At 72.6% G+C, this 57671-nt stretch carries 49 protein-coding genes (2 of these 49 running past the window's edge); 32 read left to right on the forward strand and 17 right to left on the reverse strand.

Going from position 1 to position 57671, the window contains the following annotated elements; translation table 11 throughout:
* On the forward strand, positions 1-1412 hold the 3' portion of the coding sequence (locus tag ACIF6F_RS03835; protein WP_399940813.1) for an AMP-binding protein. Its footprint begins 118 nt before the window's first position; only the last 1412 of its 1530 coding nucleotides appear in the window; the start codon falls outside the window, past its left edge; its stop codon occupies positions 1410-1412.
* A gap of 71 nt (positions 1413-1483) precedes the next feature.
* Here the strand turns inward: ACIF6F_RS03835 and ACIF6F_RS03840 are convergent, their stop codons facing one another.
* Positions 1484-1972, reverse strand: coding sequence for a glutathione peroxidase (locus ACIF6F_RS03840; RefSeq protein WP_399940815.1), 489 nt, complete (start codon positions 1970-1972; stop codon positions 1484-1486).
* Positions 1973-2038: 66 nt separating this feature from the next.
* The gene (locus tag ACIF6F_RS03845; protein ID WP_399940817.1) at positions 2039-2881 is read right to left on the reverse strand and encodes a hypothetical protein; all 843 of its coding nucleotides are present in this window, start codon (positions 2879-2881) and stop codon (positions 2039-2041) included.
* 235 nt (positions 2882-3116) lie between these two features.
* Here ACIF6F_RS03845 and gcl point away from each other — a divergent pair, with 235 nt between their 5' ends.
* Both gcl and ACIF6F_RS03855 read left to right on the forward strand, forming a co-directional pair.
* On the forward strand, positions 3117-4904 hold the full coding sequence (gene gcl, locus ACIF6F_RS03850; RefSeq protein WP_399940818.1) for a glyoxylate carboligase: 1788 nt from the start codon (positions 3117-3119) through the stop codon (positions 4902-4904).
* Between the two features lie 201 nt (positions 4905-5105).
* Positions 5106-6542, forward strand: coding sequence for an MFS transporter (locus ACIF6F_RS03855; protein ID WP_399940820.1), 1437 nt, complete (start codon positions 5106-5108; stop codon positions 6540-6542).
* A 488-nt stretch (positions 6543-7030) separates the two neighbouring features.
* Here the strand turns inward: ACIF6F_RS03855 and ACIF6F_RS03860 are convergent, their stop codons facing one another.
* From ACIF6F_RS03860 to ACIF6F_RS03870, 3 genes are all read right to left on the reverse strand, one after another.
* The gene (locus ACIF6F_RS03860) at positions 7031-8488 is read right to left on the reverse strand and encodes a catalase (protein WP_399940822.1); all 1458 of its coding nucleotides are present in this window, start codon (positions 8486-8488) and stop codon (positions 7031-7033) included.
* Between the two features lie 228 nt (positions 8489-8716).
* Positions 8717-9607, reverse strand: a complete 891-nt coding sequence (locus ACIF6F_RS03865; RefSeq protein ID WP_399940825.1) for a 2-hydroxy-3-oxopropionate reductase — start codon at positions 9605-9607, stop codon at positions 8717-8719.
* 65 nt (positions 9608-9672) lie between these two features.
* Positions 9673-10506 carry a TIM barrel protein gene (locus ACIF6F_RS03870; protein ID WP_399940828.1) on the reverse strand — a complete coding sequence of 278 codons (834 nt, stop codon included), beginning with the start codon at positions 10504-10506 and terminating at the stop codon, positions 9673-9675.
* A gap of 125 nt (positions 10507-10631) precedes the next feature.
* On the opposite strand from ACIF6F_RS03870, the gene ACIF6F_RS03875 reads away from it, so the two are divergent.
* The 7 genes from ACIF6F_RS03875 (at position 10632) to ACIF6F_RS03905 (ending at position 16536) form a co-directional block, all read left to right on the forward strand.
* On the forward strand, positions 10632-10880 hold the full coding sequence (locus ACIF6F_RS03875) for a hypothetical protein (RefSeq protein ID WP_399940831.1): 249 nt from the start codon (positions 10632-10634) through the stop codon (positions 10878-10880).
* Complete coding sequence (locus ACIF6F_RS03880; protein WP_399940834.1) at positions 10880-11263, forward strand: helix-turn-helix domain-containing protein; 384 nt, start codon at positions 10880-10882, stop codon at positions 11261-11263. Before ACIF6F_RS03875 ends, ACIF6F_RS03880 begins: the two co-directional genes overlap by 1 nt.
* Before the next feature lie 164 nt (positions 11264-11427).
* Complete coding sequence (gene uraD, locus ACIF6F_RS03885) at positions 11428-11934, forward strand: 2-oxo-4-hydroxy-4-carboxy-5-ureidoimidazoline decarboxylase (RefSeq protein WP_399940835.1); 507 nt, start codon at positions 11428-11430, stop codon at positions 11932-11934.
* A 2-nt stretch (positions 11935-11936) separates the two neighbouring features.
* The gene (gene uraH, locus ACIF6F_RS03890; RefSeq protein ID WP_399940838.1) at positions 11937-12329 is read left to right on the forward strand and encodes a hydroxyisourate hydrolase; all 393 of its coding nucleotides are present in this window, start codon (positions 11937-11939) and stop codon (positions 12327-12329) included.
* A 5-nt stretch (positions 12330-12334) separates the two neighbouring features.
* Positions 12335-13258, forward strand: a complete 924-nt coding sequence (gene pucL / locus ACIF6F_RS03895) for a factor-independent urate hydroxylase (protein ID WP_399940841.1) — start codon at positions 12335-12337, stop codon at positions 13256-13258.
* A gap of 216 nt (positions 13259-13474) precedes the next feature.
* Positions 13475-14869: an 8-oxoguanine deaminase gene (locus ACIF6F_RS03900; protein ID WP_399940843.1), complete on the forward strand. Its 1395-nt coding sequence runs from the start codon at positions 13475-13477 to the stop codon at positions 14867-14869.
* Positions 14870-15144: 275 nt separating this feature from the next.
* Positions 15145-16536: a nucleobase:cation symporter-2 family protein gene (locus tag ACIF6F_RS03905; protein WP_399940846.1), complete on the forward strand. Its 1392-nt coding sequence runs from the start codon at positions 15145-15147 to the stop codon at positions 16534-16536.
* Positions 16537-16552: 16 nt separating this feature from the next.
* Here the strand turns inward: ACIF6F_RS03905 and ACIF6F_RS03910 are convergent, their stop codons facing one another.
* Positions 16553-17758: an Lrp/AsnC family transcriptional regulator gene (locus tag ACIF6F_RS03910; RefSeq protein ID WP_399940847.1), complete on the reverse strand. Its 1206-nt coding sequence runs from the start codon at positions 17756-17758 to the stop codon at positions 16553-16555.
* Between the two features lie 185 nt (positions 17759-17943).
* Here ACIF6F_RS03910 and ACIF6F_RS03915 point away from each other — a divergent pair, with 185 nt between their 5' ends.
* Together ACIF6F_RS03915 and ACIF6F_RS03920 are read left to right on the forward strand one after the other, a co-directional pair.
* The gene (locus ACIF6F_RS03915) at positions 17944-19965 is read left to right on the forward strand and encodes an ATP-binding protein (protein ID WP_399940850.1); all 2022 of its coding nucleotides are present in this window, start codon (positions 17944-17946) and stop codon (positions 19963-19965) included.
* Between the two features lie 289 nt (positions 19966-20254).
* Positions 20255-23581 carry a S8 family peptidase gene (locus ACIF6F_RS03920; RefSeq protein ID WP_399940852.1) on the forward strand — a complete coding sequence of 1109 codons (3327 nt, stop codon included), beginning with the start codon at positions 20255-20257 and terminating at the stop codon, positions 23579-23581.
* 86 nt (positions 23582-23667) lie between these two features.
* On the opposite strand, the gene ACIF6F_RS03925 is transcribed toward ACIF6F_RS03920, so the two are convergent.
* The 3 genes from ACIF6F_RS03925 to ACIF6F_RS03935 form a co-directional block, all read right to left on the reverse strand.
* Positions 23668-24879 (reverse strand): GDSL-type esterase/lipase family protein, encoded by a 1212-nt coding sequence (locus ACIF6F_RS03925; protein WP_399940855.1) that lies wholly within the window; start codon positions 24877-24879, stop codon positions 23668-23670.
* A 450-nt stretch (positions 24880-25329) separates the two neighbouring features.
* Positions 25330-26949, reverse strand: coding sequence for a malate synthase A (gene aceB, locus ACIF6F_RS03930; protein WP_399940858.1), 1620 nt, complete (start codon positions 26947-26949; stop codon positions 25330-25332).
* A gap of 298 nt (positions 26950-27247) precedes the next feature.
* Positions 27248-27865, reverse strand: a complete 618-nt coding sequence (locus tag ACIF6F_RS03935) for an NTP transferase domain-containing protein (protein WP_399940861.1) — start codon at positions 27863-27865, stop codon at positions 27248-27250.
* A gap of 102 nt (positions 27866-27967) precedes the next feature.
* On the opposite strand from ACIF6F_RS03935, the gene ACIF6F_RS03940 reads away from it, so the two are divergent.
* Positions 27968-28249, forward strand: coding sequence for a DUF5955 family protein (locus ACIF6F_RS03940; RefSeq protein WP_399940864.1), 282 nt, complete (start codon positions 27968-27970; stop codon positions 28247-28249).
* Between the two features lie 6 nt (positions 28250-28255).
* Here the strand turns inward: ACIF6F_RS03940 and ACIF6F_RS03945 are convergent, their stop codons facing one another.
* Both ACIF6F_RS03945 and ACIF6F_RS03950 read right to left on the reverse strand, forming a co-directional pair.
* Positions 28256-28684, reverse strand: coding sequence for a protein-tyrosine phosphatase family protein (locus ACIF6F_RS03945; protein WP_399940867.1), 429 nt, complete (start codon positions 28682-28684; stop codon positions 28256-28258).
* Positions 28685-30302: 1618 nt separating this feature from the next.
* Complete coding sequence (locus ACIF6F_RS03950) at positions 30303-30479, reverse strand: hypothetical protein (protein WP_399940869.1); 177 nt, start codon at positions 30477-30479, stop codon at positions 30303-30305.
* A gap of 87 nt (positions 30480-30566) precedes the next feature.
* Between ACIF6F_RS03950 and ACIF6F_RS03955 the strand changes: the two genes are divergently transcribed.
* On the forward strand, positions 30567-32042 hold the full coding sequence (locus tag ACIF6F_RS03955) for a PLP-dependent aminotransferase family protein (protein WP_399940872.1): 1476 nt from the start codon (positions 30567-30569) through the stop codon (positions 32040-32042).
* 84 nt (positions 32043-32126) lie between these two features.
* On the opposite strand, the gene ACIF6F_RS03960 is transcribed toward ACIF6F_RS03955, so the two are convergent.
* Complete coding sequence (locus ACIF6F_RS03960; protein ID WP_399940873.1) at positions 32127-32765, reverse strand: response regulator; 639 nt, start codon at positions 32763-32765, stop codon at positions 32127-32129.
* Positions 32762-33913 carry a sensor histidine kinase gene (locus tag ACIF6F_RS03965; protein WP_399940876.1) on the reverse strand — a complete coding sequence of 384 codons (1152 nt, stop codon included), beginning with the start codon at positions 33911-33913 and terminating at the stop codon, positions 32762-32764. Before ACIF6F_RS03965 ends, ACIF6F_RS03960 begins: the two co-directional genes overlap by 4 nt.
* Before the next feature lie 134 nt (positions 33914-34047).
* Here ACIF6F_RS03965 and ACIF6F_RS03970 point away from each other — a divergent pair, with 134 nt between their 5' ends.
* Together ACIF6F_RS03970 and ACIF6F_RS03975 are read left to right on the forward strand one after the other, a co-directional pair.
* Complete coding sequence (locus ACIF6F_RS03970; protein ID WP_399940878.1) at positions 34048-35127, forward strand: ABC transporter permease; 1080 nt, start codon at positions 34048-34050, stop codon at positions 35125-35127.
* On the forward strand, positions 35124-35822 hold the full coding sequence (locus tag ACIF6F_RS03975; RefSeq protein WP_399940881.1) for an ABC transporter ATP-binding protein: 699 nt from the start codon (positions 35124-35126) through the stop codon (positions 35820-35822). Before ACIF6F_RS03970 ends, ACIF6F_RS03975 begins: the two co-directional genes overlap by 4 nt.
* A 154-nt stretch (positions 35823-35976) precedes the next feature.
* On the opposite strand, the gene ACIF6F_RS03980 is transcribed toward ACIF6F_RS03975, so the two are convergent.
* Positions 35977-36780, reverse strand: coding sequence for an IclR family transcriptional regulator (locus tag ACIF6F_RS03980; RefSeq protein ID WP_399940884.1), 804 nt, complete (start codon positions 36778-36780; stop codon positions 35977-35979).
* Between the two features lie 314 nt (positions 36781-37094).
* Here ACIF6F_RS03980 and allB point away from each other — a divergent pair, with 314 nt between their 5' ends.
* Both allB and alc read left to right on the forward strand, forming a co-directional pair.
* Positions 37095-38450, forward strand: coding sequence for an allantoinase AllB (gene allB / locus ACIF6F_RS03985; protein ID WP_399940886.1), 1356 nt, complete (start codon positions 37095-37097; stop codon positions 38448-38450).
* Between the two features lie 2 nt (positions 38451-38452).
* On the forward strand, positions 38453-39586 hold the full coding sequence (gene alc, locus ACIF6F_RS03990) for an allantoicase (RefSeq protein WP_399940889.1): 1134 nt from the start codon (positions 38453-38455) through the stop codon (positions 39584-39586).
* Between the two features lie 189 nt (positions 39587-39775).
* Here the strand turns inward: alc and ACIF6F_RS03995 are convergent, their stop codons facing one another.
* Positions 39776-40495 (reverse strand): SDR family oxidoreductase, encoded by a 720-nt coding sequence (locus tag ACIF6F_RS03995; protein ID WP_399942119.1) that lies wholly within the window; start codon positions 40493-40495, stop codon positions 39776-39778.
* Between the two features lie 750 nt (positions 40496-41245).
* Here ACIF6F_RS03995 and ACIF6F_RS04000 point away from each other — a divergent pair.
* Together ACIF6F_RS04000 and ACIF6F_RS04005 are read left to right on the forward strand one after the other, a co-directional pair.
* Positions 41246-42175 carry a DMT family transporter gene (locus ACIF6F_RS04000; protein ID WP_399940892.1) on the forward strand — a complete coding sequence of 310 codons (930 nt, stop codon included), beginning with the start codon at positions 41246-41248 and terminating at the stop codon, positions 42173-42175.
* Between the two features lie 76 nt (positions 42176-42251).
* A complete protein-coding gene (locus ACIF6F_RS04005) occupies positions 42252-43436 on the forward strand; it encodes a cytochrome P450 (RefSeq protein ID WP_399940894.1) in 1185 nt (394 codons plus the stop codon).
* A 150-nt stretch (positions 43437-43586) separates the two neighbouring features.
* Here ACIF6F_RS04005 and ACIF6F_RS04010 read toward each other — a convergent pair whose 3' ends face one another.
* The gene (locus tag ACIF6F_RS04010) at positions 43587-44609 is read right to left on the reverse strand and encodes a Gfo/Idh/MocA family oxidoreductase (RefSeq protein WP_399940897.1); all 1023 of its coding nucleotides are present in this window, start codon (positions 44607-44609) and stop codon (positions 43587-43589) included.
* A 223-nt stretch (positions 44610-44832) separates the two neighbouring features.
* Here ACIF6F_RS04010 and ACIF6F_RS04015 point away from each other — a divergent pair, with 223 nt between their 5' ends.
* From ACIF6F_RS04015 to ACIF6F_RS04050, 8 genes are all read left to right on the forward strand, one after another.
* Positions 44833-45843: a sugar ABC transporter substrate-binding protein gene (locus tag ACIF6F_RS04015; protein ID WP_399940900.1), complete on the forward strand. Its 1011-nt coding sequence runs from the start codon at positions 44833-44835 to the stop codon at positions 45841-45843.
* On the forward strand, positions 45840-46874 hold the full coding sequence (locus ACIF6F_RS04020; protein WP_399940903.1) for an ABC transporter permease: 1035 nt from the start codon (positions 45840-45842) through the stop codon (positions 46872-46874). Before ACIF6F_RS04015 ends, ACIF6F_RS04020 begins: the two co-directional genes overlap by 4 nt.
* The gene (locus tag ACIF6F_RS04025) at positions 46871-47731 is read left to right on the forward strand and encodes an ATP-binding cassette domain-containing protein (RefSeq protein WP_399940906.1); all 861 of its coding nucleotides are present in this window, start codon (positions 46871-46873) and stop codon (positions 47729-47731) included. Before ACIF6F_RS04020 ends, ACIF6F_RS04025 begins: the two co-directional genes overlap by 4 nt.
* A gap of 16 nt (positions 47732-47747) precedes the next feature.
* Positions 47748-48935 carry an ROK family glucokinase gene (locus tag ACIF6F_RS04030; RefSeq protein ID WP_399940909.1) on the forward strand — a complete coding sequence of 396 codons (1188 nt, stop codon included), beginning with the start codon at positions 47748-47750 and terminating at the stop codon, positions 48933-48935.
* Positions 48932-49513, forward strand: a complete 582-nt coding sequence (locus ACIF6F_RS04035; RefSeq protein ID WP_399940912.1) for a hypothetical protein — start codon at positions 48932-48934, stop codon at positions 49511-49513. The genes ACIF6F_RS04030 and ACIF6F_RS04035 overlap by 4 nt, the downstream gene beginning before the upstream one ends.
* A 20-nt stretch (positions 49514-49533) precedes the next feature.
* Positions 49534-50166, forward strand: a complete 633-nt coding sequence (locus tag ACIF6F_RS04040) for an MBL fold metallo-hydrolase (protein ID WP_399940914.1) — start codon at positions 49534-49536, stop codon at positions 50164-50166.
* Positions 50167-50237: 71 nt separating this feature from the next.
* Positions 50238-51017, forward strand: a complete 780-nt coding sequence (locus tag ACIF6F_RS04045; protein WP_399940917.1) for an exodeoxyribonuclease III — start codon at positions 50238-50240, stop codon at positions 51015-51017.
* 64 nt (positions 51018-51081) lie between these two features.
* Complete coding sequence (locus ACIF6F_RS04050) at positions 51082-51522, forward strand: DUF6278 family protein (protein WP_399940920.1); 441 nt, start codon at positions 51082-51084, stop codon at positions 51520-51522.
* Positions 51523-51782: 260 nt separating this feature from the next.
* Here the strand turns inward: ACIF6F_RS04050 and ACIF6F_RS04055 are convergent, their stop codons facing one another.
* Complete coding sequence (locus ACIF6F_RS04055) at positions 51783-53006, reverse strand: Ig-like domain-containing protein (RefSeq protein WP_399940923.1); 1224 nt, start codon at positions 53004-53006, stop codon at positions 51783-51785.
* 213 nt (positions 53007-53219) lie between these two features.
* On the opposite strand from ACIF6F_RS04055, the gene ACIF6F_RS04060 reads away from it, so the two are divergent.
* The 4 genes in view from ACIF6F_RS04060 to ACIF6F_RS04075 are tightly spaced (at most 39 nt apart) and all read left to right on the forward strand, a layout consistent with a single transcriptional unit that may run on beyond the window.
* Positions 53220-54386, forward strand: a complete 1167-nt coding sequence (locus ACIF6F_RS04060) for a lipid II:glycine glycyltransferase FemX (RefSeq protein WP_399940926.1) — start codon at positions 53220-53222, stop codon at positions 54384-54386.
* Positions 54383-56032, forward strand: coding sequence for a murein biosynthesis integral membrane protein MurJ (murJ, locus tag ACIF6F_RS04065; RefSeq protein WP_399940929.1), 1650 nt, complete (start codon positions 54383-54385; stop codon positions 56030-56032). Before ACIF6F_RS04060 ends, murJ begins: the two co-directional genes overlap by 4 nt.
* A 39-nt stretch (positions 56033-56071) precedes the next feature.
* Positions 56072-56752 (forward strand): response regulator, encoded by a 681-nt coding sequence (locus tag ACIF6F_RS04070; RefSeq protein ID WP_399940932.1) that lies wholly within the window; start codon positions 56072-56074, stop codon positions 56750-56752.
* On the forward strand, positions 56749-57671 hold the 5' portion of the coding sequence (locus ACIF6F_RS04075; RefSeq protein ID WP_399940935.1) for an ATP-binding protein. The gene runs 526 nt beyond the window's last position; 923 of the gene's 1449 nt are visible here — the first part of the coding sequence; it begins with the start codon at positions 56749-56751; the stop codon falls past the right edge of the window. Before ACIF6F_RS04070 ends, ACIF6F_RS04075 begins: the two co-directional genes overlap by 4 nt.

Genomic DNA, 57671 nt, shown 5'->3' on the forward strand with positions numbered 1-57671 from the left:
GCGAGCGGGTCCGGGCCTGGCAGGCCGGGTTCGACGCGCTCGGCGTGGGCGAGGGCGAGCGGGTGGCGGTGGTCAGCCACAACTCGGCCCGGCTGCTGGAGCTGCTGTTCGCGGTGCCGATGAGCGGCCGGATCTGCGTACCGGTCAACTTCCGCCTCAAGCCCGAGGAGGTCGAGTACGTCGTACGGCAGAGCGGCGCGTCCGTACTCCTCGTCGACCCGGAGCTCGACGCCGCCCTGGCCGGCGTCAAGGCGCGCCACCGCTTCGTGCTCGGCGCGGAGACCGAGACCGGGCTGATGCGCTTCGGCGTCGAGCCGCGGCCGTGGTCCCGTCCCGACGAGGACGCCACCGCCACGATCAACTACACCTCCGGCACCACCGCCCGCCCCAAGGGCGTCCAGCTCACCCACCGCAACATCTGGGTCAACGGCCTGACCTTCGGCCTGCACACCCGCGTCTGGGAACGCGACGTCTACCTCCACACGCTGCCGATGTTCCACTGCAACGGCTGGGGCATGCCGTACGTGATGGCCGGCCTCGGCGTGAAGCAGGTGGTGCTGCGCAAGGTCGACGGTACGGAAATCCTGCGCCGCGTCGACGAGCACGGGGTCACCCTCATGTGCGGAGCGCCGGCCGTGTGGAACGCCGTGCTCGACGCGGCGGCCGCCTGGGAGGGCGAGATCCCCGGCCGTGACCGGGTACGGATCGTCTGCGCGGGCGCCCCGCCGCCGAGCCGGACGATCCAGCGGGTGGAGGAGGAGCTGGGGTGGGAGTTCACCCAGATCTACGGCCTGACCGAGACCTCCCCGCTGCTCACCTTCAACCGGTCCCGCCCGGCCGACGAGGGCCTGCCGCCGGAGGAGCGCGCGCACAAGCTGTCCCGCGCCGGGCTGCCCGCGCTCGGGGTCAAGCTCCGGGTCTCGGATTCGGGGGAGGTGCTGGCCCGCTCGAACGTCGTCCTCGACGGCTACTGGGACAAGCCGGAGGAGACCCGGGAGGCGCTGGCGGACGGCTGGTTCCACACCGGTGACGGCGGCACGCTCGACGAGGAGGACGGCCACCTCACGATCTCCGACCGCAAGAAGGACGTGATCATCACCGGTGGCGAGAACGTCTCGTCCATCGAGGTCGAGGACACGATCTTCAGCCACCCCGCGGTCGCCGAGGTGGCCGTGATCGGCGTCCCGCACGAGAGGTGGGGCGAGACGATCAAGGCGCTGGTGGTCCTCGCCGAGGGAGCGACCGCGGACGAGGCCGAGATCATCGCCCACTGCAAGCAGCGGATGGCCGGGTACAAGGCGCCGACGAGCGTCGAGTTCCGCGAGGCCATCCCGCGCACCGCGACCGGCAAGATCCAGAAGTTCAGGCTGCGCGAGCCGTACTGGGCGGGGCGCGACCGGCAGGTGAGCTGACGCAGAGGGGGCCGCCCGCATCCCGCGCGGGCGGCCCCTCCTGCGTACGGGAAAGGACGTACGGACGACGCCTACGCCGGCAGCACGGCCTCGATGGCGGCCAGCACCTCGGGCGACTCCGGGTCGGTGCGCGGGCGGAAGCGGCCCACGACCTCGCCCTGCGGCGAGATCAGGAACTTCTCGAAGTTCCACTGGACGTCGCCGGCCTCGCCCTCGGCGTCCGGCGTCTTCACCAGCTCGGCGAAGAGCGGGTGCCGGTCCGCGCCGTTCACGTCCGACTTCTCCAGCATCGGGAACGTGACGCCGAAGCCGGCCGCGCAGAAGGTCTGGATGTCCTCCGCCGTGCCGGGCTCCTGGCCGCCGAACTGGTTGCACGGCACGCCGATGACGGTGAAGCCCTTCTCCTCGTACTTGAACTGCAGGCGCGCCAGTCCGGAGTACTGCGGGGTCAGGCCGCACTGCGAGGCCGTGTTCACCACCAGGATGGCCTTGCCCTTGAACGGCGCGAGGCTGGTGGGCTCGTCGGACAGGGTGGTCAGGGGGATGTCGTACAGGCTCAAGACGGGTCTCCTCGACAGGATGGTGTGCGCCGCATCCGATGATGCCCGATCCCGTCGAACAAGTGATCAGGCGCCCGTGCCCACCAGCTCGTCCGCCGGGTCGTTCACCGGCTGGGGCATGCCCGTGAGGTCCATGACGAACAGCGGTATGCCCAGGTCGTCGGCGCGCGCCCGGGCGTCCTCGGTGTAGCCCGCCAGGGAGAAGTACACGCTGGTCGCGGAGGCGGTCAGGCCGTTCAGCCAGACGCACTCGACCGCCCGCAGTCCGGCCGGCGCGGTCGTCGGGTCCACCTGCGCCACCAGCCCGGGCGCCCGCAGGTCCACCGCGGCCGAGGGCACGGGGCGCGCGTCGGGCTGCCGTACGTCCTGGAAGCCGAGCCAGCGCAGGTACAGCGCGGCGGTCGCCACCGCGTCCCGCGCGGTACGGATGGTCACCGGCCGGAACGCCGGCCGCGGCACCGGCCCGGTCACCGGCAGCGGAATGTGCGCGGGACCGTGCCCCTGCCCTCCGGGAGCGGGTACGGAGTCCCGTTGTCCCCGCGGCTCCGCCGCGTCCGGCGCGGGGTCGGGCGGGGCCGGTGCGGCCGCCGGCGCGTCCTCGCGGGCCGGCAGTGCGGGCGACGGGGCGACCGGGGTGTCCATCGCCTCCGGCGGCGTCACGGGCAGGCGAACCACCGTCCCGCAGGAGCAGCCCACCTCCGGCTGCGGCCACTCGTCCCGCCGCCCGCACGCCGTACAGCGCACCGCGACCCAGGTGTCCGACCAGTTCCGGTGGGTCAGCGGCACCGGCGTCGCCACCCGGTCCAGCGGCGGGGTCACCGGGGAACCGCAGGCACAGGGGAAGACCGGCGGGGCGTACGCGTTCTCCCGCCCGCACGCCGGGCAGCGCACCGCAAACGTCTCGGCCATCGACATCCCTCCGCCGTCCCCACCGCCGTCGCTCTGCGTGGTCCATCGTCCACCACAAGCGACGGCCCGCGCGAGGGTCCCCCGGATTTGTGTGACTCGCGGGGCGGTTACGCGCCATTTGGTGGTTTCCGGGGTGCCCCACCGCCTTGACGCGCCGGAAGACGCCTCCTAGATTGTTTCGCATAGCAGAACAGATTTTCCGGATGACGGAAACAGCCTGATCGCAGGAGTACCGATGCCTCGTATGACAGCCGCCGCCGCGGCAGTGGAGATCCTCAAGCGCGAAGGAGTCACGCAGGCCTTCGGCGTGCCCGGCGCTGCGATCAACCCCTTCTACCGCGAGCTCAAGAACGTCGGCGGCGTCAACCACACGCTCGCCCGCCACGTCGAGGGCGCCTCGCACATGGCCGAGGGCTACACCCGTGCCCAGGCGGGCAACATCGGTGTCTGCATCGGCACCTCCGGCCCCGCCGGCACCGACATGATCACCGGCCTGTACTCCGCCATCGCGGACTCGATCCCGATCCTGTGCATCACCGGCCAGGCCCCGGTCTCGAAGCTCCACAAGGAGGACTTCCAGGCCGTCGACATCGCGACGATCGCCAAGCCGGTCACCAAGGCCGCGACGACCGTCCTGGAGGCCGCGCAGGTCCCCGGCGTCTTCCAGCAGGCCTTCCACCTGATGCGCTCCGGCCGTCCCGGCCCGGTCCTCATCGACCTGCCGATCGACGTCCAGCTGACCGAGATCGAGTTCGACCCGGAGACCTACGAGCCGCTGCCGGTCTACAAGCCGTCCGCGACCCGCGCCCAGGCCGAGAAGGCCCTGAGCTTCCTCCTGGAGGCCGAGCGCCCGCTGATCGTCGCCGGCGGCGGCATCATCAACGCCGACGCCTCCGACCTGCTCGTCGAGTTCGCCGAGCTCACCAACATCCCGGTCATCTCCACCCTGATGGGCTGGGGCACCATCCCGGACGACCACGAGCTGGCGGCCGGCATGGTCGGCGTCCAGACCGCGCACCGCTACGGCAACGCGACCTTCCTCGAGTCCGACACCGTCATCGGCATCGGCAACCGCTGGGCCAACCGCCACACGGGCTACAACCTGGACGCGTACACCAAGGGCCGCAGGTTCGTCCACGTCGACATCGAGCCCACCCAGCTCGGCAAGATCTTCGCCCCGGACTACGGCATCGCCTCCGACGCCAAGGTCGCCCTGGAGCTCTTCATCGAGATCGCCAAGGAGTGGAAGGCCGCGGGCAAGCTCCCCGACTTCACCGCCTGGGCCGCCTCGGCGCAGGAGCGCAAGGCCACCCTGCAGCGCCGCACGCACTTCGAGAACATCCCGATGAAGCCGCAGCGCGTGTACGAGGAGATGAACAAGGCCTTCGGCCCGGAGACGCGCTACGTCACCACCATCGGCCTCTCGCAGATCGCCGCCGCGCAGTTCCTGCACGTCTACAAGCCGCGCCACTGGGTCAACTGCGGCCAGGCCGGCCCGCTCGGCTGGACCATCCCGGCCGCCATCGGGGCCGCCACCGCGCAGCCGGACGTCCCGGTCGTCGCCCTGTCCGGCGACTACGACTTCCAGTTCATGATCGAGGAGCTGGCGGTCGCCGCCCAGCACAAGGTCCCCTACGTCCACGTCCTCGTGAACAACGCCTACCTGGGCCTGATCCGTCAGGCGCAGGGCGGTCTCGGCATCAACTTCGAGGTCAACCTCGAGTTCGAGAACATCAACACCCCGGAGATCGGCGTCTACGGCGTCGACCACGTCAAGGTCGCCGAGGGCCTGGGCGTCAAGGCCATCCGCGTCACCGACCCGGAGAAGCTGGGCGAGGCCTTCGAGCAGGCCAAGAAGCTGGCCGCCGAGCACCAGGTCCCGGTCGTCGTCGAGGCCATCCTGGAGCGCGTCACCAACATCGCGATGAGCAAGACGGTCGACATGAGCGACGTGACCGAGTTCGAGGAGCTCGCCACCGAGCCCGGCCACGCGCCGACCGCCATCAAGGCCCTGCAGGTCTGATCCCGGCCCTTCAGGCCCCAGGACCGCGGGGCGGGCAGCACGAACTGCCCGCCCCGCACGAAGCGGCCCCCGTCACTCCCCCGGGAGGGACGGGGGCCGCTTCGCTGTTTCGCCGAAGGGGCACGGCCTGCCCTCGGGGCCCATCCGGACGGTCCGGTCCGGCTCGACCGGGGCTCGCCCGGCCTCTGGGAGCTTCCGGCCATGGAAACCGCCCTGGACACCGCCGGGAAGACGCCGCCGACAGCGGCCCCGGCCCCGTACCCGTACCGCTGGGCCGTCCTCGCCCTGGTGCTCACCGCCGACGTGATGGACCTGCTCGACGCCACCATCACCGGTATCGCCGCCCCCGAGGTGGCCGCGGACCTCGGGGGCGGTCGCGAGCTCGGCCAGTGGCTCCAGGCCGCCTACACCCTCCCCTTCGCGGTGCTGCTGATCACCGCGGGCCGGCTCGGGGACCGGTACGGGAGGCGCCGGCTCTTCCTGATCGGCAGCGCCGGCTTCACCCTCGCCTCCGCGCTGTGCTCGCTGGCCACCGAGCCGGGCTGGCTGATCACCGGACGGGCGCTCCAGGGCGCGCTCGGGGCACTCCTGCTGCCGCAGGGCTTCGGCCTGCTGAAGGAGGTCTTCCAGGGCCCCGAACTCGGCCGGGCCTTCGGGTTCTTCGGCCCGGTGCTCGGGGTGGCCGCGGTGGGCGGACCGGTGCTGGGCGGCGTACTCGTGGGGGCGGACCTGTTCGGCACCGGCTGGCGGGCCGTCTTCCTGGTGAACCTGCCGCTGGGCCTGCTCACGGTGCTGGGCGCGCTGCGCTGGATGCCGCGCGGCGAGGCGGACCCCGCGCTGCGGATGGACCTGCCCGGCATGCTGCTGACGGGAGCCGCCTCGGCCGCCCTGGTCTACCCGCTGGTGCAGGGCCCCGGCCTGGGCTGGCCCTGGTGGTCCCTGGTGCTGCTGGCGGCCGGTCCGCTGGGCTTCTGGCTCTTCGCCCGGCTCCAGCCGCGCCGGCCCAGCCCGCTGGTGCTGCCCAGCCTGCTGCGGAACACCGCCTATACGGGCGGCATCCTGGTGGTCACCGCGTTCTTCGCCGCCTTCAGCGGGGTGACGCTGGTCCTCTCGCTCTTCCTCCAGGGCCCGCTGGGGATGTCCCCGCAGGGTGCCGGGTACTCCGTGGCCCCGCTGGCGCTCGGCATGGCGCTGACGGCGGGTCCCGCCTCCGCACTGGCCCGGCGCAAGGGGCGGCTGGTCATCCAGGCGGGCATCGTGGTGAGCCTGCTGGGGCTCGTGCTGCTGGCGGTCCTGGCCGGGCCGGCCGGGTGGGCCACCAGCGGCTGGCGGCTGGTCCCGGCCACCCTGCTGACGGGGCTGGGCATGGGGCTGGTGGTGCCGCCGCTGTTCGACGTGATCCTGGGCGGGGTCACCGGGCCCGAGACCGGCTCGGCGGCCGGCGTGCTCAACGCGGCGCAGCAGCTGGCCAACGCCTTCGGCGTCGCGCTGCTGGTCACCTGCTGGTCGGCGTACGGGGACCACGGGTACGGCCCGGGCGGGGCGCTGGCCGGTACGGCCCTGGCGGTGGTGGGGCTGCTGGTCGTGGCCCTCCTGGCCTCGTACCGGCTGCCCGAGGAGATCACCGCCCGGCACTGAGGCGCGGTATCGGGAGCCCGTGCCGGGAGGCCCGTACCGGCAGGCCTGCACCGGGGAGTTCGAACCGGCCGGGCACGACAAAGCGCCGGGTTCGCGGGACCGTCCGCAAACCCGGCGCTCTGGCCTGGGAGGTGTGACCGCCCGACGGAACGAGGCTGGCGCGACAGGACGTTCGCACCGCCGGGCGGAGACTGGGTGGACCCCTCGCGGGAGTCCGGGGTCCTCGGGTACAGGGGGCTCTGTGCGTGGCCCCTGTACACAAGGAGTGGCTGGGACCGTGGCGGCGGGCGACGGGCGTCCCGGCACCGCCCCCCTCAGGTCAAGGGACGGGCCTGCGAACACCCATTACCACCGCACTGGCTCGCACGCCGCCACGGTCCTCGTCCTGAACCCTTCACCGACGAACCACCCCTCATCCGGGTCCGCGGTGCCGGGCTCAGCGCCCAGGTCCTGACCTCCCGTCAGGTCCCGAGCGCGGCCTTGTGGGCTCAGTCCTCGCGCAGGGCGCGGACGGCCTCCTCGACGCGCTTGCCGTAGTCGGCGTCGGCGGCGTGGAAGTGAGCCAGGTTCTTCTCGATGACGTCCTCGCGGGAGACCTGCGACAGGCCGCCGGCGATGTTCGCCACCAGACGCTGCTTCTCGTCCTCGGACATCAGGCGGTACAGCTCACCGGCCTGGAAGAAGTCGTCGTCCTTGGTGTGGGCCGGGGCCGCGTGGGTGCCGGTGTAGCCGGAGACCGCCAGCGGGGCGCCGAGGGCGTCGCCGGTCTCGGCCGGGCCCTGGTACGAGTTGGGCTCGTAGTTCTTGTCGTGGCGCGAGCCGTTGCGCAGTGCCATGGCACCGTCGCGGCCGTAGTTCTGCGCGGTGGTGGCCTTGGGGGCGTTCACCGGCAGCAGGGTGTGGTTCACACCGAGGCGGTAGCGCTGGGCGTCCGCGTAGGCGAACAGGCGGCCCTGGAGCATCTTGTCCGGCGAGGCGGTGATTCCCGGGACGAAGTTGTTCGGGGAGAAGGCGGACTGCTCGACCTCGGCGAAGACGTTCTCCGGGTTGCGGTCGAGGACCAGACGGCCCACGCGCTGCAGCGGGTAGTCCGCGTGCGGCCACACCTTGGTGAGGTCGAACGGGTTGAAGCGGTAGTCCGCGGCCTCGGCGGCCGGCATGATCTGGACGTAGAGGGTCCAGCTCGGGTTCACACCGCGCTCGATGGCCTGGAGCAGGTCGGTCTGGTGCGAGTTCGCGTCGCTGCCGACGACCTCGGCGGCCTGCTCGGAGGACAGGCAGCGGATGCCCTGGTTCGTCTTGAAGTGGTACTTGACGAAGAAGGCCTCACCCTGGGCGTTGGTCCACTGGTAGGTGTGGGAGCCGTAGCCGTTCATGTGGCGGTACGAGGCCGGGATGCCGCGGTCCCCCATCAGCCAGGTGATCTGGTGCGTCGCCTCGGGGGCGTGCGCCCAGAAGTCCCAGACGTTGTCCGGCTCCTGCTTGCCCGTGAAGGGGTCGCGCTTCTGGGAGTGGATGAAGTCGGGGAACTTGATCGGGTCCTTGATGAAGAACACCGGGGTGTTGTTGCCGACGAGGTCGTAGTTGCCGTCTTCGGTGTAGAACTTCAGCGCGAAGCCGCGCGGGTCGCGGACGGCGTCCGCGCCACCGAGGGAGTCGGCGACGGTGGAGAAGCGCAGGAAGGTCTCGGTCTTCTTGCCGACCTCGTTGAGGAACTTCGCCGAGGTGTAGGCGGTGACGTCGTCGGTCACCTCGAAGTAGCCGTACGCGGCCGAGCCGCGGGCGTGCACGACGCGCTCCGGGATGCGCTCACGGTTGAAGCGGGCGAGCTTCTCCAGGAGCTGCTGGTCCTGGATGAGGAGCGGGCCACCGACGCCGGCGGTGGCGGAGTTCTGGTTGTCGGCGACCGGGGCGCCGGACTCGGTCGTAAGCACGCGCTTCGACATGGTGACCTTCCGTACGGGAGCTGCTGACGGAAAGCGTCTTCCGCCATGCGGATGAGCCTAATTTCAGGCGGAACGCAGCGTCAACAGTTTGTTGAAGAAAGATGGAGGAGAGGTGATCCGGACGGTGCCGGCGCTTGGGCGCGACAGGACAGGTGTCAGCACCGGCACCGTCCGGAAACTCAGGTCCCCCGGAGGGGAGGCGCCACCCCCGGAAGGGCGGCGTCAGGATCAGACCTGGGCGCCGGAGAGACGCTCGACGGCGCGCAGCAGGGCCGAGTGGTCCAGGCCGCCGTCACCCTGGGCGCGCAGCGAGGCGACCAGCTGGGCGACGACCGCGCCGACCGGGAGGGCCGCACCGACGTTGCGGGCGGCGTCGGTGACGATGCCCATGTCCTTGTGGTGCAGGTCGATCCGGAAGCCGGGCTTGAAGTCGCGGTTCAGGAAGTTGTCCTTCTTGCGGGTCAGGACCGTGGAGCCGGCCAGACCGCCGTTGAGGACGTCCAGGGCCGCCTGGAGGTTCACGCCGGACTTCTCGAGGAAGACCACGGCCTCGGCGCAGGCCTGGATGTTGACCGCGACGATGAGCTGGTTGGCGGCCTTCACCGTCTGGCCGGAGCCGTGCGGGCCGCACAGGACGATGACCTTGCCGAGGGCCTCCAGGATCGGGAGCGCGGCGTCGAAGTCCGCCTGCTCGCCGCCGACCATGATGGAGAGCACGGCCTCGATGGCGCCGGCCTCGCCGCCGGAGACCGGGGCGTCGATGACGCGGATGCCCTTCTCGGCGGCGTTCTTGGCCAGGTCGACCGAGGTCTGGGGGGTGATCGACGACATGTCGATGATGAGCGCGCCGGACCTGGCGTTCTCCAGGATGCCGTCGGGGCCGTAGTTGATGGCCTCGACCTGCGGGGAGGCGGGCACCATCGTGATGATGACGTCGGCGTCCTTGACGGCCTCGGCGATCGAGCCGGCCGCGGTGCCGCCGGCCGCCGCGAGGCGGTCCAGCTTGTCCTGCTCCAGCGTGAAGCCGGTGACCGAGTAGCCGGCCTTGAGGAGGTTCTCGGACATGGGGGAGCCCATGATGCCGAGGCCGATCCACGCGATCTTGGGGAGGTTGCTCATGATGAGGTCCTTCTCTTGAAGCTTCGTACGAAAAGTTCGAGCGGTGTCCGGGCGTTCGTCCGGACCTACTTGGCCGCGCGGGCCCCGGCCGGCAGCCACTCGAAGGACGTGGCGGCGTCGGCGGCCTTGTACTCCAGGCCGACGTAGCCCTCGTAACCAGCCTTCTTCAGCTGGTCGAGGAGCTCCTCGAGGGGCAGGTCGCCGGTGCCCGGAGCGCCACGGCCCGGCTTGTCGGCGATCTGGACGTGCCCGGTCTTGGCGGCGTACTTTTCGATGACCTCGGAGAGGTCCTCATCGTTCATCGCCAGGTGGTACAGGTCGAGCAGGAACTTGGCGTTCCCCAGGCCCGTGGCCTCGTTGACCTTGTCCACGACCTCGATCGCGGACGGCGCGCTCACCAGCGGGTAGAGCGGCGACTCGGGCTTGTTGAGGGTCTCGATCAGGAGGATCGCACCCACCCGGTCGGCGGCGCGGGCCGCGACGACCAGGTTCTCCAGGGCGAGTTCGTCCTGGGCGGCGGGGTCCACGCCCTCGACGCGGTTGCCGTAGAGCGCGTTGAGCGCCTTGCAGCCGACCGAGGCGGCGAAGTCCGCGGCCACGTCGATGTTCGCGCGGAACCGGTCCGACTCCTCGCCGGGGACGGATACCGCGCCGCGGTCCGGTCCGGGGAGCCGGCCGGCGTAGAAGTTCAGGCCCACCAGCTGGGTGCCGGCGTCCTCAAGGGCCTTCTTGAGGGCGTCGAGCTCCTCCTGAGCCGGGGTGGGGGTTTCGATCCAGGGCCACCACAGCTCGACCGCGGTGAAGCCCGCCGCGGCGGCGGCCGCGGGGCGCTCCAGGAGCGGGAGTTCCGTGAAGAGGATCGAGAGGTTCACATCGAAGCGCTGGTCCGTGTATCCCATGAGGGGTGTGCGCTCCTTCCGTATTGCGGAAGTTGTTTTCTGCTTGATGGAAGGTTGCATGGGCCGTTGCGCGAATGTCAAGTGGGACCTGCCGGATTTCTCGTACCTCGGGGTAGCTTGGCCGCGTGCGATTGAGAGTGGAGTTCACGACCGAGCCCTTCGACCTTGAGGAAGCCCCGGCCCACGCCGTGGCGGCCCGCGAGGTCATCCAGAAGGCGCAGCTGGACGCGGTGGATGTCGGCCCCTTCGGCAATACGGCCGAAGGCGGGGCGGATGCCGTGCTGACCGCGGTGGCCGCGCTGCTGCGCGACTCGCTGGAGGCCGGGGCCACCCGCGTCTCGCTGCAGGTCAACGTGGTCCGGGAGGACACCTGATGACCGAGCCCCGCGACCACCCCTTCGTCGCAGCGGTCAAACCGCTGGTCGACGCCATGGGCGGCGAGCTGATGGACCCGTCCCTGGCCCAGCCTGACGACGTCGTGCTGGCCTGGGAGGGCGAGGACGTGCTCGCCGTACGGCTGCCGCAGCTGTCGGACTCCCTGGATCACATCCTCGCGGCGCTGGAGCGCCGGCACGGGATGCCCCTGTCGGAGCTGGACCGCAAGGCGAAGCAGGACGTCGTGCGCATACTGGAGGCGCGGGGTGCCTTCTCGGTGCGGCACGGTGTCGAGACGGTGGCCGGCGCTCTGGGCGTAAGCCGCTTCACGGTCTACAACTACTTGAACAGGGAAAACCCCAACAAGAACAGCCAAGGGTGACGTCGCCCTCACCCGTTGTCACGAGCCGCCGCCCGATTGAGCCGGGCGGCGGCTTTTGTGTACCGGAAGTTTCAACAAAGTGTTGACGCGGTGTTGAGGAGGGCGTTAGCTATGCGAAGCCCGTCAAAGCACAAGGCCAAGCACATCGGCCACGGAGGCTTCCCGTGACTTCGAGTACGACACCGGGCCTCGCCCGGTTCAACACCTTGGTGGACGCCGCGGCCCAGGCCGAGCTCCACGAGGTGTGCGCCAGTTCGGCTTGGGTGAGCAAGCTGCTCGCCCAGCGCCCCTTCACCAGCGCCGACGCCCTGTTCGCCGCGAGCGACGCCGCCATGGCGGAGCTCACCACCGCGGACCTGGAAGAGGCGATGGCGGGCCACCCGCCGATCGGCCGCCCGAAGCCGGGTGACCCGACCTCCGCGCGCGAGCAGCGCGGCATGGCCGGGGCGTCCGAGGAGCTGAAGGCCGAGCTGCTCGAACTGAACCTGGCCTACCAGGAGAAGTTCGGCCACGTCTTCCTGATCTGCGCCACCGGTGCGACCGGTGAGCAGATGCGGGACGCGGTCAAGGTCCGGATCGAGAACACGGACGAGGTCGAGCGGGAGATCGCCCGCGGAGAACTCGTCAAGATCAACCGGATCCGTCTGACCCGCCTCGTAGAAGGAGAGTGAGCATGAGCACCGAGACCACCGCGTCGGTGTCCACCCACATCCTGGACACCAGCATCGGCCGCCCCGCGGAGGGCGTCGCCATCTCCCTCTCGGCCCGCAGCGGCCTCGACGGCGAGTGGGCGGCCCTCGGCGGTTCGGCCACCGACGCCGACGGGCGTTGCAAGGACCTGCCGGCGCTGCCGGAGGGCACCACCCACGTGCGCCTCGACTTCGAGACCGAGACGTACTTTTCCAAGAAGCAAGCCGCCGAGGCGCAGCAGGACGCCCCCCGCGTAAGGGACAGCGGTGCGTTCTTCCCCGAGGTGACCATCACTTTCGCGGTCAACCCGGGCGAGCACTACCACGTACCGCTGCTGCTCAACCCGTTCGGCTACTCCGTTTACCGAGGGAGCTAGCAGACATGCCCACGATTCTCGGCCAGAACCAGTACGGCAAAGCAGAGAACCGCGTCGTCAAGATCACGCGGGACGGCGACACCCACCACATCAAGGACCTGAACGTCTCGGTCGCCCTCTCCGGCGACATGGACGACGTCCACTACTCCGGCTCGAACGCCAACGTCCTGCCGACGGACACCACCAAGAACACGGTGTACGCGTTCGCCAAGGAGTACGGCATCGAGTCCGCCGAGCAGTTCGGCATCCACCTGGCCCGCTGGTTCGTCAACAGCCAGGAGCCGATCGGCCGCGCCCGGATCCGCATCGAGGAGTACGCCTGGGAGCGGATCCAGACCTCGGACGCGAACTCCAAGTTCATCGGCGCCGACGAGGTGAAGCACTCCTTCGTCCGCAAGGGCCAGGAGACCCGCGTCACCCAGATCACGTACGACGGCCAGAACTGGGAGGTCATCTCCGGCCTCAAGGACCTGATCGTCATGAACTCCACCAACTCGGAGTTCTGGGGCTACGTGAAGGACAAGTACACGACCCTGCAGGAGGCGTACGACCGCATCCTGGCCACCCAGGTGTCGGGCCGCTGGCGGTTCAACTGGACCGACGACGAGCAGCGGATGCCGAACTGGGAGAAGTCCTACGAGGCCACCCGGAAGCACATGCTCGAGGCCTTCGCGGAGACCTACTCCCTGTCGCTCCAGCAGACCCTGTACCAGATGGGTTCGCGGATCATCAACCACCGTTCGGAGATCGACGAGGTCCGCTTCTCGCTCCCGAACAAGCACCACTTCCTGGTCGACCTGGAGCCCTTCGGCCTCAAGAACGACAACGAGGTGTACTTCGCCGCGGACCGTCCCTACGGTCTGATCGAGGCGACCATCCTCCGCGACGGCGCCGACGCCCGCATCCCGGTGGACCTGACCAACCTCTAGGAACCGCCCGTCCGGACGGCCCGGTCATCCGCGTCCCGGGGTACCGCAGTGGCCCCGGGGCGTGGCCCCCCGCAACACCCCAGAACTTCCTGAACTCGGCACCCGGAGCATCACACGGGGCGGCAGTACTGTCAGCTGCCAGGCCCCCGGTTTCGGCACTCAAATCCCCTGGGTCCTGCCGTGCCCGCACCGCCACTGAAAGCACGAGGAAGCCCCATGGCAGCCACTGACAGCGCGGTCGAGCGCATCGTCATCGAGAACTGTGCGATCGCGACCGTCGACGCCGACGACACCGAGTACGCCTCGGGTCACATCGTCATCGCCGGCAACAGGATCGAGGCCATCGGTGCGGGCAAGGCCCCCGAGAACCTCGAGAACGTCGTACGCCGCATCGACGGCACGGGCCACCTCGTAACGCCCGGCCTGGTCAACACGCACCACCACTTCTACCAGTGGATCACGCGTGGCCTGGCGACCGACCACAACCTCTTCAACTGGCTCGTCGCGCTGTACCCGACCTGGGCGCGCATCGACGAGCAGATGACGTACTCGGCCGCGCAGGGCTCCCTCGCCGCGATGGCCAAGGGCGGTGTCACCACCGCCATGGACCACCACTACGTCTTCCCCAAGGGCTCCGGCGACCTCTCCGGCTCGATCATCCGCGCCGCGTCCGAGATGGGCGTCCGCTTCACCCTCGCCCGCGGCTCCATGGACCGCAGCGAGAAGGACGGCGGCCTGCCGCCGGACCACGCCGTCGAGACCCTTGAGGGCGCCCTGGCCGACACCGAGGCGACCGTCAAGAAGTTCCACGACGCGTCCTTCGACTCGATGACCCAGGTCGCCGTGGCCCCCTGCTCCCCCTTCTCGGTCTCCACCGAGCTGCTCAAGCAGGGCGCCGAGCTGGCCCGCCGCCTGGGTGTGCGCATGCACACGCACGGCAGCGAGACGGTCGAGGAGGAGAAGTTCTGCCACGAGCTCTTCGGCATGGGCCCGACCGACTACTTCGAGTCGACCGGCTGGCTGGGCGAGGACGTGTGGATGGCGCACAGCGTCCACATGAACGACTCCGACATCGCCGCCTTCGCCCGGACCAAGACCGGCGTGGCGCACTGCCCCTCCTCCAACGCCCGTCTGGCCGCCGGCATCGCCCGCGTCCCGGACATGCTCGCCGCCGGCGTCCCGGTCGGCCTCGGCGTCGACGGCACTGCCTCCAACGAGTCCGGCGAGCTGCACACCGAGCTGCGCAACGCGCTCCTCATCAACCGCCTGAACCCGGTGCACCGCGAGGCCGCGCTCAACGCCCGCCAGTCGCTGCGCCTCGGCACCTACGGCGGCGCCCAGGTGCTCGGCCGTGCCGACAACATCGGATCGCTGGAAGTCGGCAAGCTCGCCGACCTGGTGCTCTGGAACCTGAGCACCTTCCTGCACTCCTCGATCGCCGACCCGGTGACCGCCCTGGTCTTCGGCGCGGCGGCCCCGGTGACGGCCTCCTTCGTCAACGGCAGGCAGATCGTCGAGAACAGCCGCCTGCTGACCGCGGACGAGGACGCCATCGCCGTGTCCACGCGGGAAGAGGCCCAGCGCCTCGCGCGGATCGCCGCGCAGGCCTGATCCCCCACGGAATCCGGCCGGGGGGGACGGCCCCCGGCCGGTGGCCGCGGACCCGAGCGGGGTCCGCGGCAGCCGTTCCCGGGGGGTGCGGACGTCAGTGCCCGCACCCCCCGGGGCGGTGACTCGTGTACGTACACACGCCACCCCCCTCCCGTCTGTTTTGGCATGCCCTGAACACATCGGGCAGCCGTGCCCCACCGAACACCGCACAGGACTGATCCACCTCCCTGACACCCACGTCACCTGCCGACGTGTTAACCGACCGGAGGAAGCCCGTGGCCGTCACGCCCAGGTTTCGCAAAGACGCAGTCGCCAGCCCAGCGGAGAGGCACCCGGTCGACGAGACCCTGCCCCCGCTCCGGATGTTCACCAGCGGCCTCCAGCACGTGGCCGCCATGTACGCGGGGGTCGTCGCCCCGCCCATGATCGTCGGACCGGCCGTCGGCCTCTCCGCCACCGAGACGGCCTTCCTGATGGGGGCCTCCCTCTTCACCGCCGGCCTCGCCACCCTCCTCCAGACCCTCGGCTTCTGGCGGGTGGGCGCCAAACTCCCCTTCGTGAACGGCGTTTCGTTCGCCGGCGTCACCCCGATGGTCGCCATCGGCAAGGACCAGGGCGCCGACGCCGTCCCCGTCATCTTCGGCGCGATCATCGTCGCCGGGGCACTCGGCTTCTTCGCCGCCCCCTACTTCGGCCGCCTGGTCCGCTTCTTCCCGCCGGTCGTGACCGGTACGGTCATCACGCTGATCGGCGTCTCGCTGCTGCCCGTCGCCTTCAACTGGTCCCAGGGCGGCAACCGCACCGCCGCCGACTACGGCTCCCTCACCAACATCGGCATGGCCGCGGCCACCCTCGCCCTCGTACTGCTGATGCGGAAGTTCCTGCGCGGCTTCCTCCGCCAGATCGCCATCCTGCTCGGCCTCGTCGCCGGCACCCTGATCGCGATCCCCGTCGGCATCACCGACTTCTCCGCCATCGGCCGTGCCGGACTCGTGGGCTTCCCCACCCCGTTCCACTTCGGCGCCCCGCAGTTCCAGATCGCCGCGATCGTCTCGATGTGCATCGTGATGCTGGTCTGCATGACCGAGTCCACCGCCGACATCCTGGCCCTCGGCCGGATCGTCGGACGCCCGGCCGACGCCCGCACCATCGAGGGCGGCCTGCGCGCCGACGCCCTCGGCAGCGCCCTCAGCCCCGTCTTCAACGGCTTCATGTGCAGCGCCTTCGCCCAGAACATCGGCCTGGTCGCCATGACCAAGGTGCGCAGCCGCTTCGTCGTCGCCGCCGGCGGTCTGATCCTCATCGCCCTCGGCCTCTGCCCGGTGGCCGCCTCCGTGATCGCCGTCGTACCGCTGCCGGTGCTCGGCGGCGCGGGCATCGTCCTCTTCGGGTCCGTCGCGGCGAGCGGCATCCAGACCCTCGCGGGCGCCGCCATGGAGAAGGGCGAGAACGCCCTCATCGTCGCCGCCTCCATCGGCATCGGCCTGATCCCGATCGCGGCGCCGGACTTCTACCACGCCTTCCCCGAGGACCTCCTGGTCGTCCTCGACTCGGGCATCAGCACCGGCTGCGTGGTGGCGATCCTGCTCAACCTCGCCTTCAACCACCTGGGTTCACGCCGCGACCGGGCCGCCGCAGCGGCGCAGGACCCGGTACCGGTGCACTGACCGGGCGACGGGACGCTCAGCCGGCCGTGCGCGGCCGGGGCCAGGCCGAGGCCAGGCCCCGGCCCAGGGCCCGTAACGGCGCGGGGTCACCCGAGGGAGCCGCGGCGTGCCCGGCCTCCGGCCCCGGCCGCCCGTCCGCGGCAGGCCCCGCAGCCGCCCCGGACCGCCCGACCGGGGCCTGCGCGGGTGCCGGGTCCGACCAGATGTCCGCCGGGATCGTGCGGACGCGGCGGCCCTCCGGGTCCAGCTCCTGGGCCGCGGACTTGCGTACGTACAGCGCGAGCGCCGAGTCGGCGATGCGCAACGCAGGTACCCTGCGCGTCAGTTCGGCGGTGTAGCGGGACAGCTCCGCCACCGTCCGCAGCCGTGCGCTGATCAGGAAGTTCCACGGCCCGCTGGTCGACATGCAGGCCCGGGTCTCGCGCAGCCCCGACACCGCCGCGGCGCAGTCCGCCACGTCGTGCTCCGCGACCTCGCCCCACAGCGTCGCCGAGACCGGCCAGCCGCTGTGCACGGACGCCAGCGAGCAGCTGAAGCGCAGCACCCCGCCCGCCTCCAGCCGGGCCAGCCGCCGCCGTACGGTCGACTCGCTCATCCCGCACCCGCGGGCCAGCGAGGCCACGCTGCGCCGCGCGTCCCCCGCCAGCGCCAGCACCAGGGGCCGGTCCTCCGCCGACAGCGGCGCCGTGGCCGGCGCGGCCGTCGGCACCGGCCGCTGCGCCGCGTCCGTGAGCTGCGCGGTCTGGGCCGGGGTCAGCTGGTCCAGGCGCCACCGGTTGGGCGAGTAGTGCACCGTCGTCACCATCGAGGACCGCGTGGCGACGACGCCGGGTATCCGCTGCACCCGGAACGACAGGTAGCGGTAGAGCGCCGTCAGGTCGGGTACGGCCACGAACAACAGCAGGTCCCGGCTTCCGGTGAGGTGCTCGACCCGCAGCGCGTGCGCGTCGCCGGTCAGCGTCCGGCCCACGGCCGGGGCCGTGCCCGCCGTGCACGTCACCTCGACCCAGGCCGTGCACGGCACGGCGAGACCGCTGCGAAGGCCCAGGCCCGCGGTCCAGGCGTCCCCGGCCGCAGACAGCCGCTCCCAGCGCCTGGCCAGCGTGTCCGGACGGGCGCCCAGGACCGGGGCCAGCCGCTCCCAGCTGGCCCGGGGCGCCAGCTGGAGTGCGTGGACGAGCGCCCGGTCCATGTCGTCCATGGCGGAAATGGCTGAGTTCATACCCTCCCCTGGCGGTTCTCCCGGTCACCGACCGGAGGTCCGGTGTCACAGCCGATGATCTCCCTCTGGTGCATTCAACAAGTCACGGGGGCTCGTGCGTGCATCTTTGGCAAATCGGGGGAGGCGGCGTGGGCGGGTCCGGCTCGGGAGGAGCGGACGGAGCCCGCGCGGGAGTGCGGGCCGCCGTGCCCGCCGAGCTGTCGAGTTTCGTCGGCCGGGAGCGAGAACTGGCCACCACGCTGGCCCTGCTGGCCACCGAGCGGCTGGTGACCCTGACCGGCCCGGCCGGCATCGGCAAGACGCGCATCGCGGTCCGCGCGGTCCGCGTGCTGCGCGAGCCGCAGGTACCGGCCGACGGCACCGGGGCCCCGGCCGCCGGTCCCGACGTGGTGTGGGCCGATCTCGCCGGGCTGCCCGAGGACCGGTGGGCCGCGCTGGAGGGCCGGCTGCTCCGCGAACTGGCCGGGCGGCGCGTGCTGCTGGTGCTGGACGGCTGCGAGCAACTGGGCGACCTGTGCGCCGGGCTGGTGGCGCAGCTGCTGGTGCGGCTGCCGGGGCTGCGGGTGCTGGCCACGTCCCAGCGCCGGCTCGGCGTGCCGGGCGAGACCGGGTTCGCCGTACCGCCCCTGGCCGTACCGCCCGCCGCCGCGGCGCCCCAGGGCGAGGCGCCCTCGGCCGCGCCGGTCCTGGCGGGCCGGCCCGACGCCGTCGACTACCCCGCCGTACGCCTCTTCGTGGAGCGGGCCCGGGGCGCCGACCCGTTCTTCGAGATCACGGGGCGCAACGCGGAACCGGTGGCGCGGCTGTGCCGGGCCCTCGACGGCATCCCGGGCGCCCTGGAACTGGCGGCCGGGCGGCTCCACCAGTACGCGCCGGAGCAGGCGCTGCGCCGCCTGGAGGCCGACCCCCTCGGCTTCCTGGCGGGCGGCGCCGGCCGCGGCACCCGGGCGGACGCCGAGCGCAGCCACCGGCTGCTCTCCCGGGACGAGCGGCTGCTGTGGGAGCGGCTCTCGGTGTTCGCCGGCTCGTTCGACCGGGCCGCCGTCGTGGCCGTCTGCGGGTTCGGCCGGCTGGGCCGGGACGCCGCGGCCGCCGCGCTGGACCGGCTCGCGTCGGGACTGCTGCTGGACGCGGGGCCGGGCCGCTGGCGGCTGCCCCTGTCCGTACGGGCCCACGCGGCCCGGCTGCTGCTGGCGCGCGGCGAGAACGCGGAGGCGGTGCGCCGGCACCACGACTGGTACCGGACGGTCGCCGAGCGCGCGGCCCGGCTGTGGCGGGGCGGCAGCCAGCGGGAGGCCCGGGAGCTGGCCCTGCGGGAGCTGCCCGACCTGCGGGCCGCGATGAACCCGATGGCAGGTCCGGGTCCCGGCGCCGCGCTGGAGATCGCGGTCGCCCTGTGGTTCCTCTGGATGGCCTGCGGCCTGCTCACCGAGGGACGCCGCCACCTCGAACGCGCCCTGGCCCTGCACCCGGCGCCCCGCCCGGCGCGGGCGCTGTGGCTGAACGCGTGGATCGCGGCCTGCCTTGGCGAGTGCGACGGGGCCGATCCGCTGCTGGTCGAGGGCTGGACGGCGGCGGTGCAGGAGGGGGAGGACAGCTGCCTCGCCTACCTGGCGCACGTGCGGGGCACCGTGGCGCTGTGGGAGGTGCGCCCCGCCGACGCCGTCGCCGAGTTCGCCGAGGCCCTGGAACTGCTGCCCCCGGAACCGGAGTTCGGGCCCGGACGGGCCGCGCTGGCCGCCTCGTACCTGATGGCGCTGGCCCGCGCCGACCCCTTGGCGGTGCCCGTGGCGGACGCGCCGCCCGCCGGGGACCGGTGGGCGCGCTCGTGGTCCGGGTACGCGCGCGCCGAGGTGCTCAGACGGGAGGCGCAGCCGGGGGCCGCCCGGGCCGAGGTGCTGCGCGCGCTCGGGGCGCAGCTGGCGCTGGGCGACGTACTCGGCCAGGCCGCCGCGGGGGAGCTGCTGGCCGCGCTGGAGACCGACCTGGGGCGGCACCGGGACGCGGCGCGGCTGCTGGGGGCGGTGGACCGGATCCGGGCCGGGTTCCTCAAGGACCCCAGGGCGGCCGCGTACTGGGCCCGGGGGCGCGCCCCGGCGGAGGCGGTGCTGCGGGCCCGCCTCACCGAATCGCTGTTCGCGCGCGCCTACGCGGCCGGGGCCCGGGCGGGCCGGCGGGCCCTGCTGCCGGAGTCCCGCGAGGGCTGAGCGGGCGCTGAGCGAGGACCGGGGCGGGCGCTGAGCGAGGACCGGGCGGGGGTTGAGCGAGAACCGGGCGGGCGCTGAGCGAAGGCCCGGTGGGGGTCGGACGAGGGCCGCGCGGGGGTCGGGCAAGGGCCGGGGCAAGGGCTGACTTCACCCCTCCGCTTTTGGTCATGAAACGGTCATCAAATTCGTCGCGGGACGCAGAACCGGGCGCCCTGACGAGGCGTGATACCGCTCGACGCGTGCACCGGGCACGTCATGACGGGGGGTCGGAGTGGAACCCAGAACAGCAGTGAGAAGGACGGCGCTCGCCGCCACGGCGGTCGTGGCGCTGATCGCGGGGACGGCCCCGGCCGGCGCCCTGTCGGCGGCGCAGTCCGCGGACCCGGCCGCGAGGCCGGCCGCACGGGACGGCGCGACGGCACGGGCCGCGGCGCCCGCGGCCGTCACGCTCGTCACCGGCGACCGCGTCCACGTCGCCGCCGACGGCCGCGTCGCGCGCATCGACCGCGGCGAGGGCCGCGAGGGGATCGTGTTCTCGGTGCGGCGCGAGGGCGCCCACACGTACGTCGTCCCGCAGGACGCCCTGCGCCTGCTGGCCGACGGCGTCCTCGACCGGCGGCTGTTCGACGTCGCCCAGCTGGTACGGGACGGCTTCGGCGACGCGCACAGCGCCACGCTGCCGCTGATCGTCCGCTACCGGCAGGGTGCCCCCGCCCGGGACACCTTCTCGGGGCTGGCGCGCGACCGGCGCCCGCTGCCGGCCGTCGGCGGCGAGGCGCTCAGCACCCCGAAGGCCCAGGCCAAGGCCTTCTGGTCCCGGGTCACCGGCGGCGCGGACACCCTCACGGCGGGAGCCACCGCCGCGACGGCGCCCGTCGAGCGCCTCTGGCTCGACGGCCGGGTCCGCGCCACCCTCGACAAGAGCGTGCCGCAGATCGGCGCGCCCGCCATGTGGCAGGCCGGCTACACCGGCAAGGGCATCACCGTCGCCGTCCTGGACACCGGCGTCGACCAGACCCACCCGGACCTCAAGGGCGTCGAGAAGGCGGAGAAGAACTTCAGCAACTCGCCCGACAGCAAGGACCGCCACGGGCACGGCACGCACGTGGCCTCCACCATCGGCGGCTCCGGAGCCCGGTCGGGCGGCCTCTACAAGGGCGTGGCGCCCGGCGTCCGGATCCTCGACGGCAAGGTGCTCGGCGACGACGGCTACGGCAACGAGTCGGACATCGTCAGCGGCATGCAGTGGGCCGTCGACCAGGGCGCCAAGGTCGTCAGCATGAGCATCGGCGGCCAGGACGGCCCTGACGTGGACCCCAAGGAGGACGCCGTCGCCCGGCTCTCCTCCAAGGCCCTGTTCGTGGTGGCCGCCGGCAACGACGGCGACAAGAACGGCACGGTCAACTCGCCGGGCAGCGCCCCCGCGGCCCTCACCGTCGGCGCGGTCGACAAGCAGGACCGGCTCGCGGAGTTCTCCAGCCGCGGACCGACGGCCGCCGGGGTGCTCAAGCCGGACGTGACCGCCCCCGGCGTCGACATCACCGCGGCCCGCAGCACCCAGGGCGCCGACCCCGGGGGCAGCGCCTACCTGCCCATGAGCGGCACCTCGATGGCGACCCCGCACGTCTCGGGCGCCGCCGCCCTGCTCTTCCAGCAGCACCCGACCTGGAGCGGCGCCCGGATCAAGGCCCTGCTCACCGCGTCGGCCAAGCCCAACCCGAAGTACAACGCCCTCCAGCAGGGCGCCGGCCGGGTGGACCTGGCCCGCGCGCGCACGGCCGTCGTCGTCTCCTCGCCCGGCTCGCTCGACTTCGGTACGAAGCTCTGGCCGCACGGCGACGACAAGCCGGCCACCAAGACCCTCACCTACCGCAACTACGGCACCAAGGCCGTCACCCTCAAGCTGAGCGCGGCCGGCAGCGACTCGGCCGGGCGACCGGCCCCGGCCGGCATGTTCACCGTCAAGAACGCGCAGCTCACCGTCCCCGCCGGCGGCACCGCGCAGACCACCGTCACCGTCGACACCCGCAAGGGCACGGCCGACGGCCAGTTCGGCGGCAGCGTGCTGGCCGCCGGTGACGGCCAGTCGGTCCGCACCGGCCTGGCGGTCGTCCGCGAGGTGGAGTCGTACGACATCACGCTGCGGCACAGGGACGAGAACGGCGGGACCCCGGACGCCTACTACGCAACGCTCACCAGGACCGGCGCAGGCGGCCCCGGGGAGCCCATCTACCCGGAGATCGAGGAGGACGGCACGGTCGTCCAGCGGCTGCCCAAGGGCACCTACCACCTCGAAAGCCTCGTGATCAGCCCCGGCACCGACAACCGGATGGCCGTCTTCGTCCAGCCGGTCCTCAAGGTCACCGGCAAGGCCACGGTCACCATGGACGCCAGTAAGGCCAAGCCGTTCGCCGTCACCCCCGCCGACCCGGCCGCACGCCTGGTCTCCGCCAACGTCGGGTACGACTCGCCCTCCACGGGGGTCGGCGGCAGCTGGGTCGTCGCCGGTTCGACGAAGTTCCGCACCGCCGCCCTCGGCCCGTCCCTGTCCACGCTGCGCGCGCAGTACAACGGCGTGTGGAAGGTGCCCGGCACCGCCGGCAGGAACGTCGACCACCGCCTCGCCTTCAACCGCACCGGCAGCTGGTTCACCGGCCTGACCCGCACCGTCACCAAGGCCGACGTCGCCGAGGTCCGGCTCGGCTTCGGCGCCTCCGTCACCACCGCCAAGGGCGTGCTCTACGCGTCCCCGGCCGACGAGGCCGGCTACAGCGTCGGCATTCAGGAGTCCACGACCACCCTGCCGGCCGCCACCACGCAGTACCTGAGCACCGAGGGCGTGCGCTGGTCCTGGATCGCCTCCCAGAACAACGCCCGCAACGAAGGCCGCTTCATCTTCACCAAGGGCATGACGGCCTACAAGCCCGGCAAGCGTTACACGCTGAACTTCAACACCGGTGTGGTCGGCCCCGACCTGGCGGCCGGCACGGACCAGGAGGCGGCGCGGAACGGCAACTTCGTCAACGCCTACCTCCAGCTCTTCAACGACGGCGCCGGCCACTCGGGCAGCTCCGTGACCACCGGCGGCTTCACCCGCCTGGAGTCCGGCGGAAAGGTCCTCGCCGAAGCCGGCGCCAACGACTGGCTGAGCACCGAGGTCCCGGCGGCGAAGGCCGAGTACCGCCTGACCAAGGAGGCGACCCGGTCGGCCGCGGACACCACCACCAGCACGAAGGTCTCCGCCGTGTGGACGTTCACCTCGGCCCGCCCCGCCGGCGAGGAGACGGCCAGGCTGCCGCTCTCGACCGTGCGGCTCTCCCCGGCGCTGAGCCTGCGCAGCACGGCGCCGGCCGGCAGCACCCTGAAGGTGCCGCTGCACGTGGCGGGCGCGGCCGCGGGCACCGGACGGGTCGCCGTGCTGACCGTCAAGGTCTCCTTCGACGGGAGCACGACCTGGAAGCCGCTCACGGTGGCCACCGACGCGAACGGTGCGCGCTCGGTCAGCGTGAAGCACCCGGCCTCGGCCAAGGCGGTCTCCTTCCGCGTGTACCTGAAGGACAAGAGCGGCAACTCCGTCCTGGAGACGATCGGCAACGCCTACCGGCTCGCGCCGTGAGGTGACGCCGGCACGCCGACCACAGGCCCGAGGCCCGGCCCCGCAGGCGGGGGTCGGGCCTCAGGCCTTCGCGGAACCCAGCGGGTCTACGAGACCGGGCTGAGGTACATCCCCGACGCGTCGGCGCCGGCGGTGTTCCGGCAGGAGAAGCTGCCGGTCGGCTGCGCCCACAGCAGGGACAGGCAACGGCCCTGGGCGAGCTGCCCGTAGTGGTTCGGGTGCATGGACTCCTGCACCTTGCCCTGCGACTCGCTGCTGTCGATCCAGCGGGCCCACTCGCTCGAAGCGCCCGACGCGGGCGCCGTCGAGCTGACCAGCCTGCTGGACTTCGAGCAGACCTCACGGCCCTGGAGCAGGTCGCGCAGGTCCAGGAACTGCGCGCCCTTCGCCGCGGCCACGCCCTTCAGGCGGTTCGCGATCTGCGGGACGAGGGAGTCGCGCGCCCAGTCGGCGTCCTTGTTCCAGAACGGGCAGCCGCCGGTGTTGACCCGGCTCCAGCCGCTCTCGGAGTAGCGGTTCTCCGCCGCCCGCGGGATCGGCGAGGGGTACGACTGGAGGATCAGCCGGTACGACGAGGAGCTGTAGCCGGCCGCCGACATCACGGCGCGGATCTCGTCGATGGCCTTGCCGACCTTGGTCATCACGCCGTCGATCTTGGAGTCGACCACGGGCTGCTGGTCGTCGTGGCAGTAGGAGTACCAGACGATGTAGTCCGTGGCGCACTTGGTGATGATGTCGGCGAAGCCGAGGTCGTTGCCGCCGATCGAGAGCGTGACGGCCTTGACGTCGTTGGCGGCCGCCACGGCGGCGAGCTGGTCCGCCTGCGGGGCCTCGCCCTTGTAGGAGACGCCGCCGTTGGATGAGCGGAAGACGTTGTCCGTGACCGCGCCGGAGCAGGCGAGGTTGATCAGGGCCTGCGCCCCGGTCCCGGTGGTGCTCTTCACCTCGGCCGAATCGGAGCGGTGGCAGCCGTTGGCCGCCGTCGTTCCGTATACGCGGCTGGGGTCGTACGTGCTGCCGCTGACCCAGGCGCGGTCGGTGCCGTCCCGGCTGCCGGAGTTGGTCAGGCTGTTGCCCTTCCAGCGGCCGGCCTCTCCGGAGATGTAGCTGTCGCCCATGGAGACGATCGCGGTGGGTCCGCTGCCGGAACTCGCCGCGGCGCTGCCCGTGCCCGCGGCCAGCACGGAGCCGGCCAGCAGGGGCAGCGCGAGAGCGGCGGCGGCGAGGCGCCGGCGGGCGGCGGCGCCGGGGCGCCGGTGGGGGAACGGGGAGGTGCTTGCGGTGCGGGATCCGGTCACTGCGGAACTCCTGCGTTCGGCCGCACCCACGCAGAACGGATCAACGCGGACGCATGGCTGGGGAAGTGGGGGTACCGCCGGCCGGTGGCAAACGGAAAGGTGCCACGGCGCGTTTTGTTACCGCTAGGTAGCCGCATATTTCGATTGGGTAACGCCCGACCGATCGTTCGGCTGAGGTCCTGTCACTTCCCGGGTGGCCGGAATCCCCTGTTCCTGAGGGGTGCTCAGCCACGGGGCCGCTGAGCAGCGGCGATGCCGGAGAGGGGGCTGAGGTCAGTGGGGAGAAGGGTTACCCGCGGTTGCATTCCGGTACCCCGGGCCTCCCCGGACCGGAAAAACCGCTTCGATGCCGGCGTGAAACCGGGCCGAAAACGAAACCGCCCCCGGAGTCGGTGGCTCCGGGGGCGGCGGGTGGGTCCGGTCGCTGTGCGTGACCGGCCGGACCGTCCGTCAGCCGACCAGCTGCTCGTACGCGGGGAGGGTCAGGAAGTCCGCGTAGTCGGCGTCCAGGGAGACCTGGAGGAGCAGGTCGTGCGCCTGCTGCCACTTGCCGGCCGCGAAGGCCTCCTCGCCGACCTCGGCGCGGATCGCCGCGAGCTCCTCGGCCGCCACCTGGCGGGCGAGGTCGGCGGTGGCGAGCCGGCCGTTCTCGAAGACCACGCCGGCGTTGATCCACTGCCAGATCTGCGAGCGCGAGATCTCGGCGGTGGCCGCGTCCTCCATCAGGTTGAAGATGGCGACCGCGCCCAGGCCGCGCAGCCAGGCCTCGATGTAGCGGATGCCGACCTGGACCGCGTTGCGCAGGCCCTCGTACGTGGGCTTCGCGTCCAGCGAGTCGATCGCGATCAGGTCGCCGGGAGCGACGGCGACGTCCTCGCGCAGCCGGTCCTTCTGGTTCGGCTTGTCGCCGAGCACCGCGTCGAAGGAGGCCATCGCGATCGGGACCAGGTCCGGGTGGGCGACCCAGGAGCCGTCGAAGCCGTCGCCGGCCTCGCGGTCCTTGTCGGCCTTGACCTTCTCGAACGCGACCTTGTTGACCTCCGCGTCCTTGCGGGACGGGATGAAGGCCGCCATGCCGCCGATGGCGTGCGCGCCGCGCTTGTGGCAGGTGCGGACGAGGAGTTCGGTGTAGGCCCGCATGAACGGGGCGGTCATCGTCACCGCGTTGCGGTCGGGCAGGACGAACTTCTCGCCGCCGTCACGGAAGTTCTTGACGATGGAGAAGAGGTAGTCCCAGCGGCCGGCGTTCAGGCCCGCGGCGTGGTCGCGCAGCTCGTAGAGGATCTCCTCCATCTCGTACGCGGCCGTGATGGTCTCGATCAGGACGGTGGCGCGCACGGTGCCCTGCGGGATGCCGACGTAGTCCTGGGCGAAGACGAAGATGTCGTTCCAGAGGCGCGCCTCCAGGTGCGACTCCGTCTTCGGGAGGTAGAAGTACGGGCCCTTGCCGAGGTCGATCAGGCGCTGGGCGTTGTGGAAGAAGTACAGGCCGAAGTCGACGAGCGCACCGGGGACCGGGCGGCCGTCGATCCGGACGTGGCGCTCCTCCAGGTGCCAGCCGCGGGGCCGCATCACGACGGTCGCGAGCTCGGCGGCGGGCTTCAGGGCGTACGACTTGCCGGACCGCGGGTCGGTGAAGTCGATGCGGCGCTCGTAGGCGTCGATCAGGTTGAGCTGGCCGAGGACGACGTTCTCCCAGGTGGGAGCCGAGGCGTCCTCGAAGTCGGCGAGCCAGACCTTGGCGCCCGAGTTCAGGGCGTTGATGGTCATCTTGCGGTCGGTCGGACCGGTGATCTCCACGCGGCGGTCGTTGAGCGCGGCCGGCGCCGGCGCAACCTTCCAGTCGCCCTCGCGGACCTGTGCGGTGTCCGGGAGGAAGTCGAGGTGGGAGGTGCGGGCGATCTCGGCTCGCCGCTCGGCGCGACGGGCGAGGAGCTCGTCGCGGCGGGGGGTGAACCGCCGGTGCAGCTCGGCCACGAAGGCCAGCGCCGCTTCTGTGAGGACCTCGTCCTGCCGTGGCAGGGGCTCGGCGTCGACGATGGCCAGCGGGGACGGCGCTGGTGCTGACATATCTGTCACTCCTTCAGCGGCGGTGCCTGGCGGCCGCGAGGACGCTCGTACTGCTCGTATCTGCTCGTGCCGGGCAGGTGGGCCGGTGCCGGGGAGGCCGGCCTGCGGCACGGAGTGCCGCCCGGCGGAGAGAGTTCCTCATGCGGTCGCGGGCGCCGTCTGGGGGTTCAGGGCGCTTCTGACCAGTGGATAGTAATTTCCACGTGGTGGAAGTTCAATGGTTTGTTGATGTCGAGATTCTCTGAGTCGACAGATTCTGGCTCTGAGTGCCACGCCCGTCACGGACCGCGCTCACCCCTCAGTCCAGGCGTCGCAGGTCGGACGGGGTGTCGATGTCGTAGGGCTCCGCGATGTCCGCGCACTCGACAAGAGTGAGGTCCGCTGCGTGGTTTGTCAGGTGTACACGCGCACCGCGGTCCCCGGTCGCGGTCGCGGCGATGTCCGCCCAGCGGTCCGACCCGAACAGGACGGGGTGGCCGCGCTCACCGTCGTACGCCGCGGCGGCGAGCGTGGCGGGGGAGCGGTACGCGGCGAGCACCCGCTTGAGGGCGTCCGGGCCGATGCCCGGCTGGTCGACCAGGGACACCAGGACGGCGGGCGGCACGGGGTCGGCCCCGCCGAGCGAGGCGAGCCCGAGCCGCAGGGAGGACCCCATGCCCTCCTCCCAGTCCGGGTTGTCGACCACGACGCACCCGGCCAGGTCGGCGCGCTCGCGCACCTCGGCGGCGGCCGCGCCCAGCACGACGTGGACCGGCGCACACCCCGCCTCGCGCAGCACGCGGACGGCGTTCTCGACGAGCGGGCGGCCGCGGTGGGGGAGCAGCGCCTTCGGGCGCCCCCCGAGCCGCCGCCCGCCACCGGCGGCGAGCAGGAGACCGGCGATGGGCGTGGGCTTCGGAACCGGGTTCTGGGACATGCCACGTTGCTTACCACGGGGTGGTGGCGTCCGACGCCCCGTACCGGTTGACTGGCCCGCGCAGCGGAGGCGCTGCACGAGGCGCGAGTGGAGAGCGGCGCGGTGGCTGATGTCGCGGGCGAGGACGAGGACCCCCGGGTGGCCGGCCTGCAGCGGGCGGTGAGCCGGCTGCGCCGGGAACTGGCCGCGTACCGCGGCGACTTCGCGGAACGCCACATCGCGGAGGACGAACTCGCCGCCCTCCACGCCATGACCCTGGGCGGCGCGGTCGAGGCCCGCCGCCTGCGCCGGTCGCTCCTGGTGGTGGCGGGCGCGCTCGGCTCGGTCAGCGCCCTGTCCCGTGCGCTGGGCGAGGTCCGGGGAGCCGTCGACGCCTTCGGCTGACCGGTCCTACCCGAACCCCTCCACGTACCGCTTCTGCCACGGAGTCTCCACCGCCCGCGGGTGGTACCGGGCACGCACGTACGAGACCGCCTCGTCCGCGGGTACGCCGTCCAGCACGGCCAGACAGGCCAGCGCGGTCCCGGTACGCCCGCGCCCCCCACCGCAGGCGACCTCGACCCGCTCGTCCCGGGCCCGCTCCCAGGCCAGCGTGAGCACCCTCAGCGCCTCGCCCCTGTCGCGCGGCAACCGGAAGTCCGGCCACCGCAGCCACCGGTACTCCCAAGGCGCGGCCGCAGGAGGCCGGCCCAGCAGATACACCCCGTACGAAGGCAGAGGCCCATCGGGCACCCCACCCCGCAGCGCCCTCCCCCGCACCAGCCGCCCAGAGGGCAGAGCCAGCACGCCGGGGGAACCGGAATCCCAGGAGAAAGCCATGAAGCCACCCTAAATCCCATCCGGCACACCAGAGTTCCGCCCAGCGAACCGCAGAGCCGCAGTGGGGCCCCGGCACCGGGGGCAGGGCTCGGCCCCGCACGAACCGGCCCCCGGCACGGGGGAAAGGGCGCCGCTGCCTCCCGGCAGGAGCGACTCGGCACCTCCCGGCCCGTGAGGTCCGCTGGGCGGAACTGTCGACAGGCGATCTGCGGGTGCAGACGCCGGGAGGGCTCGGACCGGTATGAAACGACCCCCGCATGACGAAAAGCACGCCGCGCCCTCCCGGCACCAGCGAATCGGCGTCTCCCCGGCCGAGAGGTCCGCTGAGCGGAACTGTGGGCAGGTGATCCGCGGGCCCAGACGCCAGCAGGGCTCGGACCGGCCGCTTTGGGAGCGCCTGTGGCCTGTTCAGCCCCGGGCGGTCTGTCGGCCGCTGAGACGGCCGAAGCGCGTAGCGATCTGTGGCGGCTTATGAAGGGGCCCTGGCGGCCCGGAGGCCGCCGGGTCGGCCGGTGGGCCTACGGCCGCTGTCGCGTCCGCCCCGTCGGGGCGCACCCGCACCTTGGTGCGGGGATTCGCACCCGGTACTGGTGTGGGCATGGCATCCCCCCTGGGCGTCTTTCCTGGGGGTGTCCGCCGAGGGCTTTTGCTTCCGGGCCGGGGTGGCCTGTCAAGGGTGACCCGAAGGGTCATCGCGCAGCGACGCGACGAAGGAGCGCCCTTGACAGGCCACCCCGGCCCGGAAACCCTCGGTCGGCGGACGCCCACAGACCCGGCCAGCACCCAAAGCCCCCGGCCCCGGGGGTATGGCTTCGAGCGCCCAGCCGCAGCTTCGCCCAGCCGCAGCTTCGCCCAGCCGCAGCTTCGCCCAGCCGCAGCTTCGCCCGGCCCCTTTTCAAAGCTGCCCCCGCCCCGGGGCCCGTATCTAGATGCCGCCCGGTGTGGGGTTGTCCGCCGACCGAGGGTTTCCGGACCGGGGCGGGCCCTCAAGGGCGCTGCGCTGCGCTCCGCGTCGCTGCGCGATGACCCTTCGGGTCACCCTTGACCGCCCACCCCGGTCCGGAAGGCAAAGACCCTCGGCGGACAACCCCCGAAAAACGCCCCGGAGCAACACAAGCCACCCACCACCCTCACAGCCATCACCCAGCGTCGGGGGAGGGGCATCCCACCAGACGGCAGCACCACCTCCGCCCACCAACGCTGCCGCCGAGCCCCCGCCCCACGGGGCGCGCATCCCCGTCCGTAGGCCCGCCGGCCGTCTCGGCGGCCTCCGGGGCGTCTGTGCCCCTTCAAAAGCCGCCCACGATCGCTACGCGCTCCCGCCGTCTCGGCGGCCGACAGGCCGCCCGGGGCTGAACAGGCCGCTGGCGTTCCCGAGGCTGCCGGTCCGAGCCCTGCCGGCGTCTGGGCCCGCGGATGACCTGTCGACAGTTCCGCTCGGCGGACCTCAGGGCCCGGGAGGTGCCGGTTCGCTGGTGCCGGGAGGCCGCGGCGTGCTTTTCGTCATGCGGGCGGCCGGTTCAGGCCGGGTCCGAGCCCTTCCGGCGTCTGGGCCCGCGGATCACCCGTCGACAGTTCCGCTCAGCGGATCTCACGGCCCGGTAGACGGCCGGCGGGCTCAGCCCGTGGCCGTCCTGCCCCCGGTCCGGAGGGAGAGGTGGAGTCGCGGGAGGCGCAGGGCGCGGGGGAGGCGGATGCGGAGTGGGGTCGTGATGCGGGCTTCGTGGGAGGCGAGGAGGGCGCGTTCGGTGCGGTCCGTGAGCGGGGTGCTGGGCGTGTTCGTGTCCTTACGCATGGTGGTCTCCTTGCCAATCTCGGTCCAATAACGGGAGTCTGGACCCCGGATTGGCCTGGCTGGCAGAGCCAATCAGGGGAGGTTGGCATGGCAAGTGGGCGAGTGGTCCAGACGGCGGACAGGTTCATCGGGAGCCGGCAGCTGACCGGTCTGCTGCCCCCCGACGTCGCCGCGCGCCCCGGGTACCGGGCGCTGGCCGGTGCCGTGCGCGAGCTGATCCTCGACGGGCGGATCCCCCTGCACGTGCGGTTGCCCGCCGAGCGCGACCTCGCCGAGACGGTCGGGGCGAGCCGGGCCACCGTCACGGCGGCGTACGACCTGCTGCGCGAGAGCGGGTACGTACGGTCGCGCCGGGGGTCCGGCACGTGGACGGAACTCCCGGCGGGCCACGGCATGGTCGGGGTGCACGGCGTGACCGGTGTCGAGGCGGCGGGCGGGGCCGTCGACCTGGCCATCGCCGCCATGGGGGCTCCGGAGGGGGCCCTGGAGTCCGCGATGGCCTGGGCCGCGCCCAGGATGGCGCGGCTGGCCCGGCACCACGGGTACCACCCGTACGGGCTGCCGGAGCTGCGGGAGGAGGTGGCCGCGCGGTTCACCCGGCGGGGGCTGCCCACCCGGCCCGAGCAGATCCTGATCACGGCGGGCGCCCAGCAGGCCCTTGTGCTGGTGCTCCAGTTGCTGTGCGGGGCCGGCGACCGCGTGATGACCGAGAACCCCACGTACGCCAACGCCCTGGACGCGCTGCGGCACGCCCGGCTGCGCACGGCCTCCGTGGCGGTGTCGGACGACGGGTGGGACATGGAGATCGCGGAGTCCGCGCTGCGCCAGACCGTGCCCCGGATCGCGTACGTCATCCCGGACTTCCACAACCCCACCGGCGCGCTGATGCCGGACGAGGACCGGCTGCGGCTGCTGGCTGCGACCCGGAGGACCGGGACCTGGCTGGTGGTCGACGAGACCATCGCGGACATCGCGCTGGACGTGCCCGCTCCGGCGCCGCTCGCCTCGCTGGCGCCGCGCGGCGGTGCCGACCACGTGCTGACCATCGGCTCGCTGAGCAAGACCCACTGGGGCGGTCTGCGGGTCGGGTGGGTGCGGGCGGCCGGCAATCTGGTCACCGAGCTGACCGCTTCCCGGGTCGCCTCCGACATGACCGGTTCGGTGCTGGACCAGCTGATGGGCGTGCCGCTGGTGCGGGACCTGGACGCGGCCCTGCCGGAGCGGCTCGACCGGCTGCGCGAGCGGCGGGCGGCGCTGGTGGGGGCGCTGGAGCGGCACGTGCCCGAGTGGTCCTGGCGAGTGCCGCCCGGCGGGCTCTCGCTGTGGGTGGACCTCGGGGAGCCGGTCAGCTCCGCGCTGTCCGAGCGCGCCGAGGCGGCGGGGGTGCACATCGGGCGCGGCGCCCGCTTCGGGGTCGACCCGGGCACGTTCGAGCACCGGCTGAGGATCCCGTACACCCTTGGCGAGGAGGAGCTGGCGCGGGGCGTGCGGCTGCTCGCGGACGCCTTCCATGGCGGGGCGCCCCTCGCGCGAGGCGTGGAGCGGCCGCACTGGGTGGCCTGAGGGGTGGGCTGGGGGGTGAGGCCCGAGGGGTGAGGGCTGGGGGGAGGCCTGAGGGGTGAGGGCCGGCGGTTCAGGCCTGGGGGCTCAGGGCGCGCCCGGCGTGCGGATCAGTTTGCGGGTGGCCGCCAGGGCCACGGCCGCGGTGCGCGAGTCCACGCCGAGCTTGGCGTAGATGTGCACCAGGTGGGACTTGACGGTGGCCTGGCTGAGGAAGAGCTGCCTGCTGATCTGCTGGTTGGACAGGCCGTCCGCCACCAGCTGGAGGACCTCCAGCTCGCGTTTGGTGAGGGACTCGGCCGGGGTGCGCATGCGGTCCATCAGGCGGTGCGCCACGGCGGGTGCGAGGGCCGACTGGCCGGCCGCGGCCGTGCGGACCGCCGCCGCCAGCTCCTCCGGCGGCGCGTCCTTGAGCAGGTAGCCGGAGGCTCCGGCCTCCACGGCGGCGAGGATGTCGGCGTCCGTGTCGTACGTGGTGAGCACCAGGACCCGTGGCGCGTCCGGGCGGCCGGTGATCGCGCGGGTGGCCTCGGAGCCGTGCATGCCGGGGCCGAACTGGAGGTCCATCAGGACGACGTCCAGGTCGAGGCCGGCGGCCAGTTCGACCGCCCGTTCCGCGGTGGCGGCCTCCGCGACGACGGTGAAGTCCGGCTCCGTGTCGAGCACGGCCCGCAGGCCCGCCCGTACGACGGGATGGTCGTCGGCCAGCAGCAGTCTGATGGTCACCGCACCTCCAGCGGCAGGGTCACGGCCACGGCGGTGCCCTGGCCGGGGGCGGACTCCACGGTGAAGGTGCCGCCCAGGGACTCGGCGCGCGAGCGCATGGCGGGCAGCCCGAAGCCGCCGTCCCCGGAGGGTGCGGAGGCGGGGCTGAAGCCCTTGCCGTCGTCCACCACGTCCAGGGTCACGGAGGCGTCCATGAAGGTCAGGGTGATTTCCGCGCGCCCCGCGCCGGCGTGCCGGACCACGTTGGCCAGGGCCGACTGCGCGATGCGCAGCAGCGCCACCTCGTACGGGGTGGGCAGCGCGACGGGCGTGCCGCTGAGCGAGAAGCGCACCCGGGGCCCGGGCGAGGCCGCGCACAGCCGCTCCAGGGCGCCGGCCAGCGAGCCGTGCTCCAGGTCGGGCGGGGTGAGCGCCCGTACGAAGCGGCGCGCCTCGGCCAGGTTGGCCTGGGCCTCCTCGCGGGCCCGCGCGATGTGCTCCGCGGCCGGGGCGCCCTCGGGCAGGGACCGCTCGGCGGCCCGCAGCAGCAGCTGGATGGAGGACAGGCCCTGCGCGAGTGTGTCGTGGATCTCCCGGGCCAGCCGTTCCCGCTCGGCCATGACGCCCGCGCTCCGTTCGGCGGCGGCGAGCTCGGCCCGCGTCGTGATCAGCTCCTCGATCAGCTCCCGCCTGCGCTCGCTCTCCCGGTACAGCGCCTGGTAGCCCAGGACGGTCGCCACGGCCACGGCCGCGCCCAGCAGGGGCCCGATGAAGACCCCCGGGTTGAGCGCCGCGCCGTGCCACACGAAGCTGCCGATGGCCGCGCCCGCCGTCAGCGCGACGGTGGGCAGCGCCCAGCGGACCGGCAGCAGGTGCAGTTCCAGGAAGTACAGGGGGAAGGCCAGCCAGAGTCCCTCGGGGGACGCGGCCAGCAGCCCGAGCCAGGCCGCGCACAGGGCGGCCAGCCAGAGGGCCCCGGCGCGCGGCGAGCGGTGCACCGCCGGGGTGAACACGCCCGCGGCGTAGACGGCGCCCATCACGAGGGCGGCGGCCAGCGCGTCGCCCGCGCCGGAGGACCGTACGACGGCGAGCGCCAGCAGCCCGGCGAACAGGGCGTGCAGGCAGCACCGGAGCACGAGTGCGACGGGCGTCAGGGGGCGGGAGTCCATGGTGGAACCAGCCTAAGCCGGGCACCCGCGGCCCCCGGTCAACCGAAAGTTCGATGTCCGGGTGCCACTTTCGATACGAGGATCGCTCCCACGGCGCGATGCCCCGGGGGCCGGGCCGGGACGAGGGTGGGGACATGTTCGTCGCATGGAGAGACCTGAGGTTCGCCAAGGGGCGGTTCGCCCTCATGGGCACCGTCGTCGTGCTCATCACCCTTCTCGTGGGCCTGCTGTCGGGGCTGACCTCGGGCCTGGCCCGGGAGAACACCTCGGCCATCACGGGCCTGCCCGCCACGCACCTCGCCTTCGCCGCCCCCGCTGGCGGCCAGCAGGTGTCCTTCACCAACTCCTCGGTGCCGGAGAGCGCCTGGCGGAGCTGGGCCGGCCGGCCCGGCACCACCTCCGCCCAGCCGGTCGGCATCCGCACCCTCAACGCCACCGCGGGCGAGCTGACCGCGGCCGTCTCCGTCTTCGGGGTCGAGCCGGACGGCGGCCTCGCCCCCGCGGCGCCGGGGCCGGGCCGCGCGGTCCTGTCCGAGAAGGCCGCGGAGGAGCTCGGCGTACGCGCCGGGGACCGGATCCGCCTCGGCTCCACCGAGGCCACCGTGGGCACGGTGCGCGGTGACGCCGCCTACAGCCACACCCCCGTCGTCTGGGTGACCCTCGATGACTGGCAGCAGCCGGCCGGGGGCCCGCCCGGGGACGGACCGAGGGCCACCGTGATCGCGCTGGACCTCACCGGTGCCGCCGACGTCGCGGCCGGCGACGCGGCGGCCGGCACGAAGAGCGAGGCGAAGGACCAGGCGCTGACCGCCATCGGCTCGTACTCCGCCGAGAACGGCTCGCTCCAGCTGATGCGCGGCTTCCTCTTCGCCATCTCCGCCCTGGTCATCGGCGCCTTCTTCACCGTCTGGACCATCCAGCGCAGCGGCGACGTCGCGGTGCTCAAGGCGCTGGGCGCCTCCACCCCGTACCTGCTGAAGGACGCCCTGGGCCAGGCCGTCGTGATGCTCGCCGCCGGCACCGGCCTGGGCACCGCGCTCGCGGCCGGTCTGGGCGCGCTGATCGGCGGCAGCGACGTGCCCTTCGTGCTCGACGCGCCCACCGTGCTCGTCCCGGCCGCCGTGATGATCGTCCTCGGTGTGCTCGGCGCCGCCCTGTCCATCCGGCGCATCACCGCCGTCGACCCGCTCACCGCCCTCGGGAGTGCCCGATGACCTCCACCGCCGCCCTCCAGCTCGACGGCGTCACGCTCACCTACCCCGACGGCGACGGCCGGCTGACCGCCCTCGACTCCGTGGACCTGACCGTCCCCGCGGGCACGCTGACGGCCGTGATCGGACCCTCCGGTTCGGGCAAGTCCAGCCTGCTCGCGGTCGCCGCCACCCTCGTCACGCCGGACAGCGGCCGGGTGGTCGTCGACGGTACGGAGACGGGCGCGCTCGGCGCGGCCGAGAAGGCGGCCCTGCGCCGCGACCGGATCGGCATCGTCTTCCAGCAGCCGAACCTCCTGGCATCCCTGAGCTGCGCCGAGCAGCTCCAGGTGATGGCGCACCTGTCGGGCCGGGGGGACCGGCGGGTGCGCGCCCGCGCGCTGGAGCTGCTGGACGCGGTGGGGCTCGCCGGCCAGGCGGGCCGCCGGCCGCACCAGCTGTCGGGCGGCCAGCGGCAGCGGGTGAACATCGCGCGGGCCCTGATGAACGACCCGGCCGTGCTGCTGGTCGACGAGCCCACCAGCGCCCTGGACCACGAGCGGGGCGCGGCGGTGCTGGACCTGCTGGTCACGCTCACGCGGGAGCGCGGCACGGCGACGGTGCTGGTGACGCACGACCGGACCCACCTGGACCGGATGGACCGGACCGTGGTGATGACCGACGGCCGGCTGGCGGAGGCGGGCCTCCGGGCCGTGTGAGGGCCGCGTCCCTCCCCTTCGACCGTACGCGCCACGGCGGCGGCGCGTACCGGCCCGGACCCGGCGGGGTCCGGGAGCCCGGATACCCGGTCCGGGAAACGCAGGGCCCCCGACCTCTCCCGGAGGCGGGGGCCCTGGCGCGTTCGCGGGCGGGTCAGGCGGGGTTCTGGTTGGCCAGCGCCACCGACAGCTCGGCCGCCACGCCCTGGAGGATCGGCACGAAGCGCTCGGTCACGGCCTCGGTGACCCGGCCGGCCGGGCCCGAGATGGAGATCGCGGCGGCGGTGGGGGAGTCCGGGACGGAGACCGCGAGGCAGCGGACCCCTATCTCCTGCTCGTTGTCGTCCACCGCGTAGCCCACCTTGCGGACCTGCTCCAGCGCCTCCAGGAAGCCCTCGGGCGTGGTGATGGTCTTCTCGGTGGCGGCGGGCATGCCGGTACGGGCGAGCAGCGCGCGCACCTCGTCGGCGGGGGTGTACGCGAGCAGCGCCTTGCCCACGCCGGTGGAGTGCGGCAGGACGCGGCGGCCCACCTCGGTGAACATGCGCATGGAGTGCTTGGACGGCACCTGGGCGACGTAGACGATCTCGTCCCCGTCGAGCAGGGCCATGTTCGCGGTCTCGCCGGTCTCCTCGACGAGCCGGGTCAGGTACGGCCGGGCCCAGGTGCCGAGCAGGCGCGACGCGGACTCGCCGAGCCGGATCAGGCGGGGGCCGAGGGAGTACCGTCGGTTGGGCTGCTGCCGTACGTACCCGCAGGCGACCAGGGTGCGCATGAGGCGGTGGATGGTGGGCAGGGGCAGTCCGCTCGCGGCGGAGAGCTCGCTCAGGCCGACTTCGCCCCCGGCGTCGGCCATCCGCTCAAGGAGGTCGAAGGCGCGCTCGAGGGACTGGACGCCACCGCTGGCGGCGGGGGATTTGGCGGAAGCGTCGGTGGTGCTGGCGCTGGACGTCGGCACGGCGCGGTCCTTTCGGTGCTGGCAGGCAAGGAAGCAGCCTACCCGGCGGCCGCCCGGCGCCCTAGTGCCAGGGTCACGGCCGTACCCGCCGGTCAGAGGGGGTTTGTCCGGGTGGCTCACGCCCTTGGGGAGTTGGCTTTCCAGCTCACCGTGGCGGTAGCTACGTTCTGTAGAGTGAAATCTTAATTCCATTGTGTGGAAACATCCAAGTGCGGCTCACCTGGGTCGGGTGTCCCTCCGGGCGCTCTTGACGGGTCCCGGATCGGCGTGAAGACTCCGTCAACAGAACGTTGAATTTCGCTCTGTGGAAGTAGATGGGGAGGTTCCGGGTGTCGGCTGACGTGGAACTGGTACTGCGCTCGACTCGGGTCATCACCCCCGAGGGGACCCGCGCCGCTGCGGTCGCGGTCGCCGCCGGGAAGATCGCCGCCGTCCTGCCGTACGAGGCCGAGGTGCCCGAGGGCGCCCGCCTGGAGGACTTCGGGGACGACGTACTGCTCCCCGGCCTGGTCGACACCCACGTCCACGTGAACGACCCGGGCCGCACCGAATGGGAAGGCTTCTGGACGGCCACCCGCGCCGCCGCGGCCGGCGGCATCACCACGATCCTCGACATGCCGCTCAACTCCCTGCCGCCCACCACCACCGTCGACCACCTGCGCGTCAAGCAGGACGTGGCCCGCGAGAAGGCCCACGTGGACGTCGGTTTCTGGGGCGGCGCCCTGCCCGACAACGTCAAGGACCTCGCCCCGCTGCACGACGCCGGCGTCTTCGGCTTCAAGTGCTTCCTGTCGCCCTCCGGCGTCGACGAGTTCCCGCACCTGGACCAGGACCAGCTGGCCGCCTCCCTCGCGGAGATCACCGGCTTCGGCGGCCTGATGATCGTCCACGCCGAGGACCCGCACCACCTGGACGCCGCGCCCGTCGTGCCCGGCCCCAAGTACACCGACTTCCTCGCCTCCCGGCCGCGCGACGCCGAGAACACCGCGATCGGCAACCTGATCGCCCAGGCCAGGCGCCTCGGCGCCCGCGTCCACGTGCTGCACCTCTCCTCCAGCGACGCGCTGCCGCTGATCGCCGCCGCCAAGGCCGAGGGCGTGCAGATCACCGTCGAGTCCTGCCCGCACTACCTCACCCTGACGGCCGAGGAAGTGCCGGACGGCGCGAGCGAGTTCAAGTGCTGCCCGCCCATCCGCGAGGCCTCCAACCAGGACCTCCTGTGGGACGCGCTGGCCGACGGCACGATCGACTGCATCGTCTCCGACCACTCGCCCTCCACCGCGGACCTGAAGACCGACGACTTCTCCACCGCCTGGGGCGGCATCTCCTCCCTCCAGCTGGGCCTGCCCGCCATCTGGACCGAGGCGCGCAAGCGCGGCCGCAGCCTGGAGGACGTCGTCCGCTGGATGTCCGAGGCCCCCGCCCGCCTCGCGGGCCTCACCCAGAAGGGTGGCATCGAGGCCGGCCGCGACGCCGACTTCGCCGTACTGGCCCCCGAAGAGACCTTCACCGTGGACCCGGGCGAGCTGCACCACCGCAACCAGGTCACGGCGTACGCGGGCAAGACGCTGCACGGCGTCGTGAAGTCCACCTGGCTGCGCGGTGTCCGGATCGCCGCCCACGGCACCCCGACCGAGCCCACCGGCCTCCTCCTCGAAAGGCAGAACTGACAGTGGCACCGAGTTCGACTCCTGTGGCTTCCTTCACCGGTAACGCGAACCCGTACGGAGGCGGCGACCCGTACGCCGACTACCGCACGGCCGAGTTCCCGTTCACCCAGTACGCGAACCTCGCCGCCCGCGAGCTCGGCGCCGGTGTCATCGCCGCCAACGACGAGTTCTTCGCCCAGCGCGAGAACCTCCTGATCTCCGAGGCCGCCCACTTCGACCCCGAGGACTTCGGCCACAAGGGCAAGGTCATGGACGGCTGGGAGACCCGCCGCCGCCGCGGCGTCTCCGCCACCCAGCCCTGGCCCACCCCCGAGGACCACGACTGGGCCCTCGTACGCCTGGGCGCCCCCGGCGTGATCCGCGGCATCGTGGTCGACACCGCCCACTTCCGCGGCAACATGCCGCAGGCCGTGTCCATCGAGGGCACCAACTGGGAGGGCGCCCTCGCGCCCACGCCCGAGGAACTCCTCGGCGACGACGTGAAGTGGACGACTCTCGTCCCGCGCACCCCGGTCGGCGGCCACGCGGCCAACGGCTTCGAGGTGACCGTCGAGCAGCGCTTCACACACCTGCGCGTCAACCAGCACCCCGACGGCGGCATCGCCCGCCTGCGCGTCCACGGCGAGGTCCTCCCGGACCCGAAGTGGCTCGCCACCCTGGGCTCCTTCGACGTGGTCGCGCTGGAGAACGGCGGCTCCGTGCAGGACGCCTCCAACCGCTTCTACTCGCCGCCGACCAACACCATCAACCCGGGCCGCTCCCGCAAGATGGACGACGGCTGGGAGACCGCCCGCCGCCGCGACAACGGGAACGACTGGATCCGCTACCAGCTCGTCGCCGAGTCCGAGATCCGCGCGATCGAGATCGACACCGCCTACCTGAAGGGCAACTCGGCCGGCTGGGCCTCGCTGTCCGTCAAGACCGGCGAGGAGGGCGAGTGGCAGGAGTTCCTCCCGCGCACCCGCCTGCAGCCCGACACCAACCACCGCTTCGTGCTGGACACCCCGGCGGTCGGCACCCACGTCCGGATCGACATCTTCCCGGACGGCGGCTTCTCCCGCCTGCGCCTGTACGGCTCGCTGACCGAGGCCGGCACCGCCGCCCTGACGGCCCGCCACCAGGAGCTGGGCGGCTGACACCGCGGCACATGGGACCCGGGCGGAGCGACACCCGCCCGTGACCCGGGACGTGACCGGACCGACATCCGGCCACGGCCCAGGGACAGCCCTCGGGGCGCACCGGCACGACAGCACCGGTGCGCCCCTTGGCGTACCCGGGGGAGGACCGGGTGGGCTGCGGACGGCCGCGTGGGGCGGCCCGTACGGTCAGGCCGCGTGGCCGCCGTCCACCGCGAACTCCGCGCCCGTGACGTACGCGGCCTCGTCGCCGGCCAGGAAGGCGACCACGGCCGCCACCTCGTCCGGCGCGCCGAAGCGGCCGAGCGCGGTCATGGCGGCCTGGCCTTCTGCGGACGGGCCGCCGGCCGGGTTCATGTCGGTGTCGACCGGACCCGGGTGGACCACGTTGGCGGTGACGCCCCGCTCGCCCATCTCCCGGGCCAGGGCCTTGGTCAGCCCGGTCAGCGCGGCCTTGCTCATCGCGTACAGCGTGCCGCCGGGACCGGGCACCCGCTGGGTGATGCAGCTGCCGATGTTGATCACCCGGCCGCCCCGGCCCAGGTGCGCGGCGGCGGCCTGCGCCGCGAGGAACGCGCCCCGCACGTTGACCGCCAGCACCCGGTCCACGTCGGCGAGGCCGAGCCCCTCCAGCGGGCCGAGCACGCCGATCCCGGCGTTGTTGACCAGGACGTCGAGCCGCCCCAGCGTCCCGGCCGCACGGTCCACCGCGCCGGCGACGGCCGCCGGGTCGGCGGCGTCCGCGCGGATCGCGAGCCCCCGGCGCCCGGCGGACTCGACCTCCCGCACCACCGCGCGGGCGGCGTCCTCGTCGTGCACGTAGGTGAAGGCCACGTCCGCGCCCTCGGCGGCCAGCCGCAGCACGGCCGCCGCCCCCAGGCCCCGGCTCCCGCCGGTCACCAGCGCCACCTTCCCCCGGAGCGGCCCATCCCCACCGCCCCCGGCGCGCACCGCTTCGGCCGCTGCACGACTGCCCTCCTCGCCGTGTGCGTCGCCCGCTGCGCGGCTGCCGCCCCCGGCCCGCCCCGTCGCGGCCGCACGGCCGGCGTGACCCGCCGCCCCTGCGTGCGCGATGCGTCCCGCGTCCCCGGCGTGCCCCGTGCCCGCGGCGTGCCCCGTGCCCGCGGTCCGCGCAGTGTCCCCGGTCCGCATCGCGCCCGCCGTCCCCATCGCGTCCTCACCCATCACCGCGCTCCTTCCGTTCGCCGGCTCCGTGCCGACAACTGGTTGCGCGTTCAATGAAATCGACGGCGCCGCGCGACCGCTGGCAGGAATCCGACCTCGCGTACGGAGCCGCGGAGCCGGCCGGTGCCGCGGCGGTCCGCCCCCGTGCGGTCTCCCCGCGCCGCGGCGCGAAGCCGGTCGGGGGCGACCTGGAACGGCGCGGGCCCGACCGGCCTCGCCCGGGTCGCCGGGCCTGGCCGACGGCCGATGGCCGCGGGGCGCCGGGCGCTGGGCCCGGCCTGCGACCCCCGGGCCCGGCCTGCGACCCCCGGGCCCGGCCTGCGACCCCCGGGCCCGGCCGACGGCACGGGGGCGGAAATCCCGGTGCCCTCGCGCCCGCCGCCCGTATAGCGTGATCACGTTTCCGTGTGAGCCGCCGTCGTCTCCACCCGTGCGCGTGCCGCAGCGCAGCGACCACCCCTGGAGTCCCGGACCGTGACGACCGCTCCCGCCCTTGCCGCCCCCGGCCTCGCGCCCCGCCGCGCCTGGCTGACCGACCTGCCCGTGCTGCTGGTCGCCGTCGTCTGGGGCGGCAGCTACCTCGCCGCCAAGGACATCTCGACCCCCGCCACGGTGACCGCCGTGCTCGTCCTCCGGTTCGCCGTCGCCCTCCCAGTGCTCGCCGTCGCCGGCCGGCGCGGGCTGCGGGCACTGAGTGCCGCCCAGTGGCGGGGCGCGGGGCTGCTCGGGCTGGTACTCGGCGTCATCCTGCTGCTGGAGACCTACGGCGTCGTCCACACCAGCGCCACCAACGCCGGGCTGATCATCAGCCTCACCATGATCCTCACGCCGCTCGCCGAGGCGGCCCTGACCCGGACCCGGCCCTCCGGAGGGTTCCTCGCGGCCGCCGCGCTCTCCCTCGCCGGGGTCGTGCTGCTCACCCAGGGCGGTGGCTTCACCGCCCCCTCCGCCGGTGACCTGCTCGTCCTGCTGGCGGCGTGCGCCCGTACCGTGCACGTGCTGCTGATGGCCAGGATGGCCGCCGTCCGCGGTGCCGAGGCGCTGCCCCTGACGACCGCGCAGTTCGGGGGCGCCCTCGCCCTGTTCGTCCTGCTGGCCTTCCTGCCCGGCTCGGGCGCCGCGCCCTGGAGCGCCGCCGCCGAGTTCGGCGCCCGGGAGTGGGCCGGACTGCTGTTCCTCGCCCTCTTCTGCACCCTCTTCGCGTTCTTCGTGCAGATGTGGGCCGTACGCCGCACCTCGCCCTCCCGGGTGAGCCTGCTGCTCGGCACCGAACCCCTCTGGGCCGCCTTGGCCGGCATCCTCGTCGGCGGCGAACACCTGGGCGTCTGGGGCCTGTTGGGGGCCGCGCTCGTGCTCGCGGGCACCGCGTGGGGCCGCCGCACCGCCACCGCCCCGGGGCGCTGAACACGTGTCCGGATCCCGACCCCGCCCGAGCGGCCGGGCCGTACCCTGACGCAAACGGAGGCAGGGGAGGGCGCGCATGCCGGTCATGGACATCAGCTCGTACGCCGAGGACTTCAACGCGAACCCGTACCCGTACTACGCGAAGCTCCGCGAGTCCGGACCCGTCCACCGCATCCGGGACGCGGGGACCGAGAGCGTCTGGCTGGTCGTCGGCCACCGGGAGGCCCGGCAGGCCCTCGCCCACCCCGCCCTCTCGAAGAACTGGCAGGTCTCCGGCCTGTTCGACCGCACCGAGGTGGCCGCAGTCAACTCCAACATGCTGGAGTCCGACCCGCCCCGCCACACCCGCCTGCGCGGGCTGGTGGCCCGCGAGTTCACCCCCCGCCGCGTGGCGGCCCTGCGCCCGCGGGTCCACGAGGTCACCGAGGGGCTGCTGGACGCCATGGCGGCGGACGGGGCCCGCCGGGCCGACCTCGTCGGCGCTCTCGCGTTCCCGCTCCCGATGACCGTCATCTGCGAGCTGCTCGGCGTCCCCGACCTGGACCGCGCGAGCTTCCGGGCCTGGTCGAACGAGGTGGTGGCCCCCACCGGGGCCGAGCCCGAGGCCCAGGCCCTGACCGCCATGAGCGGCTACCTCGCCGATCTGATCGCCGACAAGCGCCGGGCCCCGGGCGAGGACCTGCTCAGCGCCCTGATCAGGACCCAGGACGAGGACGGCGACCGGCTCACCCCCGACGAGCTGGTCGGCATGGCGTTCCTGCTGCTGGTCGCCGGCCACGAGACGACCGTCAACCTGATAGCCAACGGGGTACGGGCCCTCCTCGCCCACCCCGACCAGCTCGCGGCGCTCCGCGCCGACCCGGGCCTGCTGGACGGCGCCGTGGAGGAGATGCTCCGTTACGACGGGCCGGTCGAATCGGCCACCTTCCGCTTCGCCCGCGAGGACGTGGAGCTGGGCGGCACCGTGATACCCGCCGGGCAGCCCGTGATGATCTCGCTGGCCGCAGCCGACCGCGACCCGGCCCGCTTCGCCGCACCCGACACCTTCGACATCCGCCGCGCCCCCCAGGGCCACCTGGCCTTCGGGCACGGCATCCATTTCTGCATCGGCGCCCCGCTGGCCCGCGTGGAGGGCCGGATCGCGGTCGGGGCCCTGCTGGAGCGCTTCCCGGACCTGGCCGCCGACCCCGACGCGGGCCCGCCCGAGTGGATCCCCGGCACCCTGATCCGGGGCGTGAAGCGGCTCCCGGTGACCTGGTAGCCCCCGCCCATGCCCCCCACGGCATCACCCGAAGGCAAGCCCGCTCCCGAAGGCCCGCCCGCTCCCGAAGGCCCGCCCGCTCCCGGAAGGGCCCCCGCCCCCGAGAGCGCACCCGCTCCCGGAAGCGCACCCGCCCCCGCCCCCGCCCCCTCACGCAGCGGCCGACGGACGCCCCGTGGCGATCTCCGGCAGCGCCACCAACCGCCGCTCCCGCCGCGACAGCTCACAGGCCTCCGCGATCCGCAGGGCCGCCAGCCCCTCGTCGCCCGGGCAGGGGTTCGGCCCCTCGCCGCGCACCAGCCGTACGAACGCGTCCAGCTCCGCCTCGTACGCCGGCGCGAACCGCTCCAGGAAGCCCGTCCAGGGCTTGCGCGCAGGCGGTGGGCCCAGCGGCTCCGTCGAGGCGATCGGCGTACGGTCGTCCAGCCCGGCCGACACCTGGTCCAGCTCCCCGGCCAGCTCCATCCGGACGTCGTACCCGGCGCCGTTGCAGCGGGTGCCCGTGGCGGTCACCAGCGTCCCGTCGTCGAGGGTCAGCAGGGCCGCCGCCGTGTCGACGTCGCCCGCCTCCCGGAAGGCCGGCGCCCCCGCGTCCGACCCGGTCGCGTACACCTCGACGACCTCGTGCCCGGTCACCCAGCGCACCATGTCGAAGTCGTGCACCAGGCAGTCCCGGTACAGCCCGCCCGAGGTCGGCAGGTACCCGGGCGGCGGGGGAACCGGGTCCGCGGTCATCGTCCGTACGGTGTGCAGCCGGCCCAGCGCCCCGGAGCGCACCAGCTCCCGGGCGGTCCGGTAGCCCGCGTCGAAACGCCGCATGAAGCCCAGCTGGAGCACCCCGCCCGCGGCCGACACCTCGTACAGCGCCTCCAGCGTCCCGGCCAGGTCGGCCGCCACCGGCTTCTCGCAGAACACCGGCAGCCCCGCCCGGGTGGCCCGCACGATCAGCCCGGCGTGCGCGGCGGTGGAGCAGGCGATCACCACGGCGTCGACGCCCCAGGTGAACACGGCGTCCACGGTGGGCGCGGCGGTGGCGCCCAGCCGGTCGGCGAGGGCCGCGGCCCGCGCCGGTTCGGCGTCGGCCAGCAGCAGCGACCCCGCCTGGGGGTGCCTGCTGAGCGCCGCCGCGTGGAAGGTACCGATCCGGCCGGTTCCGATCAGCCCGATACGCATGGATTCAACGTGGCCCCGGCCGGTCCGCCTGTCAATGTCTGGTCCGCTCCGACCGCGCCCTTCACCCCGCCCTGACCCGATGACGGCCGCCGGCCACCCGGTGGCGGATACTTGGGCGGCTGGCACCGGTTTGACCGGATTGCAGCGGTGTACGGGAAGGCGCCGAGCCGTACCCACGGCTCGGCGGAACACCAGGAACCAGGGAAGGGAAGGGCGCGGCGACGTGGCCAGGATCGGTACAGGGGCGCGGATCGCGGGCGTACTGCTCGCGACGGTGCTGGGAGCCTCCCTCGCGGGGTGCAGCAGTACGGGCGGCAAGCGCGCCGAGGAGGCCCGGAAGGCGGCGGCGGCCGGGCGGCCGGCCGTGTCCACCCCGCGCTGGACCTTCGCGATGGTCACGCACGCGGGAGACGGCGACACCTTCTGGGACATCGTGCAGAAGGGCGCCAAGGAGGCCGCCGCCAAGGACAACATCAACTTCGTCTACTCCCACGACGACCAGGCGCAGCAGCAGGCCCAGTTCGTCCAGAACGCGATCGACCAGAAGGTCGACGGCCTGATCGTCTCCCTCGCCAAGCCCGAGGCTCTCAAGGACGTCGTCGGCAAGGCGGTCCGGGCCGGCATCCCCGTCATCACGGTGAACTCGGGATCCGCCCAGTCCCAGGAGTACGGCGCCCTCACCCACATCGGCCAGGACGAGACCATCGCCGGCGAGGCCGTGGGCACCGAGCTGACGAAGCGGGGCCGCAGGAAGGCCGTCTGCGTCCTGCACGAACAGGGCAACGTCGGCCACGAGCAGCGCTGCGCCGGAGCGAAGAAGACCTTCGGCGGCACCCTGGAGAACCTGTACGTCGAGGGCACCAACATGCCCTCCGTCCAGGCGGCGATCCAGGCCAAGCTCCAGGCCGACCCGTCCGTCGACGCCGTCGTCACCCTCGGCGCGCCCTTCGCGGCCACCGCGGTCAAGGCACGGAAGGCGGCCGGCAGCAAGGCGGAGGTCGACACCTTCGACCTGAACCCGCAGGTCGCCGCCGGCCTCAAGGACGGCAGCCTCGGCTTCGCCGTCGACCAGCAGCCGTACCTCCAGGGGTACGAGGCAGTGGACCTGCTCTGGCTCTACCGCTACAACGCGGACGTGCTCGGCGGCGGCCGGCCGGTGCTCACCGGTCCGCAGATCGTGGACGCCGCCGACGCCGCGAAGCTCACCGAGTACATCCAGCGGGGCACCCGATGAGCAGTGCCGCCGCCGCGGACGAGCGCCTGGCGCCCGTCTCCCTCGTACGCAGGCTCCTCACCCGGCCCGAGCTGGGCGCGGTGGTCGGCGCCGCCGCGGTCTTCGTCTTCTTCTCCTTCGCCGCCGACACCTTCCTGCAGGCCGGCAGTCTGAGCACGATCCTGTACTCGGCCTCCACCATCGGGATCATGGCCGTGCCGGTGGCGCTGCTGATGATCGGCGGCGAGTTCGACCTGTCGGCCGGCGTGATGGTCACGACCTCGGCGCTGGTCTCCTCGATGTTCAGCTACCAGATGACCGCGAACGTCTGGGTGGGCATCGGCGTGTCCCTGCTGGTCACCCTGGCCATCGGCTTCTTCAACGGCTTCATGCTGACCCGCACCGGCCTGCCGAGCTTCATCATCACCCTCGGCACCTTCCTCATGCTGACCGGTCTGAACCTCGGCTTCACCAAGCTGATCAGCGGGGCCGTCTCCACGAAGTCCATCGCCGACATGGAGGGCTTCCCCTCCGCCCGCGCCGTCTTCGCCTCCCAGTGGGACGTGGGCGGCGTCACCCTCAAGGTCACCATCCTCTGGTGGCTGGGCCTGGTGGCCCTCGCCACCTGGATCCTGCTGCGCACCCGGGCCGGGAACTGGATCTTCGCGGTGGGCGGCGGTGCGCCGGCCGCCCGCGCCGTGGGCGTCCCCGTGGTGAGGACCCGGATCGGGCTGTACATGGGCGTCGCGCTCTGCGCCTGGATCTCCGGCCAGCACATCCTCTTCTCGTTCGACGTCGTCCAGTCGGGCGAGGGCGTCGGCAACGAGTTCCTCTACATCATCGCGGCCGTGATCGGCGGCTGTCTGATGACCGGCGGCTACGGCTCGGCCATCGGCTCCGCCGTGGGAGCCTTCATCTTCGGCATGACCAGCAACGGCATCGTGTACGCCCAGTGGAACCCCGACTGGTTCAAGTTCTTCCTGGGCGCGATGCTCCTTCTCGCCACCCTGCTCAACGCCTGGGTGCGCAAGCGAGCGGAGGCGAGCAGGTGACCGCGCTCATCGAACTGGACCGGGTCGGCAAGCACTACGGCAACATCCGCGCCCTCGACGACGTCTCCCTGGAGGTCTCCGCCGGCGAGATCACCTGCGTGCTCGGCGACAACGGGGCCGGCAAGTCCACCCTCATCAAGATCATCGCGGGGCTGCACCAGCACGACGCAGGCACCTTCAGGATCGAGGGCGAGGAAACCCGCCTCGCCAACCCCCGAGCCGCGCTCGACCGGGGCATCGCCACCGTCTACCAGGACCTGGCCGTCGTCCCCCTGATGCCCGTATGGCGCAACTTCTTCCTCGGATCCGAGCCCACGAAGGGGCGCGGCCCCTTCCGCCGCCTCGACACCGCCCTCATGCGGGAGACCACCCGGTCCGAGCTGCTGCGCATGGGCATCGACCTGCGCGACGTCGACCAGCCGATCGGCACCCTCTCGGGCGGCGAGCGGCAGTGCGTCGCCATCGCCCGCGCGGTCCACTTCGGGGCGAAGGTGCTGGTCCTCGACGAGCCCACCGCGGCCCTTGGCGTGAAGCAGTCCGGAGTCGTGCTCAAGTACGTCGCGGCCGCCCGTGACGCGGGTCTCGGGGTGGTCCTCATCACCCACAACCCGCACCACGCCCACCTCGTCGGCGACCGCTTCGTGCTGCTGAAACGCGGCACGATGGCCGGCAGCCACACCCGCGACTCCATCACCCTGGACGAGCTGACCCGCCAGATGGCGGGCGGATCGGAGCTTGAGGAACTGAGCCACGAACTGGAGCGGGTGGCAGAATCGGCAGACAGGGGACCCGTGCCCCGCGGGGCACGGCAACCCCCCGAGGACACCGCCACCACGCCCGCCACCCCCGACCACTGAGGGACACCAGCACTCGATGAGCACGTACCGGGACTTCACGCTCGCCCACCGCGGCGCTGCGCGGGGCACCGTCCTGCGGACCGTCGGGTCGCGGGAGCGCAGGTCCCACCTGACCGCCCCGCGCGTCCCCACGGTCGGCATCGACATCGGCGGCACCAAGGTCATGGCCGGCGTCGTCGACGCCGACGGCGTGATCCTGGAGAAGCTGCGCACCGAGACCCCCGACAAGTCCAAGAGCCCCAAGGTCGTCGAGGACACCATCGTCGAGCTGGTCCTGGACCTCTCCGACCGGCACGACGTGCACGCCGTCGGCATCGGCGCGGCCGGCTGGGTCGACGCCAACCGCTCCCGCGTCCTCTTCGCGCCCCACCTGGCCTGGCGCGACGAGCCGCTGCGCGACGCCCTCCAGTCCCGGCTGGCCGTACCGGTCATGGTCGACAACGACGCCAACACGGCCGCCTGGGCCGAGTGGCGGTTCGGCGCCGGCCGCGGTGAGGACCACCTGGTGATGATCACCCTGGGCACCGGCATCGGCGGCGCCATCCTGGAGGACGGCCAGGTCAAGCGCGGCAAGTACGGGGTCGCCGGCGAGTTCGGCCACATGCAGGTCGTACCCGGCGGCCATCGCTGCCCGTGCGGCAACCGCGGCTGCTGGGAGCAGTACAGCTCCGGCAACGCCCTGGTCCGCGAGGCCCGCGAGCTGGCCGCCGCCGACTCCCCGGTCGCGTACAACATCATCGACCGCGTCCAGGGCAACGTCCCGGAGATCACCGGTCCGCTCATCACCGAGCTGGCCCGCGAGGGCGACGCCATGTGCGTCGAGCTGCTCCAGGACATCGGCCAGTGGCTCGGCGTCGGCATCGCCAACCTCGCCGCCGCCCTCGACCCCTCCTGCTTCGTCATCGGCGGCGGCGTCAGCGCCGCCGACGACCTGCTCATCGGCCCCGCCAGGGACGCCTTCCGGCGCCACCTGACCGGCCGCGGCTACCGGCCCGAGGCCCGGATCGCCAAGGCCCAGCTGGGCCCCGAGGCCGGCATGGTCGGCGCCGCCGACCTGGCCCGCCTGGTGGCCCGCCGCTTCCGCCGCGCCAATCGCCGCCGCGTCGAGCGGTACGAGCGCTACGCCCAGACCGGCCGCCTGTTCAGCCCCGGCGGGGCGTTCGGCACCCGCCCCACCGGCAAGACCCCCGAGGATCCGCAGTGACGCCCACCCTGCCCCGCCAGGCCCCGGCCCCGGACAGCGACGCGGCCGGGCCCGTCGAGGACCGCCGCCACGTGATCAGGCGCCGCTGGCTGACCGCGATCATCATCGTGCTGCTGATCGGCGTCCCGGCCGGCTACCTGGCGATCTCCGCCGAGCAGAGCCGCAGCAGCGGCCGCGACAAGGCCGCCAAGGCCGCCGCGACCCAGGTCAGGGCCGGCTGGCCGTCCCGGGTGCAGCGCAGCATCTACGAGGTGCCGGTGCCGGACAGGGCGTGGAGCGTCCGCTTCTACGAGACGAACAACTGGCGCACGAGCCGGCTGTACGTCGCCTTCACCGTCACCCACGCCGACCTGGACACCTTCCTGGTGCAGACCGGCACCAGCCGGTCCGCCCTGAAGCCCGGCGTCACCATCGGCGGCAAGGACGCCACGGTGGCCGGCTGGAAGTTCCCCGCGGACCGCACCTGGCAGGGCACCACCCACGAACAGGCCGACCCCCGCCCCACCCAGGACATCACGGTCGACTTCACCGACCCGAACTCGGCCCGCGTGTACGTGGTCTCCACCGCGACGCCCTGACCCGGGCCAAGATGGTCCCCATGAAGCTCACCAAACTGCGGCACTCCTGCGTCAAGGTGGAGAAGGACGGGCGGACGCTCGTCATCGACCCGGGCGCCTTCAACGAGCCCGACGCGGGACTGGGCGCCGACGCGCTGCTGGTCACGCACGAGCACCCCGACCACTTCGAGGAGGGCCGGCTGCGGGCCGCCCTGGAGGCGAACCCGGCGGCGGAGATCTGGACCCTGCGGTCCGTGGCCGAGCGGCTGGCCCCCGCGTATCCGGGCCGGGTGCACACGGTCGGGCACGGCGACGCCTTCACCGCCGCCGGTTTCGACGTACAGGTCCACGGCGAGCTGCACGCCGTGATCCACCCGGACATCCCGCGGATCACGAACGTCGGCTTCCTGGTGGACGGCTCCCTCTTCCACCCCGGTGACGCCCTGACCGTGCCGGACCGGCCCGTCGACACGCTGATGCTCCCCGTCCACGCCCCCTGGAACAAGATCGCCGAGGTGATCGACTACGTGCGGGAGGTGAAGCCGCGCCGGGCCATCGACATCCACGACGCCTACCTCGCGGACCTCGCCCGCCCGATCTACGACGGCCAGATCGGCGCCCTCGGCGGCGCGGACCACTCACGGCTCGGCCCGGGCGGCACCACCGAGCTGTGACCGGCCCGCGCGAGCTGTGACCGGCCCGCGCCGGAAGGTGACTGTCGGAGCCGGGCGGTAGGTTGGGGTACATGCGTATCGCCACCTGGAACGTGAACTCGATCACCGCTCGGCTGCCCCGGCTGCTGGCCTGGCTGGAGAGCAGCGGCACCGACGTGCTGTGCATCCAGGAGACCAAGTGCTCCGCCGACCAGTTCCCCCACGCGGAGCTGCGGGAACTGGGGTACGACTCCGCGGTGAACGCCACCGGCCGGTGGAACGGCGTGGCCCTGCTCTCCAGGGTCGGCATGGAGGACGTGGTGGCCGGGCTGGCCGACGGCCCCGACTACGAGGGCGTCCAGGAGCCCCGCGCGCTCTCCGCCACCTGTGGCGGCGTCCGCGTCTGGTCGGTGTACGTCCCCAACGGCCGGGAGCCCGAGCACGACCACTACGGCTACAAGCTCGACTGGTTCCGCGCGCTGACCACCGCCGTGGCACAAGATGCCGCGGGGGAGCGGCCGTTCGCGGTCATGGGCGACTTCAACGTCGCACCGACCGACGAGGACGTGTTCGACCCGGCGGCCTTCGTCGGCCTCACCCACGTCACCCCGCCGGAGCGCGCCGCGCTGGAGGCACTGCGTGCCGCCGGCCTCTCGGACGTCGTGCCGCGGCCGCTCAAGTACGACCGCCCGTACACCTACTGGGACTACCGCCAGCTGGCGTTCCCCAAGAACCGCGGCATGCGCATCGACCTGGTGTACGGCAACGCGGCCTTCGCCGGAGCGGTCAAGGACGCGTACGTGGACCGCGAGGAGCGCAAGGGCAAGGGCGCGTCCGACCACGCTCCGGTGGTGGTCGACCTCGACGTCTAGCGGGGCGCGGCGGCTCAGGCGCGCCTATGGCCTACGGGCGGACACGGGTGCGACGCTGGGTGGTATGAACATCCCCTTCCTGGACAACTGGCGAAAGCGGCACGAAACCGGACAGGGCTCGACTCTGGCGACCGCCCTTGCAGGCGACCCGGAGGGGGTGGTCGAGCTGCTCTCGGAGTGCGAACTGCTGCGCGCGCAGGCGAGCTCCGCGGGGCTCGAACTGGACGAGACCCCTGCCTCGTTGGGGGCGCTGGACCAGCTGATGCCCCGCTGGCGCCGGGATCCGGAGGCGGCGCCCTGGCTCGGCAACGACGCGGGGCTCTACCTCGGCACGGTGATCATCCGTACCGTGCCGGGCGCGGGCTGGCGCATCTGGCCCAGCGGTCAGCCGGTGATCCGGCTGGCCTCGGGGCGCGAGCTGAACGTGGTCGAATCGGGGATCGCCTGGGCGATGACGGGGTCCCCCGAACTGTCCCAGGCCTACGCGGAGGCCTCCGAGGGCTGATCGGAGGCACCCCGCAGGGTCAATGTCTTCTTTATGTCTCCTTTATGCGTGTCTGAGTCGAAGTCCCGTGCCGGGCTGGATAGTTTGCGCTGGGCCCTGATACGCCACACGTCAGGAGGACATGGGCAGATGGCCTCGCCGCACCGGCGCCAGCCGCGATCACTGCTCGCGCAACGGGACCGAGACGTACGAGGGATCGGCCCCGGGTGAGGAGAAGGTCAGCTGCGCGCCCGTGGGGTTGACGGCGCTGGTGAGGGGCGTCAGGAGCCGTGGAGGGCGCTCCGGGCGGTCCACTCGGACCAGGACTCGTTCCACTCGCCGTACCCGTTGCCGATCTCCGGCTTGCCCTTGGAACCGCTGCCCACCACCTCGAAGGGGTCGCCGGGCTGCACGGCCGCGTAGAAGTCGGCGGCGTTGGCGTTGCTCATGCCCACGCACCCCGAGCTGGTGTTCGCCCGGCCGAAGTTGGCGGAGTTCCACGGTGCGGCGTGCGCGTACATGCCCGACCAGGTCAGCCGCATCGAGTAGTCGACCATCTTGTCGTAGGCGTCGCCCAGGCCCACCGTCTGGGAGTCCATCCGGATGGTGCCCTCCTTCGCCATCACCACCAGCTTGCCCTCCCAGGACGCCTTCTTGCCGCCCGGGGTGCCGGCCGAGATCGGGATCCGCTTGATCTCGCTGCCGTCGCGGGTCATGGTCAGCTGGTGGTCGTCCAGGGACACCTTGATCCGCTGGTCCTTGCCGATGGAGAAGTGCGTGTTGTAGTCGCGCACGAAGTAGCCGCCGCCCTGGCCCGAGTCCACCCCGTTCAGGTTCATCTGGAGCTTCACCTCGGTGCCCGGCTTCCAGTACTCCTTGGGCCGCCAGTCCACCCGGTCCTGCCCCGAGTAGTCCTTCATCCAGCCCCAGGACCCCTCGGTGCCGTTCGAGGTGGTGACCTTCAGCTGCTTCTCGACCTCGGCCTTGTTCTTCACCGGGTTGTCGAAGACCAGTGAGATCGGCTGGGCGATGCCGTACGTGCCGCCCTTCTGGGGCGAGATGGTGATCTTGTTGACCTTGTCGGCCTCCGCGGTGGTGAACTGCGCGCCCGCCGTGCCGTTCGCGTCGTTCTTCGCCTCGACCTTGTACGCGGTGCCCGGCGACGCGTTGCGCTGCGAGGTCCAGCTCCGGCCGTCCGCCGCGATCTGCCCCGTCAGCTCCCCGCCCTTGGCGTCCGTCACCTTCACCGAGGTCAGCCGGCCCTCCGCCACCTTCACGGTGACCGGCCCGCCCGCCTTGGCCTTGTCTCCGGTCAGGTTGACCGTGATGGCCATCGGGGCCCTCTCCTTCATGGCGGCCTTGCCCGAGCCGCCGGCGTCCGCGCCGCCCGAACAGGCGGTCAGCGCGGCGGCGAGGACGGCGGTCCCCGCGATCGCGGCCCGGCGGCCGCGCGCGAACGGGACGTGGCGGCGCGTCAGGGATGCGGTACGGCGTGTGCGGCTCAAGGTGGAAACCCCTCCCAGGTGTGTATGTCCGCAAACGAAGAGCGGACTTCAGGCACTTTAGGTTGCCGATTCCGCCGAAAAAATCGGTCTTCCGGTTGTGACGTCGACCGCAGCAGAACGGTCATCGTCCGGTCACATTCGCCGCGCGGTCCGGTCACGGACTCCTGTGAGAGTCCTGTGTGTTCACCTTTGGCACAGAGGAAGGAATCCGCCGTGTGCGCTCTGCTCGTCACCACGGACGACCCGCGGCAGCAGAACGGGGAGCTCCGGATCCGGACCCTCACCGCGGACGAGTACCAGTGGTTCCTCGCCACGCGCCGCGACGCGAGTTTCCTCCAGTACCCGTCATGGGCGGACGTCAAGGACCAATGGCGCTCGGAACGGGTCGGATGGCACTTGCCCTCGGGGGAGATCGTGGGTGCCGCGCTCGTTCTCTATCGCCAATTTCCCGGTACCCGCAAATACTTCGCCTACCTGCCGGAAGGGCCGGTGGCCGACTGGGCCGACCCTGCGATCGACCGCTGGCTCGACCCCCTCATGCGCCACCTGCGCCGGCAGGGCGCGTTCGCGGTCCGCATGGGCCCCAGCCCCGCCTACCGCCGCTGGGACGCCGCCGCGCTCAAATCCGCCGCCGGACCCGGCCGCCGGATATCCGACGTGCTCGCCACCGAGGTCGACCCCCTCGGCGCCGCACTCGCCGACCGGCTCCGCTCCCGAGGCTGGCAGCGCTGCGGCGGCGAGAGCGACGGCGACGCCCAGCCCCGCCACGTCTTCCGCGTCCCGCTCAAGGGCCGCTCCCTCGACGACCTGTGGTCCGGGCTCAACCAGGAGTGGCGCCGCAACGTACGCAAGGCAGGCAAGGCGGGCGTCCAGACCGTCACCGGCACCGCCGGCGACCTGCCCGAGTTCTACCGGCTGCTGGAGATCACCGAAAGCCGCGACGGCTTCCGCCTCGGCCGCTCCCTCGCCTACTACCAGCGCCAGTACGAGGTCCTGAACGCCGAGGAATCCGGCCGCATGCGCCTCTACCTCGCCGTCCACCAGGGCGAGGTGCTCGCCGCCCACACCATGATCGTGGCCGGCGGCCGGGTCTGGTACCAGACCGGCGCCTCCGCCGACCACCGGCGCGAGGTACGGCCCAGCAACGCCCTGCAGTGGCGCATGATGTGCGACGCACATGCCCTCGGAGCGGACGAATACGACATGCGCGGGGTACCCTCCACCCTCGACCCCGACGACCGCTCCTTCGGACTGCTGCGCTGGAAGCTCGGCACCGGCGGGCACGTCGTCGAAACCCTCGGAGAGTGGGAGATCCCCGTGGCCGGAGCCGCCAACCACGCGCTGTACCGCGCCTTCCAGGCGTACCTGGCCCGCCGGTGAGCGCCACCGTCACCAGACCGGGAGGTCCCGCCCACGCCGCGCCCCGCAAGGGCTCGGTGCTGCGCAGCGGCGCGCTGATGGCCGCGGGCTCCGTCGTGTCCCGCGCCACGGGCTTCGTCCGCTCCGCGGTCGTCGTCGCCGCCCTCGGCACCGGCCTGCTCGGCGACGGCTACGCGGTGGCCAACACGGTCCCGAACATCCTCTACATCCTCCTCATCGGCGGCGCCCTCAACGCGGTGTTCGTCCCGGAGCTGGTCCGGGCCGCCAAGGAGCACGAGGACGGCGGGACCGCCTACACCGACCGGCTGCTGACGGCCTGCACCGCCGCACTGCTCGTCCTCACCGCCGCCGCCGTGCTCGCGGCACCCGCGCTCGTGGCGGCGTACGCCGACTACTCCGGCGCCCAGGCAGACCTCACCGTCGCCCTCGCCCGCTACTGCCTGCCGCAGATCCTCTTCTACGGCCTTTTCACCCTCCTCGGGCAGGTGCTCAACGCCCGCGGCCGGTTCGGCGCCATGATGTGGACCCCGGTCCTCAACAACATCGTCGTGATCGCCGTCTTCGGTCTGTACCTCACCGTCGCCCACGACGCCGACGCCGGCCTGTCCGCCGCCGAGCTGCGCCTGCTGGGCTGGGGCACCACCGCCGGCATCGTCGTCCAGGCCCTCGCGCTGCTGCCCTCCCTGCGCCGCTCCGGCTTCCGCTTCCGCCCCCGGTTCGACTGGCGCGGCAGCGGACTGGCCCGCCCCCTGCGCAACGCCGGCTGGCTGGTGCTGCTCGTCCTCACCAACCAGCTCGCCTACTGGGTGGTCACCCGCCTCTCCACCACCACGGGGGTACGGGCCGTCACCGAGGGCGTCGCGGGCGGCGCGGGCTACACCGCGTACAGCAACGCGTACCTGATCTGGATGGTCCCCCAGGGCATCGTCACCGTCTCCCTGGTCACCGCCCTGATGCCGCGGATGAGCTCCGCCGCCGCCGACGGCGACCTCGCCGCCGTCCGCCGCGACGTCGGATACGCGCTGCGCTCCAGCGCGGCAGTGATCGTCCCCGCGGCGTTCCTGCTCGGCTCCCTCGCCCCGTGGATCATGGGCAGCGTCTTCGGGTACGGCCGCACCGGACCCGACGACATCGCGGTGATGGCGGGCATCATGACCGCCTTCGCGCCCGGACTGATCGCCTTCTCCGGCCAGTACGTGCTCTCCCGCGGGTTCTACGCCCTCTCCGACACCCGCACCCCCTTCTTCCTCAACCTCGTCATCGCCGCCGGGAACGCCGGCCTGTCCGCCGCCGCCTACCTGCTGCTGCCGCCCCGCTGGGCGGTCACCGGCATGGCCGCCGCGTACTCCGTCGCGCTCTTCGCCGGCTTCGCGGCCACCGGGTTCACCCTCTCCCGCCGGCTCGGCGGGCGCGGCGTGCTCCGCTCGCCCACCCTCGCCGTGCACCTGCGCCTGGCCGCCGCCTGCGTGCTCGTCGCCGCGGCCGGCACCTGGGCCGCCCGCGGCGCCGAACGGTTCGGCGACGTCGCGGCCCTCGCCGCGGGAACCCTCGCCTTCTGCGCCGCCCTCGTCGTGGTCGCCCGTCCGATGGGCGTGACCGCGATCACCGACCTGCTCGACTCCGCCCGCAGGCGCCTCCGCCGATAGGCGGACGTCTGCCACCCGACCGCTTGGGATACTGACGCCATGCCACGCGTACTGCTGATCGAGGACGACCCGTCCGTACGGGAAGGTGTCGGCCTCGGACTGCGCCGCCGCGGCCACGAGGTCCGGGCCGCCGAGACCGGCGAAGGCGGCCTCGCCGCCCTCGGCGAGTTCCGCCCCGACCTCGTGCTCCTCGACCTGATGCTGCCCGGCATGAACGGGGTGCAGGTCTGCCGCCGGATCCGCGAGACCAGCCAGCTGCCGATCATCATGCTCACCGCCCGCGGCGACGACTTCGACGTCGTCATCGGACTGGAGGCCGGCGCCGACGACTACATCGTCAAGCCCGCCAGGACCGAGGTCATCGAGGCCCGCATCCGCGCCGTGCTCCGCCGCCTCAACGACCCCGCCGCCCGCGTCGAGACCGACTTCCACGGCGAGCTGGCCATCGACCGGGCCGGCCTGACCGTCGCCAAGAACGGCGAACGCCTCCCGCTCGCCCCCAGCGAGCTCAAGCTGCTGCTCCACCTGTCCGCCTCGCCCGAGCAGGTCTTCAGCCGCCAGCAGCTCCTGGAGTACGTCTGGGAGCACAGCTACCACGCCGACGCCCGGCTGGTCGACGCCTGCGTTCGCCGCCTCCGCAACAAGATCGAGGACGAGTCCGGCAGCCCCCGCTACATCCAGACCGTGCGCGGCTTCGGATACCGGTTCGGCCCCCTGTGAGGAGACTGACCGGCAGACTGGGCCTGCGCACCCGCCTCATCGCCGCGTTCCTGCTGGTGGCCGCGATCAGCGCCGGCACCACCGCCGCACTCACCTACCGGCAGGCGCGCACGGCCGTGCTCAAACAGACCCAGGACACCGCCGTCGCCACCCTGCGCGACCAGGTGGAGGCCCTCACCACCACCCTGCCGCCGAGGCTCCCCGCACTCCAGTCGGTCGTCCAGGAGATCGCCCGCAAGGGCAAGCCCCACCCCTGGACCGTCTTCGCCGAGTACGGCGACCTCACCGTCTCCTCCAACGGCGACGGACAGACCTCCACGATCGTCACCGACACCCTCCGCGACCAGGTCAGGGCCCATCCGCACGGCGCCTTCCAGCGGGTCGTCCGGGACGGCCACCCCATGCTGGCCGTCGCCATGCCCGCCGTCTTCGGCCACAGCGGCGTCCAGCAGGACACCGGCCTCGTCTTCTACGCCACCATGCCGCTCTCCGTCGAGGAGAGCACCGTCGCCGCGATGGTCGGCGCCGCCCGCGACGGAGCCATACCCGCCCTCGCCATCGCCCTCGTACCGGCCCTGCTCGCCGCCCGCGGCGTGCTGCGCCCGGTCCGCGACCTGCGCCAGGCCGCCCGCCACCTGGGCCACGGCAAGCTGGACACCCGCATCGAGGTCAGGGGCAGCGACGAGCTCGCCGACCTCGCGCACACCTTCAACGAGACCGCCGTCGAGCTCGAACGCTCCGTGGAGGAGCTCCAGCGGGCCGAGGCCAGGGCCCGCCGGTTCGCCGCCGACGTCTCCCACGAACTGCGCACCCCGCTGGCCGGCATGCTCGCCGTCACCGAGGTCCTCGACGAGGACGCCGAACACCTCGACCCCGACACCGCCGCAGCGGTCCGCCTGGTCAGCACCGAGACGGGCAA

The sequence above is a fragment of the Streptomyces sp. NPDC086023 genome, from assembly GCF_044540325.1.
GTDB lineage: Bacteria > Actinomycetota > Actinomycetes > Streptomycetales > Streptomycetaceae > Streptomyces.

Bases quoted from the DNA above. Each gene is read 5' to 3' on its own strand.
- ACIF6F_RS04030 (WP_399940909.1), top strand. From the start codon at position 47,748: ATGAGCACGTACCGGGACTTCACGCTCGCCCACCGCGGCGCTGCGCGG.
- pucL (WP_399940841.1), top strand. From the start codon at position 12,335: ATGCCCACGATTCTCGGCCAGAACCAGTACGGCAAAGCAGAGAACCGC.
- ACIF6F_RS04070 (WP_399940932.1), top strand. From the start codon at position 56,072: ATGCCACGCGTACTGCTGATCGAGGACGACCCGTCCGTACGGGAAGGT.
- ACIF6F_RS03935 (WP_399940861.1), bottom strand. From the start codon at position 27,865: ATGTCCCAGAACCCGGTTCCGAAGCCCACGCCCATCGCCGGTCTCCTG.
- ACIF6F_RS03855 (WP_399940820.1), top strand. From the start codon at position 5,106: ATGGAAACCGCCCTGGACACCGCCGGGAAGACGCCGCCGACAGCGGCC.
- ACIF6F_RS03975 (WP_399940881.1), top strand. From the start codon at position 35,124: ATGACCTCCACCGCCGCCCTCCAGCTCGACGGCGTCACGCTCACCTAC.
- ACIF6F_RS04040 (WP_399940914.1), top strand. From the start codon at position 49,534: ATGAAGCTCACCAAACTGCGGCACTCCTGCGTCAAGGTGGAGAAGGAC.
- ACIF6F_RS03945 (WP_399940867.1), bottom strand. From the start codon at position 28,684: ATGGCTTTCTCCTGGGATTCCGGTTCCCCCGGCGTGCTGGCTCTGCCC.
- ACIF6F_RS03955 (WP_399940872.1), top strand. From the start codon at position 30,567: ATGGCAAGTGGGCGAGTGGTCCAGACGGCGGACAGGTTCATCGGGAGC.
- ACIF6F_RS03910 (WP_399940847.1), bottom strand. From the start codon at position 17,758: ATGAACTCAGCCATTTCCGCCATGGACGACATGGACCGGGCGCTCGTC.
- ACIF6F_RS03845 (WP_399940817.1), bottom strand. From the start codon at position 2,881: ATGGCCGAGACGTTTGCGGTGCGCTGCCCGGCGTGCGGGCGGGAGAAC.
- ACIF6F_RS03880 (WP_399940834.1), top strand. From the start codon at position 10,880: ATGACCGAGCCCCGCGACCACCCCTTCGTCGCAGCGGTCAAACCGCTG.
- ACIF6F_RS03970 (WP_399940878.1), top strand. From the start codon at position 34,048: ATGTTCGTCGCATGGAGAGACCTGAGGTTCGCCAAGGGGCGGTTCGCC.
- ACIF6F_RS04020 (WP_399940903.1), top strand. From the start codon at position 45,840: ATGAGCAGTGCCGCCGCCGCGGACGAGCGCCTGGCGCCCGTCTCCCTC.
- ACIF6F_RS03900 (WP_399940843.1), top strand. From the start codon at position 13,475: ATGGCAGCCACTGACAGCGCGGTCGAGCGCATCGTCATCGAGAACTGT.
- ACIF6F_RS04045 (WP_399940917.1), top strand. From the start codon at position 50,238: ATGCGTATCGCCACCTGGAACGTGAACTCGATCACCGCTCGGCTGCCC.
- aceB (WP_399940858.1), bottom strand. From the start codon at position 26,949: ATGTCAGCACCAGCGCCGTCCCCGCTGGCCATCGTCGACGCCGAGCCC.
- ACIF6F_RS03865 (WP_399940825.1), bottom strand. From the start codon at position 9,607: ATGAGCAACCTCCCCAAGATCGCGTGGATCGGCCTCGGCATCATGGGC.
- ACIF6F_RS04010 (WP_399940897.1), bottom strand. From the start codon at position 44,609: ATGCGTATCGGGCTGATCGGAACCGGCCGGATCGGTACCTTCCACGCG.
- ACIF6F_RS03965 (WP_399940876.1), bottom strand. From the start codon at position 33,913: ATGGACTCCCGCCCCCTGACGCCCGTCGCACTCGTGCTCCGGTGCTGC.
- gcl (WP_399940818.1), top strand. From the start codon at position 3,117: ATGCCTCGTATGACAGCCGCCGCCGCGGCAGTGGAGATCCTCAAGCGC.
- allB (WP_399940886.1), top strand. From the start codon at position 37,095: ATGGGGAGGTTCCGGGTGTCGGCTGACGTGGAACTGGTACTGCGCTCG.
- ACIF6F_RS03860 (WP_399940822.1), bottom strand. From the start codon at position 8,488: ATGTCGAAGCGCGTGCTTACGACCGAGTCCGGCGCCCCGGTCGCCGAC.
- ACIF6F_RS04005 (WP_399940894.1), top strand. From the start codon at position 42,252: ATGCCGGTCATGGACATCAGCTCGTACGCCGAGGACTTCAACGCGAAC.
- ACIF6F_RS03950 (WP_399940869.1), bottom strand. From the start codon at position 30,479: ATGCGTAAGGACACGAACACGCCCAGCACCCCGCTCACGGACCGCACC.
- ACIF6F_RS03870 (WP_399940828.1), bottom strand. From the start codon at position 10,506: ATGGGATACACGGACCAGCGCTTCGATGTGAACCTCTCGATCCTCTTC.
- uraH (WP_399940838.1), top strand. From the start codon at position 11,937: ATGAGCACCGAGACCACCGCGTCGGTGTCCACCCACATCCTGGACACC.
- ACIF6F_RS04050 (WP_399940920.1), top strand. From the start codon at position 51,082: ATGAACATCCCCTTCCTGGACAACTGGCGAAAGCGGCACGAAACCGGA.